The organism is Pseudomonas sp. Z4-7 (genome assembly GCF_051131965.1).
In the GTDB taxonomy this organism is placed as follows: Bacteria; Pseudomonadota; Gammaproteobacteria; order Pseudomonadales; family Pseudomonadaceae; genus Aquipseudomonas.
The window spans coordinates 671,966-728,210 of the sequence record NZ_CP071642.1; the positions used below are offsets into that span (position 1 = coordinate 671,966).

Here is a 56,245-nt window from a genome sequence, read left to right on the forward strand (position 1 = left end):
GACCAAACTTGGTGCCCACCTGGGGCATCTGCCCGGTGATGGCAAAACCGGCCCGCTCGTGCAGGCGAATCGACGCCGAGTTGCCGCTCTCGATGGCCGCAACCATCACGTGTTTGCCGCAGGCCCTGGCGCGCTCGATCAGCGCACTCATCAGCAACGGGCCGAGCCCATTGCCACGTTGATCGCTGCGTACGTACACCGAATGTTCCACGGTATGGCGGAAACCGTCGAACGGCCGCCAGTCGCCGAATGAAGCGTAGCCGAGCACGTTATCTTCGGCGTCGCTGATCACCAGCACCGGATAACCCTGGGTTTGCCGGGCGCTGAACCAGGCCTGGCGATTGCCCAGGTCCACAGCCTGTTCGTTCCAGATCGCCGTGGTGTTGAGGACCGCATCGTTGTAGATGTCACGGATCGCCGGCAGGTCGGCAGGGCGGGCGTCACGAATCTGATAAGTCATGCCGTGACCTCAGGCGATGGGCTGGTGGACGGTGACCAGTTTGGTGCCGTCGGGGAATGTCGCCTCGACCTGGATCTCTGGGATCATTTCCGGAATGCCTTCCATCACCTGCTCGCGGCTCAGCAGCGTTGTGCCGTAGTGCATCAGCTCGGCCACGGTCTGGCCGTCACGAGCACCTTCCAGCAGCGCGGCGGAAATGTAGGCCATGGCTTCCGGATAGTTGAGCTTCAGGCCACGAGCCAGGCGCCGCTCGGCGACGAGGCCGGCGGTGAAGATCAGCAGCTTGTCTTTTTCGCGTGGGGTCAGGTCCATGTGCAGTCCAGTAAGGGCAGATAAAATTTTGCGGTAGACACATTCCACTGTGGGAGCGAGCCTGCTCGCGAAAGCGGTGTGTCAGTCAACAATCATGTTGGATGTTCTATTGCTTTCGCGAGCAGGCTCGCTCCCACAGATGAAATAACTAAGTACTCCAGATTCTCGGTGGCATGGCTTCTCGTCCGAGCAATGCGGGCCTGAGCAAGCGCCACAGTTCAATCAACCACCCGCGCGCCAGTAATGCCTCGCTCGCCAGGCAGCGGGCGACGACCAGGCCGGGCAACTGGGTCAGGTCGCCGCGCACGGCATGGCCGAGGGATCGGCAGCGCTCCAGCAGCTCGCTGTCGATCTCGCCGGTCACCAGCAACGTCGCAAACACCGGATCACCGCCCAACCCGATGGGGGAATCGAGCAAGCCGTCACCGCCGACAATGCGCTGGCGTTCATGCCACAGCAACTGGCCGTCGCGGCGAATGTCCAGCCGCGATTGAAAGTGGCCGAGATCGAAGCGTTCGCCGCTGGCCGGTCGGCCGAGGGCAACCATGTCCCAGTAGAACAGCCGGGCGTCGCCCTGCAGATCGATGCAGGTGCTGAGTTCGGCCTGGGCCGCGCTGAACACGATGGTTTCCTGAGGCAGCCATTCCAGGGTCGCACCGCCAGCCACGCTCAGTTTCAGTTGCTGGTACGCCGGGCCGGCCGCGCGGTACCACTTGGCCGCGCCGGGGCTGGTCAGTTGCGCCCAGGCACCGGGGCCGACGTGAGCCGAGATGTCCAGCCGATCACCGCCGGCAATCCCGCCGGGCGGGTGGACGATGATGTGCTGGCAGACTTTGGGACCTTCGGCGTACAGGTGTTTCTGCACCCGCAGTGGACCTTTGTGGCGACGCTGGACCGGACGCGTGCAGTCGCCGAATCGGGCATAGCCCAAGTCCAGCTCGGCGTGCCAGCTGGGGGTGAACAGGGCGGAGGGCGATACAGGTAGATTCATGATTTTCTGATTATCGTCGGGACGCCAAGACTAGGGTTTGAACGAAAAGTCGCCGAGCGGCGATCAGGCAAGGCGAAAACAGGCGAGGAAGCGAAGTTGACTGGTTGTCAATGAGCATTCCGAGCCTGTTTTCAACGCAGCATGATCGTCGCGCAGGCACTTTTCGTACAAAGCCTAGATCGTTACCAGCCCGCGCACACCCTCGGCTTGCATATTTTCGCCGCGGCCTTGCTGGACGATCTCGCCCCGGGACATCACCAGGTACTGATCGGCCAGCTCGGCGGCGAAGTCGTAGAACTGCTCCACCAGCAAGATCGCCATGTCGCCCCGGGCCGCGAGTTTCCTGATTACCGCGCCAATCTCCTTGATCACCGACGGCTGGATGCCTTCGGTGGGCTCGTCGAGAATCAGCAGGCGCGGACGGCTGGCCAGGGCCCGGCCAATGGCGAGCTGCTGTTGCTGGCCACCAGACAGGTCACCGCCGCGGCGTTGTTTCATCTGTAGCAGCACCGGGAACAATTCATAGATGAAGGCCGGCACTTCCTTGGCCTCGGAACCCGGGAAACGCGAAAGCCCCATCAGCAGGTTTTCTTCCACCGTCAGCCGAGCGAAAATTTCCCGGCCCTGGGGCACATAGGCGATGCCGGCATGTACCCGCTGGTGCGGCTTGAAGCCGGTGATGGCCTTGCCTTCCCAACTCACCACGCCTTCCTTGGCCGGCAGCAGGCCCATCAGGCATTTGAGCAGGGTGGTCTTGCCCACACCGTTGCGGCCCAGCAGGCACGTCACCTCGCCGACCTTGGCGTCGAACGACAGGCCCCGCAGGATGTGGCTACCGCCGTAGTACTGGTGCAGCTTGTCGACTTGCAGCATGTTCCAGACTCTCCTCAAGTCCCCTGTGGGAGCGAGCTTGCTCGCGATGACTGCGGCACATTCAACACATGTGCAGGCTGAACTACCGCTATCGCGAGCAAGCTCGCTCCCACAGGAAACAGCATGTGTCGTTCTAGCGACCGAGATACACCTCGATCACCCGCTCATCGGCCTGCACCTGCTCCAGCGACCCTTCGGCCAACACGCTGCCCTGGTGCAGCACGGTGACGTGATCGGCGATCGCGCCGACGAAGCCCATATCATGTTCCACCACCATCAGCGAATGTTTGCCGGCCAGGGATTTGAACAGCTCGGCGGTGAAGTCTGTCTCGGCGTCGGTCATGCCCGCCACCGGCTCGTCGAGCAGTAGCAGTTGCGGGTCCTGGACCAGCAGCATGCCAATCTCCAGAAATTGCTTCTGCCCGTGAGACAGCAACCCGGCGGCGCGATTGACCGAGGCGGTGAGGCGGATGGTTTCAAGCACTTCGCCGATACGGTCATATTGTCCGCCGGTCAGTTTCGCCCGCAGGCTGGCCCATACCGATTTGTCGGTCTTGAGCGCCAGTTCCAGATTCTCGAACACGCTCAAGGCTTCGAACACCGTCGGCTTCTGGAACTTGCGGCCGATACCGGCCTGGGCAATCTGCACTTCGCTCATGCTGGTCAGGTCCAGGGTTTCGCCAAACCAGGCCTTGCCGTGGCTGGGTCGGGTCTTGCCGGTAATGACGTCCATCAAGGTGGTCTTGCCGGCACCGTTGGGGCCGATGATGCAGCGCAATTCGCCGACGCCGATGTACAGGTTCAGATCGTTGAGCGCCTTGAAACCGTCGAAGCTGACGCTGATGTCTTCCAGGGTCAGGATGGTGCCGTGGCGGGTGTTCAGGCCCACGCCAGCGGCGTGGCCGAGGCCGATCGCATCGCGGCTGCTGCCCTGGTCCCGATTGGCATCGACAGGGGGCTCGATAATCGGTTCGAGCATGAAGTCCGCCGTGGGTGTGATTCGCATCATTCGCCCCTTTTCTTCAGCAAGCCGATCACGCCCTTGGGCAGATACAGCGTCACGACAATGAACAACGCGCCGAGGAAGAACAGCCAGTACTCAGGAAACGCCACGGTGAACCAGCTCTTCATGCCATTGACCACGCCAGCGCCCAGTAGCGGTCCGATCAGCGTGCCGCGCCCGCCAAGGGCCACCCACACGGCAGCTTCGATTGAATTGGTCGGCGACATTTCGCTGGGGTTGATGATGCCCACCTGCGGCACGTACAGCGCCCCCGCCAGGCCGCACAACACTGCGCTCAACACCCAGACGAACAGCTTGAAACCACGGGGATCGTAGCCGCAGAACATCAGGCGATTTTCCGCATCGCGCAGGGCCGTCAGCACCCGTCCGAACTTGCTGCGGGCCAGGCGCCAACCGATGAACAGGCTCGCCACCAGCAACAGCACCGTGGCAAAAAACAGCACCGCGCGGGTGCCCGGCTCGGTGATGCCAAAGCCCAGGATCGAACGGAAATTGGTGAAGCCGTTGTTGCCGCCAAAACCCGTCTCGTTGCGGAAAAACAGCAGCATCCCGGCGAAGGTAAGGGCCTGGGTCATGATCGAGAAATACACGCCCTTGATCCGCGAGCGGAACGCGAAGAAGCCGAAAACCAGTGCCAGCAAACCGGGTGCCAGCACCACCAGGCACAGCGCCCAGAGGAAACTGTCGGTGCCGGCCCAGTACCAGGGCAGTTCGGTCCACGACAAAAACGTCATGAATGCCGGAAGGCCGTCACCGGCGGCCTGGCGCATCAGGTACATGCCCATGGCGTAGCCGCCCAGGGCGAAGAACAGGCCGTGACCGAGGGAGAGCAGGCCGGCGTAGCCCCAGACCAGGTCCAGCGCCAGGGCAACGATGGCATAGCAGAGGATCTTGCCCACCAGGGTCAGCGTGTAGGCCGAGATGTGCAGCGGATTGTCCGCCGCCAGCAACGACAGCAACGGCAGGCTCAGCAGCACGGCGAGAATCAGCGCGCCGACGGCAACGGTGAGTTTGGGACCGGCCTTTTGTGTGGCCGTGAGCATCAGGGGCTGGTTCATCAGTCGATTACCCGTCCTTTGAGCGCGAAGAGGCCTTGCGGACGCTTCTGGATGAACAGAATGATCAGCGCAAGGATCAGGATCTTGCCGAGCACGGCGCCGATCTGCGGTTCGAGGATCTTGTTGGCGATGCCCAGGCCGAACGCGGCGAACACGCTGCCGGCCAATTGGCCGACGCCGCCAAGTACTACCACCAGGAACGAGTCGATGATGTAGCTCTGGCCCAGGTCCGGGCCGACGTTGCCGATCTGGCTCAAAGCCACGCCGCCGAGCCCGGCGATGCCCGAGCCGAGGCCGAAAGCGAGCATGTCGACCCGCCCGGTGGGCACGCCGCAGCAGGCGGCCATGTTGCGGTTCTGGGTCACGGCGCGCACGTTCAGGCCCAGGCGCGTCTTGTTCAGCAACAGCCAGGTCAGGACCACCACGAACAGCGCGAAGGCGATGATCACGATGCGGTTGTACGGCAGCACCAGGTTCGGCAGCACCTGGATCCCACCCGAGAGCCAGGCCGGGTTGGCGACTTCGACGTTCTGCGCGCCGAACACCAGGCGCACCAGCTGAATCAGCATCAGGCTGATGCCCCAGGTGGCGAGCAGGGTTTCCAGCGGGCGCCCGTAGAGGTGGCGGATCACCGTGCGCTCCAGTGCCATGCCGATGGCCGCGGTGATGAAAAACGCCACAGGCAGGGCGATCAGCGGGTAGAACTCGATGGCGTTCGGGGCGAAGCGCTGGAACAGCATCTGCACCACATACGTGGAGTAGGCGCCGAGCATCAGCATTTCGCCGTGGGCCATGTTGATCACCCCGAGCAGGCCAAAGGTGATTGCCAGGCCGAGGGCGGCGAGCAGCAGGATCGAGCCCAGGGACATGCCGCTGAAGGCCTGGCCCAGCAGCTCGCCGATGAGCAGTTTGCGCTTGACCTGGCCGAGGCTGGTTTCAGCGGCGGTGCGCACGGCGGCATCGGTTTCGACGCCGGGTTCGAGCAGGGCTTCCAGGCGGGTGCGGGCCAGCGGGTCGCCGGTTTCCCCCAACAGGCGGACGGCGGCCAGGCGCACGGAAGGGTTGGCATCGACCAGTTGCAGGTTCGCCAGGGCCAGGCTCAGGGCGGCATGCACGTCTTCGTCCTGCTCACCGGCCAGTTGCCGATCAAGAAACGCCAGTTGCGCGGGGCGGGCACTTTTTTGCAACTGCTGCGCGGCAGTCAGGCGTACGCGGGCGTCCACGGCGAGTAGCTGGTGGCTGGCGAGAGCGGTTTCGATCAGCCCTCGCAAACGGTTGTTCAGGCGCAGGGTCTTTGGCTGGCCGTCGATGGTCAATTGGCCTTGCTGCAGGGCATTGATCAATTCGACGCGCGCCGGGTCGGGCTGCGCGGCCCAGGCTTCCAGGAGCTTGGCCTGCTGGGTCGGGTTGGCGGCGACGAAGTCTTCGGCTTCGCCGGCGTGGGCCGTCAATGGCAGCAGCAGTGCCAGGGCGAGGATGAAGCGGTAAAGGGCGGTGGGCATAGCGAGTCGCCTTACGCGGACAATGTGGGAGCGAGCTTGCTCGCGATGGCGGTGGTTCAGTTTCATCAATGTTGAATTTGAGTCCGCTATCGTCGGATCGCCGCCCGGAGCAAGCTCGCTCCCACAGGGAGTTGTGTCGGCCCTGAGCGTCGTGCTCGGACCGACACCCATGGGCTCAGTTGCTCTTCACCGCATAGTCAGGCTTCTTGTCGTTGCCGGCGATGAACGGGCTCCACGGCTGGGCGCGGATCGGCCCTTCGGTCTGCCAGACCACGTTGAACTGACCGTCGGCCTGGATCTCGCCGATCATCACCGGCTTGTGCAGGTGATGGTTGGTCTTGTCCATGGTCAGGGTGTAACCCGACGGCGCGGCGAAGGTCTGGCCGGCCAGGGCTTCGCGGACTTTGTCGACATCGGTGGACTTGGCTTTTTCCACCGCTTGCGCCCACATGTGGATGCCGACGTAGGTGGCTTCCATCGGGTCGTTGGTTACCGCTTTGTCGGCGCCCGGCAGGTTCTTGGCCTTGGCGTAGGCCTTCCAGGAATCGACGAATTTCTTGTTCGCCGGGTTATCCACGGATTCGAAGTAGTTCCACGCCGCCAGGTTACCCACCAGCGGTTTGGTGTCGATGCCGCGCAGTTCCTCTTCGCCCACCGAGAAGGCCACGACCGGTACATCGGTGGCTTTCAGGCCCTGGTTCGCCAGCTCTTTATAAAACGGTACGTTGGAATCGCCATTGACCGTGGAGATGACGGCGGTCTTGCCGCCGGCCGAGAATTTCTTGATGTTGGCAACGATGGTCTGGTAATCGCTGTGGCCGAACGGGGTGTAGACCTCTTCGATATCCTTGTCCGCCACGCCTTTGGAGTGCAGGAACGAACGCAGGATCTTGTTGGTGGTGCGCGGATAGACGTAGTCGGTGCCCAGCAGGAAGTAGCGCTTGGCGCTGCCGCCTTCTTCGCTCATCAGGTATTCCACCGCCGGGATCGCCTGCTGGTTTGGCGCTGCGCCGGTGTAGAAAACGTTCGGCGACATTTCTTCGCCTTCGTACTGCACCGGATAGAACAGCAGGCCGTTGAGTTCTTCGAACACCGGCAACACGGATTTGCGCGACACCGAGGTCCAGCAGCCGAACACCACGGCGACCTTGTCCTGAGTCAGCAACTGGCGGCCCTTTTCAGCGAACAGCGGCCAGTTCGATGCCGGGTCCACGACCACCGCTTCAAGCTTCTTGCCGTTCACTCCACCCTTGGCGTTGATCTCGTCGATGGTCATCAACGCCATGTCCTTGAGGGACGTTTCGGAGATCGCCATGGTCCCGGACAACGAATGCAGGATGCCGACCTTGATGGTCTCGGCGGCCTGGACGGTCCAGGCCATGCCCATCGCGGCAATGCTTGCCGAGAGTGTAAAAGCCTTGATCAAGCTACGACGCTTCATTGTGCGATCTCCGTGGTCTTTATGTTTTTCTGGATGGCAGATGCAAACGCTGAAAGCGCTTTTGCAAGGGGTGTGCCCGGTCGGGGAAAGGCTTTGAAATGCGGGGCCGGCGGCAAGAGAGGGAAGTGACGATGCACCATCAGCGACCACATCGCTGATGCTGGTGCAGGATGGCGCTCCGCATTGGGGCGCGGATGAGGTTGACCCAAGGTGAAATTATCGCCCGCCCGACTATGCTGACTCTTCTGCCGTTGCGAAGTAGGGAAAGCCGTTTGAACGACTCTGGCGCTGCAAGCTATTTTCTTCTCGACGAGACGGCAGCATTCGCCGTGTTGCCTGAAGTCAAACCGGCCGAGCATCCGCAATGGATGCACGTAACGCATTTGCGAGAAGCGAGATATTCGCTGATTCTCACCGCCGGGGAACATCTGCGAAGTAGCCAGCTGGATGTGTTTTCCGATTCCAGACTCTACATTCGTTTTTCGGCAGCGCTGCCAGGCATCAGTGTCGACGGGCTCACATGTTCAGTTGTTTTTGTCGATGATCCAGGTCAAACCGAATGTCCACTCGGAATGTTTCATATTTGCGGAGGATCTACGCCGTCGGAATGGCGGTCGGTCGATCTGGATCTGGCTTGGTTGGCAGGGAAACGTGGCCGTCTCTTGGTAACGTGCGGGCCAGGGGCCAAAAATGACCCTACAGCCGACTGGTTGGCGATAGCTGACTTGTGCGTTGCCAGGGAAGGAGTGATGAAGCTTCTCCTGGCGAAAACACACCATCAGATGCGCGTGAAAAACGAGATAGCACACTTCAGTAGCGTCTACCGGAACGAGTTTTACTCGAGCGTTCAGGAGCGACAGAGTGAAGCGGCCATGGGCGTTGCTCGCAACGTTCGCCGATTGAATGGACTGGCTCCGGGGCAATGGCAGGGTGCCCGGTCCGAGATGGTGATTCCGGAGCCGTTTGAAGGAGAGGTCGCCTACTCCTATGCCACTCGTATGCTAAGGGCGAACGTCCCGCAAACGCCGCCCGACTTCCAAGCAAGGCTACGTCGGAAAGTCAGGGATCACGGTGCAATAAAAGTCCTGTCGATCTGCAGCGGTGCCGCGCGGATAGAAGCTGGTTTGTCGGCGGCTGTTCCGGAAGGCGTGGAATGGTCACTGCTGGATATCAATGAAGACCTGCTTCACATCGCGGCGAAGCAGTTTTCTTCAGGGGTCGGCCTCGATCTGATCGTGGCCGATGCGAATAACCTGGTGCCTACCGGTGAGCAGTGGGACGTTATTATCTGCGTCTCGGCATTGCACCATTTGATCGAGCTGGAAAAAGTGATGCTCTTTATCTCCCACAGTTTGAAAAACGATGGCGAGTTCTGGAGTGTGGGTGAGGCCGTGGGGCGCAATGGCAATCGCTTGTGGCCTGAGGCAATAATTGCGGCCGATGCAGCGTTCTCGGCATTGCCGGCACGCTACCGGCTAAACGCCGATACCCAGGTTGTCGATGCTGTCATTCCAGACAAGGACCACTCGATCGGGTGCTTCGAGGGTATTCGAAGTGAGGAAATTACCGCGCTCCTCGAACGTTGGCTCAAGCCGGTAGATATTTACCGAACCAACTGCTTCCTCTGGCGAATGGTCAATCTCGCCTACAGTGGAAATTTTAATCTTGCAAAAGCCGAGGACCGGGCGTTGGTCATTGATATGGTTCGAGCGGAGCTGGAGCATTTTCGAAATGGCGGCCTTGGTACCGAGCTATTCGGCGTGTACAAGAAAAAGCATCTTTTCAGCGACGGCGCATCAGACCCATAAAGAACAGCCCACCGATAGCGGCTGTAGCGACTCCGATCGGCAAATCCTCCGGCGCGATCAGCGTGCGAGCCGCCACGTCCACCCAAACCAGGAACAGGCTGCCCAGCAGCACGCAGGCCGGCAACAGCCGACGATGCTCGGCGCCCACCAGGCGGCGGGCGATGTGGGGCACCATCAGCCCGACAAAACCGATCGAGCCGCTGATGGACACCAGTACGCCGGTCATCAAGGACGCGATCAGGAAAATCCATAGCCGCACCTTCGCCGCGTTCAGCCCCAGGGTCACGGCGGTCTGCTCCCCGGCCATCAGCGCGTTCAACGGCCGGGCCATGCCCAGCAGCAACACCAGCCCCAGCAATACACTGGCGGCTGGCACCGCGAGCAGTTCCCAGCGTGCCAGGCCCAGGCCGCCGAGCATCCAGAACATCACCGCCGAACTGGCGCGATGGTCTCCGAGAAACAGCAGCAGGTTGGCCGCCGCCATCATCACGAACGACACCGCTACGCCGCAGAGCAGCAGGCGATCACTCTCCAGGCGGCCCTGGCGGGCAGCGATGGCCAACACCAGCAACATACTCAACAGCGCGCCGATGAAGGCAGCCAGCGGCAGGGTCAGCAGGCCGATGATCTCGCCGACATGCAACACCACGATGACCGCCCCGAGGGTGGCGCCGGAGGTGACGCCAAGCAGGTGCGGATCGGCCAGCGGGTTGCGTGTCACCGCTTGCAGCACCGCGCCGATCAACGCCAACCCTGCGCCTACCAGCGCCCCGAGCAGCAGGCGCGGGACGCGGATCAGCCAGACGATATGCTCCTGGCCGGCTGTCCAATGCACCTCGCCGACACCGAAAGCCTTGTGCAGCAGCAGGTCCCAGACCACGGCCACCGGTACTCGCGCGGGCCCGAAACCCAGCGACACCACGCACGACACCAGGAGCAGCGCGCCGAGCAGTAGCAGCAGTGCACCATAGCGACGATCGTTCATTGGCCGTGGAAACTCTGCGCCAGGGTTTGCACCGCCAGCACGTTATCGATACCCGGCGTGGCCTGCACGTAAGGGATCACGACGAAGCGCCGGTGCTTGATCGCATCGACTGATTGCAGGGCCGGGTTGCTCGACAGGAATTGCTGTTTCTGCTCGGCACTGACTTCGCCGTAATCGACGATCACGATGACTTGGGGATTGCGCTCCACCACGTTCTCCCAGTTGACGCGGGTCCAACTGGCGTCCACGTCATCCAGAATGTTGCGCCCGCCGGCCGCGTCGATCAGGGCCTGGGGCATGCCCAGGCGGCCGGAGGTCATGGCCCGGTCTTCGCCGCTGTCATACAGGAACACCCGCGGTTGTCGGGTTGGCAGGTGCTTGCGCACTTCGGCCACCTTGGCCTGCATCGTGGCGATAAGCGCGTTGGCGCGATCCTGCACGTCGAAGATTTTCCCAAGGTTGCGCAGGTCGTTGTAGGTGTCCTCCAGCGAGGCCGCCGGGCGTTTCATCACGAACGCGCAGGACTCGGTCAGTTCGTAGACGTTGATGCCCAGCGGTTGCAGGGTCTGCGGAGTCAGGTCGCCGCCGACGCGCATGCCGTAGTCCCAACCGGCGAAGAAAAAATCGACGTTGGCGTCGAGCAGGGTTTCCACCGAGGGATATTTGGCGGCCAGTTCCGGCAGGCCATCGAGGATCTTGGCCATGTCCGGCGTCACCGATTTCCAGCCGCTGATGCCGCTGTAGCCAACCATGCGTGGCTTTAGCCCCAGGGCCAGCATCATCTGGGTCATGTTGATGTCATGGCTGACGGCGTGCCGAGGGGCCTCGTTGAACACCACCTGGCGGTTGCAGCTCTGGATCGTCAGCGGGTAGCGGCTGGTCTCGGCCTGGACATGCAAACTTGCCAGCAATAACGGAAGCAACAGCAGGGGACGCAGGATCATGGTCGGGTTATCCAGGTGATTCGTGGGTAGTCGGCCAGCGGGTGTTCGTCCACCAGGGCCGCGACGCCGAACACTTCGCGCAACAGGTCTACAGTGAGGACGTCCCTGGGCGTGCCGCTGGCGACGATGCGCCCGTGTTCGATCACGTACAGGCGGTCGCAGAACGCGGCGGCAAGGTTCAGGTCATGAATGCTGGCGAGGGTGCCGATGCCCAGGCCCTTGATCAGTTGCAGCAGCTGCAATTGATAGCGCGGGTCGAGGTGATTGGTCGGTTCGTCGAGGATCAGCAACTGCGGCTGCTGGGCCAGGGCGCGTGCGAGGATCACCCGTTGCTTCTCACCGCCCGAGAGCGTGGCGAATGCATGGTCGCCAAAGCCTGCAAGCCCGGCCGACTCCAATGCCTGGAGCACCAGTCGGCGATCTTCCTGATTGTCACCATCGAACAGACCCTTGTGCGGCGTGCGCCCCATCGCGACCACCTCGTTCACCGTCAGGCCGAAGGCGTCGGGAAACTCTTGCAGCACCACGGCGATGCGTTGGGCGCACCAGCGCGAGGGCTGTTTCCAGACGTTGTAGTGTTCGAGTCTGACCTCGCCGCTTTCTGGCCGGCTGAAGCGGTAGGCGCAGCGCAACAGGCTGGTCTTGCCGCTGCCGTTGGGCCCGATCAACCCGACAAATTCCCCGGCCGCCACCTGCAACGTGGCATCACGCAGTTGGAACTGGTGATGGCAGTGGCCATGGCCCAACGGTGTCCAGGCGAGGTGGGAGAGGGTTAGCGAGGTCATGCATTTACTCGAATCATGGGCGGCGCGCGGGTCCCTTGTGGGAGCGAGCTTGCTCGCGATAGCGGTGGTTCAGCTTGCATCATTGTTGAAGTACTGCCGCCATCGCGAGCAAGCTCGCTCCCACAGGGATGGTGTTTAGGTTTGGAAGGCGGGCGCGATTGTAGAGCTTTCGCGCCGCTTTCCGTCAACGCGCAATTCTCAGCTTGAAGATGAAGCGGCCTCAGGCTGGCGATTGAACCGGGTAACAAGCCGGTCCAACAGCCACACCACCACCAGCGACGCCCCCACCAACGGGAACACCACCGCCAGGGCCAACATGATGAACGCACCGGTCTTCCACGTCGGCAGGTCGTGGCGCAGTGGCGGCACGCCGAACTTGCCCTGGGGCCGGCGTTTCCACCAGATCACCATTCCGCTCACGGCGCTGAGCAGGATCATCAGGCAGATCAGCAGGACGATGATCTGGTTCACCGGACCGAACATCTTGCCTTCGTGCAGCATCACCCCGGTTTCAGTGGCGCGGGCAACGAGGTTGTAGTGCTCCCAACGCACGTCGGCCAGGACTTTGCCGGTGTATTGGTCCACGTGCAGGGTGGCGTCGTTGCGCGGATCATCGGCAAACACGGCGATGGTGAACACGCCCGAGGCGGTCGTTGGCAGGGTGATGCTGTAGCCGGGCTCGACCTTGCGCTCGGTGGCGATGTCTTGCACCGCTTGCAGGCTGACGGTGGGTGCGGCGGGGCCTTCGTGCATGCCGCCATGGGCCATGTGTTCGGCGTGGTCGCCGGACATCGGCATTGGCGTGTTCTCCACCGCCCAGGGCACGGTCTGGCGATGGGCGTTGTTGAGGCTGCCGGCCTCGATGTCGGACTTCGGTACGTCGTTCCACATCGCCGCCGGGAAACGGTTCCAGAGGTCGGCGTACTGCTTGCCCCAGAAGCCGGTCCAGGTCATGCCGCTGAGCAGCATCACCAGCAGGAACGCCGCGCCCCAGAAACCGACAACGATGTGCAAGTCGCGCCAGAACACCCGACCGCGAGCGCTCCAGCGCGGCCACAGTACGCCGGCCGAGGATTGCCCGCGCGGCCACCACAGGTACAGTCCGGAAACCACCAGCACCACGCCCCAGCCGGCAGCCATTTCCACCAGCCGGTCACCGACGGTGCCGATCAGCAATTCACCGTGAATCGCCCGGGCCATAGCTTGCAGGTTGTCTTTCGCGTCCTGCTCGCCGAGCACGTCGCCGTGGTACGGGTCGATGAACACATTCAGCTCCCGACCCTTGTCGATCACCACGAATTGCGCGCTGCGCTCGGCGTTGATCGGCGGCAGGTACTGTTTGACCTGGCCTTCGGGGTAAGCCTGGCGGACCTGCTTGAGCAGGTCGTCCGCCGCCAGGCTGTGATGCCCGGCCGGTACGTTCAGCAGGTTGCCGTACATCAATGGATCGAGTTGCGGCTTGAACAGGTAGATGATCCCGGTCAGGGCCAGCATCACCATGAACGGCGCCACGAACAGCCCGGCATAAAAATGCCAGCGCCAGGCCAGGTTGTAGAAATTGGGTTTCGGTTGGCTCATTGCAAAGCGCTCCGCAGGGCAAATTCGGTTCTTCAAATATCGGCTGAGCGATGCAACCACCTGTGGGAGCGAGCCTGCTCGCGAAAGCTTTCGCGAGCAGGCTCGCTCCCACAGGTTTTATGTTTGCTTCGGCCCAGATGTCAGGCACTCATCCGTGTTCAGGGCAGCGTTGGGCTGTCCTTTGCGACCGGGTGAGCAGGTGCGGGCTTACGCGTCGAGTGGCGGTGCGCGGGTGCGGGCGCCCGGAAAGAACGCCGGTCGGGCATGACCCAGGCGCGGGGAAGGGCTGGTGTAGGTGTGGCTGGGAGGGGTGTCGAAGACGGCGAATGTGTGGCCGCCAGGCAGCGCCGGGCAATTGAACAGCAGGCTGCAATAACCGCATTTTTCCCATAACGCGTGGTGTTCGCTCTGGGGCGCGCAGTGCTCGGCCGCCGGCGCTTCATGCACCGGCATGTCCATGCTCATCTCCATTTCCATGCTCACGGACACAGGCATGGACATGCGCTGATCCATCGGCATCGACTGGGAAACCAGTGGTCCGATAAAGATCATCAGCATGGCGAACAGGCTGATCCAGCTGCCGCGTGTCAGGCTCATGGGCTGACGGCGGTGCCTGGACGGGCTGGCGCGACGAGGTTGCATAGGCGGCTACGTCTACTGGGCGTGCTGGTGTGTCTTGGCGCCGTCGGGTGCTTTTTTCTGCACCGCGACATCCACCGTCACGTCCCCGGCCTTTTCGAAATGCAGGGTCATGGGGAAACGTTTGCCGTCGCTGAGCAAGCTGCGGTCCTTCAGGTCCAGCAACATCACGTGATAGGCCATCGGCGCGAAGGTGACGGTCGCACCGGGGGCGATGGCGACGACGGGCACCGGTTGCATTTTCATCAGGTCGTTTTGCATCACATGTTCATGGAGCTCGGCCTTGCCGGCAATCGGCGAGTCGACGCCGAGCAGTTTGTCGGCGGTGGCGCCGCCGTTGTGAATCACGAAGTACGCGGCCACGGTTGGCGCGTTGGGTGGCAACTCCTGGGACCACGGGTGGGCGATCTCAAGCTCGGCGGCCTTGTACTGGTGCGCCTGGGCGAGGCCAGCCGGGAGCAGCAGGGCGGCCAGCAGGATGAGTCTGTTCAACATGGCAATTCTCCGGAACGATTCAGGACGCAGTTTCATGCGGGAAGAATCAGGCCAGAGGCGAAGCACGGGGGTTGAGGCTGGGCCATTGCTGGCGGGGGGGCGGGCTGTCGAGCTTTGCGTGGGCCGTACCGCGATCGGCCCGTTGTGCGTCCAGATACAACTGCGGGGCGTGCCCGGCAAGCGCCATCAGCGGCGCCGGGCCTGAGCAGCACCAGCAATGTTGCATCGTCGAGTGATTGTCTTTCTGTGGCGTGCCTTGTTCCAGCTTGCCCAGGGAAACCGCCAGCATCTTCGTGCCGCTGGATGAGCAAAAACTGCCCCACAGCATTTGTTCCGCTGGCGTACTGGCGGCTGCACCGGCGCTATTGGAAAGCGGCATGGCAAGCATGTTGAACAGCACTGCGAAGCAGGCGATCCAGGCAAATGCAAGCCGTTGTCGGGACATGGGGCAATCCGCTCGGTTGGGCGATCAGGTGGCGGTATTTAGCCTGATCGGTGTCCAGAAGTAAAAAGGCCACGTGCGGTGTAGGGTCGCAGGGCTGGTGTTAACAGTAGCAATGGATCTTCAAATGGTCGTCGCACGTAACTTCAAGCCCAGAGCTTTCATGACTTTGATGATAGTTGTGAATTCTGGATTGCCCGCACTGCCCAGGGCTTTATAAAGACTCTCTCGCCCGAGCCCGGCATCACGGGCGATCTGCGTCATGCCTTTCGCCCTGGCGATATCGTTGAGAGCTGCGCGAACCAGTGCGCCGTCACCGCTATCTTCTTCAAAACAGGCATCCAGATAAGCTGCCATCTCCTCCGGCGTCTTGAGGTAGCTGGCTGCATCGAAACGTGTGAATTCTGCGGTCATGATTCACTCCTCGTCACTCATGGCTTGCGCTATTTGAACAGCGCGTTTGATGTCCCGTTTCTGAGTTGATTTGTCACCTCCCGCAAGCAGCAGGTAAAGCACGGAGTCTCGACGGGCAAAATACACTCGATAACCTGGGCCCGAGTGAATGCGCATCTCATACACTGCGTTGCCGACTGGTTCGCAATCACCAAGATTGCCATGCTCAGCAGATCGAATCCTGGCAATGATGCGAGCTTTCCCTGTGACGTCTCTCAAACCGTCAAGCCAGCTTGAGAAGATCCGGGACTGTACAAATTCGATCATTGGATCGTATTCCTTGGGATACGCTGTGGCAAGCAGCGCTTTTCCAGGCGCGAGACGGATCGCTCATGCTTGTTGACTGCCAGACGCTGAGGTGGGTATCAAGGAGCGGAACTATAGAATTGAATGTCTTGGACGAAACAGCCGGCTGCGTCTGGAAAACTTGTCAGAAATGTCTCGCTGATCTGCTGAATTCAAAAGCCGTTGGGTACGGATAAAGCGTCCAGCACGTCATTGACCGCTGCAAACTCCCGATCCACCCCCGCCAACACCGGTCGCTTCAACACCAGCACTGGCACCCCCCGCTCCCGGGCCACCTCCAGCTTCGGCTCGGTGGCCGTGCTGCCGCTGTTCTTGCTGACCAGCACATCGATTCGTCGCCGTTCGAACAGTTCGCGTTCACCGTCAATGTGAAACGGCCCACGGGCGCCGATGACTTCGCAGCGTTCGTTGCCGGGATAAACGTCCAGTGCTCGCAGCGTCCAGAACTGTTCGGCGGGGATTTCATGCAGATGCTGCAGCGGCTCCCGGCCAAGGGTGAACAAGGGGCGGCGGAAAGGCTGCAAGGCCTGGATCAGTTCGGCCCAGTCGGCCACTTCGCGCCAGTCATCGCCGGCCCATGGGCGCCAGGCCGGACGGCGCAGGGCCCAGCAGGGGATGGCGCAGGCGCGGGCGGCACGGGCGGCGTTGTAGCTGATTTGCGCGGCGTAGGGGTGGGTTGCGTCCAATAGCAGGTCGATGCCCTCGGCGCGGATGAATTGCGCCAGGCCTTCGGCGCCGCCGTAGCCGCCGACACGTACCTGGCAGGTCAGGTCGGTGGGGACGCGACCGATGCCCGCCAAGCTGTAGATGTGCTCGGGGCCGAGCGTGCGAGCGATGGCCAGGGCCTCGGTGACGCCACCGAGGAGCAGGATGCGTTTCATTTAAAGGCTCCAGCGTGGCCGACGATTGCGCCCTGACGGTCGATGGCGAAGACTTCGATCTGGACCTGGGCCGGGACCACGCTGCGAGCGAAAGCCAGGGCGTGCTCGCACACGGCATCACCGAGTGCGATGCCGACGGCGCTGGCCATCGCGAGGGCTTGCTGGCTGGTGTTGGCTTGACGAATGTCGTGCTGCAACTTCTCATCGGCCCCGATTGCCGCCGCCCATTTGGCCAGTTGTGGCAGGTCGATGCTTGAATGGCGGCTGTGCAGGTCCATATGCCCGGCGGCGAGTTTGCTGATCTTGCCGAAGCCGCCGCAAAGACTGAGCTTTTCCACCGGCACCTTGCGCACATGCTTGAGCACGGCGCCGACAAAGTCGCCCATTTCGATCAGGGCGATTTCCGGCAGGTTGTAGACCCGGCGCATGGTGTCTTCGCTGGCATTGCCGGTGCACGCGGCGATATGCAGGTAGCCGTTGGTTTTCGCCACGTCGATGCCCTGGTGGATCGACGCTATGTAGGCTGCGCAGGAAAACGGCCGGACGATGCCGCTGGTGCCGAGGATCGACAGACCGCCGAGGATGCCGAGTCGCGGATTCATGGTTTTCAGCGCCAGGGCTTCGCCGCCCTCGACATTGACCGTGACTTCGAACCCCCCGGCATAACCGCTTTCCTCGGCCAGGCGACCCAGGTGATCGTTGATCATTTTGCGCGGCACCGGGTTGATCGCCGGCTCACCGACAGCCAGGACCAGTCCCGGTCGCGTCACCGTGCCGACGCCACGACCGGCAACAAAACGCACGCCAGGTTCGGCAATCAGGCGCACCTGGGAAAACAACAGCGCGCCATGAGTCACGTCCGGGTCATCTCCAGCGTCCTTGATCGTTCCGGCCTCGGCACCTTGTTGGGTCAGCCGGCAGAACTCCAGGCGCATCTGCACCTGCTTGCCCTTGGGCAGGACGATTTCCACGGCATCGGCCTCGGTGCCGCACAGCAGCATTCGCGCCGCCGCCAGGCTGGTGGCCGTGGCGCAACTGCCGGTGGTCAGGCCGCTGCGCAGGGGGGCGGGTTGCTCGGCGGTTTCGTCACGCATCGAGAGGTTTCGTCAGGTCCAGCAAGGTGATTGGCAAGGCTTGGCGCCAGGTATCGAATGCGCCCAAAGGCTGGGCCTGGGCGACATGGATGCGGGTCAGCTCACCGCCGTGGCGTTCGCGCCAGCTCATCAGTGTCATCTCGCTTTGCAGGGCCACGGCATTGGCGACGAGCCGACCGCCAGGCTTGAGCCGGGCCCAACAGGCATCAAGCACGCCTTCGCGGGTGACGCCGCCACCGATGAACACCGCGTCCGGACGCTCCAGGTTCTCCAGCGCCTGCGGGGCGCTGCCGCGAATCAACTGGAGGCCGGGCACGCCAAGGGTGTCGCGGTTGCGTTCGATCAAGGCTTGGCGGCCTTCGTCGGCTTCGATGGCCAGGGCTCGGCAACTGGGGTGGGCGCGCATCCATTCGATGCCGATCGAGCCGCTGCCGGCGCCGACGTCCCAGAGCAGCTCGCCGGGAGTCGGGGCGAGGCGAGCCAGGGTGACGGCACGCACGTCGCGCTTGGTCAGCTGGCCGTCATGCTCGAAAGCGCTGTCCGGCAGGCCGGCCAGGCGTGACAGGCGCTGCGTCGACGGATCGGCCCGGCATTCGATGGCGATCAGGTTCAGATCGGCGACCGCCTCATCGGCCCAGTGCGCAGCGCAACCGTCGATCCGCCGCTCTGCCGCACCGCCCAAATGCTCCAGCACGGTCATGGCGCTCGGGCCGAATCCGCGCTCGCGCAGCAGTGTTGCCACGGCGCCGGGGCTGTGGCGGTCGTTACTCAGCAGCAACAGCCTGACGCCACTGGACAAGTGCGCATTGAGCGCCGCCAGGGGGCGGGCCACCAGCGACAGCGTGACCGCGTCCTGCAACGGCCAGCCCATGCGCGCCGCCGCCAGCGAGCAGGAGGATGGCGCGGGGATGACCTGCATTTCCTCGGCCGGCAGCTGTTTCGCCAGGCTGGCGCCGACGCCATAGAACATCGGATCGCCACTGGCCAGCACGCACACCGGCTCGCCCCGTCGAGCCAGCAGCGGTTCCAGGGAGAACGGGCTGGGCCACAGCACCCGCTCGCCGCGGATACACAGCGGCAGCAGTTCCAACTGACGGGCGCTGCCCAGTATCCGCGACGCCCGCAGCAATGCATGGCGGGCCGTTCGGCCCAGGCCCTTGAAGCCCTCTTCACCGATGCCCACTACGGTCAGCCAGGGGGTCATCTCTGTTCCTCGAATAAATGGGTTGATCGCCAGGGTTGTTGCCGCCGCGAACCGGGTCGCCATCATACCGTGCCTCGACGGATCTGACGTGAACCATCCCTTGTGGGAGCGAGCTTGCTCGCGATGACGGCGTTACATTCAAGATTATCTTTTCAGACAGACCGCTATCGCGAGCAAGCTCGCTCCCACAGGGGATTTGCGGTGAGCATGGGATTTATGTGCCCACCATCAGCAATCCGACCGGCAAGCTTTTCATGACCATAGGCAAAGCAGGCATAATGGCGGCCCTCGCCGCTGCGGCGTTTCCTATTTACCGGTTCTGCCTTGAACGAACGTCTATCTTCCAACGTCATTCGCCCCTCGGGTTGTCCGGGGTTGCTGCGTGTCGTCCAGGCACTGGACGGAGGAATCTGCCGAATCAAGCTCGATGGCGGCGTCATCCACGCGGATCAGGCCGAAACCGTCGCGTGGGTGGCCGAGCAGTTCGCCGGGGGCGTGATCGAGGCCACCAACCGCGGCAACTTGCAGATCCGCGGTATCGGCCCTGAGCCGGATGCATTGATCGAGCCGTTGCTGGCCGCCGGGCTTGGCCCACGCAAGGCGGCCGGCGATGACGTGCGCAACCTGATGCTCAGCCCCTCGGCGGGGCTCGACCGGCAGATGCTGTTCGACACCCGTCCGCTGGCCGCGCAGATCCTCTTCACCCTGCAAACCCATGAACGCTTCCACGAACTCTCGGCCAAGTTCGCCGTGCAGTTGGACGGTGGCGAAGCCTTGGCGATGCTCGAGCATCACCATGACCTGTGGCTATCGGCGCTTGTCCAGCACGGCGAGCCCTGGCTTGCCTTTGGCTTGGCCGGTTCGCCATTGGACACGCCGGCGGGCAAGGTGCCCCTGGCCCAAGGGCATGCCCTGGTGGTAGCGGTGCTGGAGCTGTTTCTCGAACTGGCCCGCCCGGACCAGAACCGCATGCGCCAACTGCTGGCTGAATGTGCCGTGGATGAATTCATGACCCGGTTGGCCGGCCGCGTGCCGCTGCAACCTTGCCTTGACTGGCGGCGGAGTGCGTCGCCCGGCGGCCTGCACATCGGTATTCATTCCCAGCACGACGAACGGGTCTATGTCGGCGCGGCGGCGCCCCTCGGCCGGCTTGATACGGTCATGCTGCGCGGCGCGGCGCAGTTGGCGCGGGAGAAGGGCGACGGCAATCTTCGTTTCACTCCCTGGCAAAGCCTGTTGCTGCCCAACGTGCGCCGCGAAAATGCGGATGCCGTGTTGACCCAGCTCGACGCGCTGGGCCTGTTGTGTTCGCTCGATCACTCCCTGGCGCAACTCATCGCCTGCACCGGCTCCAGTGGCTGTGGCAAAGGCCTGGCCGACACCAAGGGCGATGCCCGCCAGTTGGCGGATCTGCTGCAACGTCGGGGCCAGGCTTTGAACATTCATCTGTCCGGCTGCCAGCGATCGTGCGCGGCGGCCCACATCGCCCCGGCGACGTTGCTGGCGGTCGCCCCCGGTCGTTATGACCTCTATTTTCGTGATGCCGCGTTGCCGGGTTTCGGCGCGCTGCAAGCACACAATCTGACAATCGAAGCGCTCGGCCACTGGCTCGACGCTCATCCCCGGAGCCCCCTTGATGCTTGATTACATCCGCGACGGTCAGGAGATCTATCGCAACTCCTTCGCGATCATCCGCGCCGAGGCCAATCTGGCGCGCATTCCTGCCGATCTGGAAAAACTCGCGGTGCGGGTGATCCACGCCTGCGGCATGGTCGAGGCGGTCGATGGCCTGCAGTTTTCCGCAGGCGCAGGCGCGGCGGGGCGCCAGGCGCTGGCGGCCGGTGCGCCGATCCTGTGTGATGCGCGGATGGTGTCCGAGGGCGTGACCCGGGCGCGCCTGCCGGCCAACAATCCGGTGATCTGCACCTTGCGCGACGACAGCGTGCCAGCGTTGGCCCGGGAGCTGGGCAACACTCGCTCGGCGGCCGCGCTGGAGCTGTGGCGTCCACACCTGGAAGGTAGCGTCGTGGTCATCGGCAACGCACCGACCGCGCTGTTCTATCTGCTGGAAATGCTCGATGCCGGCGCGCCGAAACCGGCCCTGATCCTTGGCTTCCCGGTGGGTTTTGTTGGCGCCGCCGAGTCCAAGGCCGCGCTGGCGGCCGACAGCCGTGGCGTGCCGTTCGTGATCATGCAAGGCCGCCTGGGCGGCAGCGCCATGGCCGCCGCCGCCGTCAATGCCCTCGCCACGGAGGTTGAATGATGCAGCAGCCTGGACGCTTGATCGGCCTCGGCGTAGGGCCGGGTGACCCGGAACTGATCACGGTCAAGGCCCTGCGCCTGCTGCGGGAATCGCCGGTGGTGGCGTACTTCGTCGCCAAGGGCAAGAAAGGCAACGCCTTCGGCATCATCGAGGCCCATCTGCAGGACGCGCAGACCCTGCTGCCACTGGTCTACCCGGTCACTACCGAAGTGCTGCCGGCGCCGTTGTCCTATGAAGAGGTAATCGCCGACTTCTATGACACCGCCGCCGAGCAACTCGCCGTGCACCTGGATGCCGGTCGCGACGTGGCGGTAATCTGCGAGGGCGATCCGTTTTTCTACGGCTCCTACATGTACCTGCACGACCGCCTGGCCGAGCGCTACGAGGCCGAGGTCATTCCCGGCGTGTGTTCGATGCTCGGTGGTGCCTCGGTGCTGGGAGCCCCGCTGGTCTATCGCAACCAGAGCCTGTCGGTGCTCTCCGGCGTCCTGCCCCACGACGATCTCAAGCGTCGGCTGGCCGATGCCGATGCGGCGGTGATCATGAAGCTGGGGCGCAATTTTCCCAAGGTTCGGCAGGTGCTTGAGGAACTGGGTATGGACGGGCGGGCGCTGTACGTCGAGCGCGCGACCATGGCCAACCAGAAAGTCGTGCCGCTGGATGAAGTCGAGCCGATGTCTTCGCCGTACTTCTCGCTGATCATCGTCCCGGGCGAGCGGTGGCAGGGATGAGGAAACCGGCGGCAATTGTCATCCTCGGCCCGGGCAGTCTCGCGACGGCCCGACGAATCCAGCAGTGCTATCCCGATGCGCTGATCCATGGCCTCGTCGGGCGGGTCGAGGGCGATCGGCAATATCTTGAGTTCGGCACCACGTTGCGCGAACTCTATCAACAGGACACGCCGATCATTGCGCTGTGCGCGGCGGGCATCGTCATTCGCACCCTCGCGCCGCTGTTGCTGGAAAAAGGCCTCGAGCCGCCGGTGCTGGCAGTGGCCGAGGATGGCAGCGCCGTGGTGCCGCTGCTGGGCGGTCTGGGCGGCGTGAATGTCATGGCCCGGGAAATCGCGACAGCGCTGCAAGTCGCCCCGGCGATCACCACCAGCGGCGAGTTGCGTTTTGGCACCTGCCTGCTCAATCCACCGAGCGGCTACAGCCTGGGCGACCTGGAACAGGGCAAGCGCTTCGTGTCCGACCTGCTGGCCGGCGAGCCGGTGCGGGTCGAAGGCGCGGCGCCGTGGCTGGACCAGGCGCAGTTGCCCCAGGATGCGCAGGCACGGTTGGCGATACGCATCGACAGCGCCGCGGGTGTGCCCGCGCCGGACGAATTGCGGATCTATCCGCGCAACGTGGTGGTCGCGGTGAGTGCCGGCACGCCGGACGTGTCGACTGCGGTCAGCGACGCGCTGCACCGAGCCGGCCTTGCCGTGCAATCGCTGGCGTGCCTGCTGGCGGCGGACAGCGACATGGCCCGCGTCGAGTTGCACCACGCCGCGCTGGCGCTGGGCGTGCCGCTGCGCTTCGCCCAGGCCAGCGATGACAGTGAGCAATGGCTGGATGACGCGTTGGGCCAGCCGGCTTCGTTGCGACGAATGGGCGGTGTGATCATCGCCGTGGCTGAGCGGCCCGTCGACCCGCTGCAGCTTGGCCGTGCGCGCGGACGTCTGGCGGTGATCGGCCTTGGCCCTGGAGCGGCAGAGTTGATGGTCCCGGCCGTGCGTGCCGAACTCGACCGCGCCAACGATGTGCTCGGCTATGAGACTTACGTGCGCATGGCCGGGCCTTTGCGGGCCGACCAGGTGCAGCATTGCACCGACAACCGCGAAGAAATGCAGCGTGCCCGACATGCCTTCGAACTGGCGGCTCAGGGCCGGTCGGTGGTGGTGGTGTCATCCGGTGACCCTGGCGTATTCGCCATGGCTGCCGCTGTACTGGAAGCGCTGCATGAGTCGACTGATGCCGACTGGCATAACGTCGACCTGCAAATCCTGCCAGGCGTCTCGGCCTCCCTGGCCACGGCGGCCCAGGCCGGCGCGCCGCTGGGCCATGATTTCTGCGTGATGTCGTTGTCGGATAATCTCAAGCCGTGGTCTATCATCGAGAAGCGCCTGGACCTGGCGGCCGAGGCGGACCTGGCCCTGGCGTTCTACAACCCGATCTCCCGCTCCCGTCCGTGGCAACTGGGGCGGGCGCTGGAAATCGTCGCGCGACATCGCACGGTGGATACGCCAGTAGTCCTGGGACGTGACATCGGCCGACCGGGCCAGACCCTGCGCGTCACCACGCTAGGGCAACTGGCCCCGGACCAGGTGGACATGCGCACCATGGTGCTGATCGGTTCCTCCACCACCTGCGTATTTCCGCGCGTCGAAGGCGGCGACTGGGTGTATACGCCGCGTTGGTACGGCGATAAGCCAGGGGCATGAGTTAGTGCCATGGTGCCCAAGTGACTCAACCGTTCATGGGGCGGTTCTGGCTGAGGTCGAATCGCTCCATGCGTTTTTTTTCCAATCGCCTGTTTATCAATACTCGCTGCCCGTCGAGTATCGTCTTGTTCAACCTCAGGTAGGCTTTTCGCTGGACTATCCTGGCTGAGTGTTTTTCCCAAGTCCAGAACAGGAAGTTGGTTCTCTTCATGTAGGCGTTCAGCTCAAGTTTGAAGACGGCAATATTGAGAAGGCCTCGCGCGTCGTAGCGGGCCGGAACAACTTGGAAGCTATCCCCTGAAGCGCTCTCCCGGTCAAAAGAGAGGAGCGCCGGACTGTTGGTTTTCAAACTGTCGAGCGTGTCGATCATGGCATTTCCTTGCCGCGTATCGCTCATCGCGCTTGCGCTCTCGACCAGAAAGTCCGCCACAGAGCCCGTAAGGACATGTTGTGTGCGGGTAAATATTGCGTCCGCATAGATTGACCATCCAATAGCCCTTAACACACCGATGTATCTTTCAAGCCATCGTTCTGTGTCGTAATAACGATTGTAGCTTTCGTCAGCAATGAGAATCGCGAAGTTGTCGCAATCTGCAATGTCGTCGTGCTCTGACAGGGGAAGCGTCTCGATGTATGAAAACAGGCTGGGGCCCGTTATCAGTCCGATAAGTGTTTTGTTGGTCACGTGTTTCATCCGTAAAGTTTAATGGGTTGCTGTATGAATACAGCAACCGATGCGGACTTCAAGTGGGCCGGACAGTCGTTTGGAGACCAAATGTTTTCAGCCCGTCGGCAAGCGCCGAACATGTTGTAATCGTTTGTGGTTTGTTGTTGGTTTGGAAAGTAATTAGATTTTAGGCTTGTCCGCAGGAGCGGCCATTAACATAACCAAGGAAGAATGCATGAAATTGTTCGAAAGTAATGTCAGTATCGAAAAAAGTATTGAGTCCATTGTTGCGCGTATCGACAGGCGCAAGACCTCGGTAACAGCCCGGATCCGTGTGCGCAGGTCCGTCGTGCAGTCGCAGGAAAACCCGACCAAGGAACTGGATGCGCTGATGTTGGGCGACGCGCTTTTGGGTTATGGCAATAACATGTCGCTCGGCAACATGGCGATCATGGAAAACCTGATGACCATGGCAATCATGGAGGCCAATTACGAGGTTCCCGCCGGCAAGAATTCTCGCGAGTGGTATGAGGCGTTCATCAAATGCCTGGTGGACCTCGGGTGTTTCGTGCCCGACAGCGGCTACACCCGTTACTCCCAGAATTCCGTGCAGGTGGACCTGGACCTGGTGATCAAGGATATCGTCAAAGGGATCATTGATGGCGTGAAGGCCAGTTTCCCGGCAGCGACGGTGCTGGGCTCCGTGGTGACCACCACGATCGATGGCCTGAAGCAGGACGAGAAAACCATCAAACTCTTCCAGAGCCAGGCCAAGACCTTCGATGGCGCGCGCCTCTCCTTTATCCCATGTGAGCAACTGGCCAACGGAATCCTGATTGCTTCTGCCGCGTCTATTAAGCAATCCGGCTCTTCAAACAATGGCGGTGTTCTTTTCGTGAACTGGCGGGCCTCGGCGCGGGAATTTTTCCGTGGCAAGTCGTTCGTGACCTTCAACCCGGCCCGCTATGAAGCGTTCAGGGAGCAGATCGAGGAGTACCTGGGTGAGCATCGCAAAGAGGTATTGAGCGCAAGGTTCAGCCGGCGCAAGCGCGGATAAACGGCTATGGGGCCAGATACCCTTTTACTCCAGTAAAAATGATCTGCGCCGCCAGCGCGCAGACAAACAGCCCCATCAGGCGGCTGACGATCTGCAGGCCCTGGTCGCCGAGGATCCGTTCGATGCGGCTGGACAGGTAAAGCACGACGCCAACGGTGAAGCTGGCCAGGGCGATGCTGATGATCGCCATGAGCTTGTCGTCCCAGTGCGGCTGGCTTACGCCCATCACCAGCAGGGCACCGATGGTGCCGGGGCCGACAGTCAACGGAATGGTCAGCGGGACGATAGTCACGTCCTGCTGGACGTTGTCGGTCTGTACCGCCGATTTGCCCTGGGCCATGCCCAGCGCCGAAATGAACAGCACGCTGCCGGCGCCGATACGGAATGCATCCACGGTGATGCCGAACACGCTGAAGATGACCCGCCCGAACAGATAGAGCAATACGCTGGATACCAGCGTCGCGGTCGCGACCTTCCAGGCCAGCCGACGTTGCTCCTTGCGCGAATAGCCGCGGGTGAGGCTGATAAAACACGACAGCACGAAGAACGGGCTATAAAGCACCAGCATTTTCAGGTAAACGCTGAACAGCACATGGAGCATGGTAGAGGCTCAAGGCGGAGGAGGACGACGGAAGTCTATCAGGGGATTTGGTGCCTGTCGGCTCAGGACGTCTGCGCCGTACGGTTCTGTTGGTCGCGCTGGGCCACCCAATGCTCGATCAGCTCGCGCAACTGCGACAGCTCCACCGGCTTGGCCATATGTCCGTCCATCCCGGCCTGGCGCGCGCGTTCCTTGTGTTCGGCCAGGATGTGCGCCGTCAGCGCGACCACCGGGGTGCGGGTCCGTTGGTTGCCGACTTCCCAGGCGCGTAACTGCTGGGTGGCGGAGAAACCGTCGAGTATCGGCATCTCGCAATCCATCAGGACCAGGTCGTAGCGCTGCTCCTTCATGGCCTTGAGGGCTTCTTCGCCATTGCTGGCGGTATCGGGTTGCAGGTTGAGCTTGCCAAGCATGCCGCGGATGACTTTGGTGGAGATGCTGTTGTCTTCGGCGACCAGAATACGAAAGTCGCTGGGCACTTTCACCGGCAGGAGAGGACCGGCATTCACCGGTGCAGTCGGGGCCTGGCCTTTGTTGCGCTGGTTGAGTTCGTCCGCCAGGGTGGTCTTGAGCGTATAACCGGCGACCGGTTTGGCGAGGATGCGCTTGACGCCACTGTTGCGCGCCACGATCTTGCTCGGCGCGTTGCTGATGCCGGTGAGCATGATCAACAGGATGTCGTGGTTCAGGCTCGGGTCTTCCTTGATCTTGGCCGCCAATTGCGTGCCGGTCATACCGGGCATGTTCTGGTCCAGCAGCACCACGTCGAAATAATCGCGCAGGTGCGCCTTGGTGCGCAGCAGCGCCAGGGCTTCCTTGCCCGATGGCACCGCGCTGACGTTCAGGCCCCAGGCGCTGCATTGTTGCACCAGTACTTTGCGGCAGGTGTCGTTGTCGTCGACGACCAATACCCGCGCCCCTTGCAGCGGGCTGTCGAGATCGGAAGTCGGGTGTTCGAGACGGTCGGGGTCCAGAGGCAAGGTCAGCCACAAGGTGCTGCCCTGGCTGCTTCCACTCTTGATGCCGAACTCGCCATGCATCAGCATGATCAACTGGCGGGCGATGACCAGGCCCAGGTTGCCCCCCAGCCGCGTGGCGGAGAGAAAATTCTTGCTGTGCAGCTCGGCGTGCATCAGCGTGTCGCGCTCCTCGGCGTCCATGGGCGAACCGCTGTCCTGCACCGCGATACGCAGGCGTGGCTGGTTGCTGCGTTCATCAAGGGCGACGACGATCAGCACTTCGCCCTCGTCGGTTTTCTTCAGGGCATTTTCCAGCAGGCTCAGCAGGGCCTGGCGAAGTCGCGTCGGATCACCACTGATGACGCGTGGCACCTGGGGCTGAATAAAACTGATCAGCTCGACATTCTGCTGTTCAGCCTTGGCGCGGAAGATACTCAAGCAGTCCTCGATCAGCGCATTCAGGTCGAATTGCACATCGTCCAGCTCGATCTGGCCCGATTCGAGACGGGATATATCGAGAATTTCGTTGATCAGTGTGAGCAGTTCGTTGCCGGCGCTGTGGATCGTCTGCACGTAGTCACGCTGCTTGACCGACAATGGCGTGCCCAGCAGCAACTCGGTCATGCCCAGCACGCCGTTCATGGGGGTGCGGATCTCATGGCTGATCTTGGCCAGGAACTCGGCCTTGGCGTTGATCTCGGCGTTGCTTGCCGCCAGGTCGCGGCTGATGCTGAAGCGGCTCTCGTTGATCGACCGCTGGCGTTCGCCCAGCGCGACGCTCATCAACAGGCCGCTGATGCAGATGAAGACCAGCAGCGTGACGATCAGGCCTTGCGGTGCGACCTCCGTCAGCCCTTGCAAGGCCGGGAGGATGATCAGCGTGCCGAGGTTGAACACCACCATGGCGGCGACGAACAGGCGTGCCGGGCGGTAGCCTTTCTGCCAGTGCCAGGCGCTGACGAACAACATGCTCAGCCCGGCCAGCGCCACCAGTGCATAGGTGATGATGTTGAGCGGCAGCGTGTTGACGAACAACAGCAGCAGGCTGCATAGCACGATGAAGACAATTTCCCCCACCAGCAGCCGGTTCAGCGGATGCTCGCCCAGCGGCGCGAAGAAACGAAAAGCGAACATCAAGCCGCAGGGCGCGGTCAGCAACAGCGCCAGGTACGCTCCCGGCGTCTGGATCGCCGGCCAGTCAGGCAGCCAGGCCCCGGCCAGGTTCAGCAACAGGATCAGGCTGAGCATCAGCAACCCTTCACAGGCTGCCAGCCAAAGGCAACTGCGCGAGCGGGTATAGGCGTAACGGGTGAGGTTGTGCAGGATCAACATGGCGATGCAGCCGAACAGCAGGCCGTAGATCAGCGTCTGGTTCTGGTTGGCCGCCGCCGTTATGGCTGGTTGCAATGTGACGTAGGGGCGCAGTTCGTACCGTGAGGCCAATCGCAGGTAGACGTCGAGGGGCTTGTCGCTGCGCGGCAGTGCCAGCATGAGATCACTGCTGGGAGCGGACTGTCCGGTATCTGGCGAGGCATTGCCACTGATCTGTTGATCAATCAGCGTATCGCCGTCCAGCACATAAAGATTCAGGCGCGACAGGTCTGGGGCAAAGATGCGCAGAATCTGTTCATGCCGGTCAGGCGCCAGCCGGAAACGCAGCCATAATGCTCCGCCGGGTTCGGCCGCCTTGAGGTGGTCCAGGTCTATCGGGCTGAATTGATTGGTGTAGCGGGCAGAGCGGATGTCGCTGAGCTTCAGGTTACCCTGTTCGTCTAGCAATATCGCCCAGCCACTGCCTGGCGCGGCCTGGGCCGGGAACATGCAGAGCAGCGTCAGCAGGGTAACGGTGAAGCCTATGGCAATCCTGAGCCAGCGCACGGCGAAATCCCTTCATAGGTTGATGCCAGATTATAACTATGCGCGGCGCCCCGGCAGCCAGGCAAGGGCCATGGGCCTCTGCCTGGCTGAACGGCCGGGTTATTCCTGGTTTTCGCCACGCTCACGGGCAATGGCTCGGTAGCCAATGTCGTTGCGGTAGAAGCAACCTTCCCAATCAATCTGCGCGGCAAGCCGGTAGGCCTGCTGCTGGGCCGCATCGACACTGGCGCCCATGGCCGTGGCGCAAAGCACGCGACCGCCGGCGGTTACCACCTGTCCATCCTTCAATGCCGTGCCAGCGTGGAACACCTTGCCTTCCAATTGCGCGGCGGCGTCCAGGCCCTTGATGGCGCTGCCCTTGGCATAGTCGCCTGGATATCCACCCGCCGCCAACACTACGCCAACGCTTGGACGCGGATCCCATTGGGCTTCAACCTTGTCCAGCGCCTGGGCCAGGGCCGCTTCGACCAGCAGCACCAGGCTCGATTGCAGGCGCAGCATCACCGGCTGGGTCTCAGGATCGCCGAAACGGCAGTTGAATTCGATGACTTTCGGGTTACCTGCCTTGTCGATCATCAGGCCGGCGTAGAGGAAACCGGTGTAGACGTTGCCTTCCTCGGCCATGCCGCGCACGGTCGGCCAGATCACCTGGTCCATCACGCGCTGGTGTACCTCGGCGGTGACTACCGGAGCGGGGGAGTAGGCGCCCATGCCGCCGGTGTTCGGGCCGCTGTCGCCGTCGCCGACACGTTTGTGGTCCTGGCTGGTGGCCATCGGCAAGACATTCTTGCCGTCGACCATGACGATGAAACTGGCTTCCTCGCCATCGAGGAATTCTTCGATGACAACCCTCGATCCGGCGTCACCAAAGGCGTTGCCGGCGAGCATGTCACGCACGGCATCTTCGGCTTCGGCCAGGGTCATGGCAACGATCACGCCTTTGCCGGCGGCCAGGCCGTCGGCCTTGATCACAATCGGTGCGCCTTTTTCGCGCAGGTAAGCCAGTGCCGGTTCGATTTCGGTGAAGTTCTGGTAGTCGGCGGTCGGGATCTTGTGACGCGCCAGGAAATCCTTGGTAAACGCTTTCGAACCTTCCAGCTGTGCGGCCCCGGCGGTCGGGCCGAAGCAGTCCAGGCCGCGAGAGCGGAACAGGTCGACCACGCCAGCGACCAGCGGCACTTCCGGGCCGACGATAGTCAGCGAGACGTTCTTCTCGGCGAAGTCGGCCAGTTGTTCCAGGGCCAGCACGTCGATGGCAACGTTTTCGCACTTGGCTTCGATGGCGGTGCCGGCATTGCCCGGTGCGACAAAGACCTTCTGCACGCGCGGATCCTGAGCCACTTTCCAGGCCAGGGCGTGCTCACGGCCACCGCTGCCAATGATCAAAACATTCATTTCAAAAACCTCAAATTCTGTAAGGCGCTGCTGGAGCGCTTCATGTGGGAGCGAGCCTGCTCGCGAAAGCGCTGTATCAGGCGACATCAACGTCGCTGGTAGATTGCATTCGCGAGCAGGCTCGCTCCCACATTTCGATCAGGTTGGATCAGTGACGGAAGTGGCGCATTCCGGTAAACACCATCGCGATTCCGGCTTCATCAGCCGCGGCAATCACTTCAGCGTCACGCATCGAACCACCCGGCTGGATCACCGCCGTGATGCCGACCTTGGCTGCGTTGTCGATGCCATCGCGGAACGGGAAGAACGCATCGGAGGCCATGACGGCGCCCTGTACTTGCAAACCGGCGTGCTCAGCCTTGATCGCAGCAATGCGAGCCGAGTTGACGCGGCTCATCTGGCCGGCGCCGACACCGATGGTCTGGCGGTTCTTGGCGTAGACGATGGCGTTGGACTTGACGTACTTGGCGACTTTCCAGGCGAAGATCAGATCGTTGATTTCCTGCTCGCTCGGCGCGCGCTGGGTCACGACCTTGAGGTCCTCGCTGCCGATCATGCCGATATCGCGGCTCTGGACCAGCAGGCCGCCATTGACGCGCTTGTAGTCCCAGGCCGGCGCGCGGTCGGCCGACCACTGACCACAGGCCAGCAGGCGAACGTTGGCCTTGGCGGCAACAATGGCGCGGGCTTCTTCGCTGACGGAAGGGGCAATGATCACTTCGACGAACTGGCGCTCGACGATGGCCTTGGCGGTCTCGGCGTCCAGCTCGCGGTTAAAGGCGATGATGCCGCCGAAGGCCGACTCGGTATCGGTGGCGTAGGCCAGTTCGTAGGCCTGGCGGATGCCGCCCTCGGCGTCCGGGCTTACCGCGACGCCGCATGGGTTGGCGTGCTTGACGATCACGCAGGCTGGCTTGACGAAGCTTTTCACGCATTCCAGCGCGGCGTCGGTGTCGGCCACGTTGTTGAACGAGAGTTCCTTGCCTTGCAATTGGGTCGCGGTAGCGATGCCGACTTCGGCGGGCTTGGCTTCCACGTAGAACGCCGCGCTCTGGTGCGGGTTCTCGCCGTAGCGCATCTCCTGGGCTTTGACGAACTGGGTGTTGAAAGTGCGCGGGAATTCGCTGCGGCCTTCGGTGCTCAGGGTCTCGGCCGCCTGGTTCACGGTGCCCATGTAGTTGGCGATCATGCCGTCGTAGGCGGCGGTGTGTTCGAAGGCCTTGAGCATCAGATCGAAGCGCTGGGCGTACGTCAGGCCACCGGCCTTGAGGTTTTCCAGGACGCCGGCGTAGTCGCTGGCATTGACCACAATGGCCACGTCCTTATGGTTCTTGGCCGCCGAGCGGACCATGGTCGGGCCACCGATGTCGATGTTCTCGATGGCGGTCGGCAGGTCGCAGCCGGGCTTGTTGATGGTTGCTTCGAACGGGTAGAGGTTGACCGCCACCAGATCAATCGGATTGATGCCGTGTTCGTTCATGATGGCGTCATCAATGCCGCGACGACCGAGGATCCCGCCGTGGATCTTCGGGTGCAGGGTCTTGACCCGACCGTCCATCATTTCCGCGAAGCCGGTGTAGTCCGCAACTTCCACTGCGGCGACGCCGTTGTCCTGCAGCAACTTGAAGGTCCCGCCGGTCGAGAGGATCTCGACGCCCAGCTGTTGCAGCTCGCGGGCGAATTCAAGGATCCCGGTCTTGTCGGAGACGCTGATCAAGGCGCGGCGGATCGGCAGGCGGGTGGTCTGGTCGGTCATTTCAATTTCCATCAAAAGCAAGGGAAGTCAGCAAAAAAGGCGACCGTTTTTTACGCGGGCGCCTTTCTGGTTTGATTGAATGCTTACAGCAGATCGTACTGCTTGAGTTTCTTGCGCAGGGTGCCGCGGTTCAGGCCCAGCAGCTCACTGGCCTTGGTCTGGTTGCCCTTGACGTAGTTCATCACGCTCTCGAGCAGCGGCGCCTCGACTTCGGAAAGCACCAGGTTGTACACATCCGTGACGGCAGCGCCCTCAAGGTGGGCGAAATAATTGTGCAGCGCCTTCTCGACGCTCCCGCGAAGGGTCTGGCCTTCTTCGCTGGGCGTGTTGAGGTGCTGTTTCAAATTCACGTTGTCGCTCACGGGTGTTATTCCACTCACTAAAGTCTCGGTCATCATCGTCATGCGGCCACCCCTTCGTCCCCTGTCAGGCTCTTGTAACGTTCGGCGAAAAACGCCTGAACGTCGGCGCATTGTGCTTGCGTACCATCCAAACGATTGAAACGGGCGCGAAACTCCCTGGCGCCCGGCAGGGTTGCGAGATACCAGCCCACATGCTTGCGAGCGATGCGTACGCCCATGACTTCGCCATAGAAGGCGTGCAGCGCGGCCAGATGCTCTAGCAGAATACGTTCCACCTCGGACAATTGCGGCGCAGCGAACTTTTCACCGGTGCGCAGGAAATGTTCGATCTCACGAAAAATCCATGGCCGCCCCTGGGCGGCCCGGCCGATCAACAGGCCGTCGGCACCGGTCGCGTCCAGCACGTACCGGGCCTTTTCGGGCGAATCGACATCGCCGTTGGCAAACACCGGAATGGACACCGCCTGCTTGATCGCGGCAATGGTGTCGTACTCGGCTTCGCCGGTGTACAGGTCGGCACGGGTGCGGCCATGCACCGCCAGCGCCGTGATACCTGCCTGTTCGGCGATCTTTGCCACCGTCAGGCCGTTCTTGTTGTCCCGGTCCCAGCCGGTGCGGATCTTCAGGGTCACCGGCACATCGACTGCGGCGACAACCGCCTGCAGGATCTCGGTGACCAGGGCTTCATCCTTCAACAGCGCCGAGCCTGCGGCCTTGTTACAGACCTTCTTCGCCGGGCAGCCCATGTTGATGTCAATGATCTGCGCCCCCAGCTCGACGTTTGCCCGGGCCGCCTCCGCCAGCATCTGTGCGTCACCACCGGCGATCTGTACCGAGCGGGGCTCGGGATCGCCTTCGTGAATCATGCGCAGACGCGATTTGCGGGTGTTCCACAGACTCATGTCGCTGGTGACCATTTCCGAGACCACGAGACCGGCGCCCAATCGTTTGCACAACTGACGAAAGGGTTGATCGGTAACGCCCGCCATCGGGGCGAGGACCAGACCGTTCTGCAATGTATATGGGCCGATGCGTACCGCCGACATAGGACTTCCCTGAAGTGGGGCCGGATCATGAGACTTCGAAAAAGGGTTGGCATGATACCCGCTCTCGATGACTGGATAAAGGTCGAATTGGATAAAATCTGAACAGCTATTCTGTTATCGCCAGCGGTTTGGTCTGGGTGGGTCGAGTCAGAAAGCTGCCGTCAATCAATCGGCCCTGACGGCTTCATTCGGGTGAATGAAAGCTCAGGCTGTAGTTCACCGCTTTCGGCCCCGGATCGAGGATATCCAGGGCGATATGGATCGGCGTCTGCGGCGGCATTTCCCCCCGGCCTTCGAGATCGCCGCCCAGGTACTCGCCTGGCTTGAAGCGACGGCTGGCGATCAGGTGACCGTTGAGGTCGGCAAAACGCAACTCCAGCAGCGGGAACGGCTGGGAGAAGGGCGCGCGATTGTAGATGATCGCATCCACCACCAGGGCACCGCTGAATTCCGGATGGCTGCGCACCACCAGGTTGCTGCTCTTGATCTTGGCGATGTCGACCTTGGACGGGACATCGCAGCCGATGACCGGGCAGATTTGCAGGAACCACGGACGGTACTGGTCCTGGCGGGCCAGTTCTTCGAAATGGTAGGCGATGTACTGGCCGGCCAGCGCTGCCGCGCCGAGCAATATCAACAGGCTCCAGAGCAGGCGACGGCCCCAGGGCGAGCGGCGTTTGCGCCAGTCCAGTTGCAACGGATCATCGTCCAGGTCCTGCAGGGCTTCGGCGCGTATCCCCGGCTCATGGCGCTCGCGCTTCTTGCGCGGCGTTGCCGCAGGCTCCGGTTCGTCATCCAGGTCATCGGTAGCGGACAGGCGCTCAAGGTGTTCGTGCGGCTCGTCGTCCGGCGTGAGGCTGAGCGGGGCGACAGGTTCGTCGTCCGGCTCCAGGGGCTCAAGGGCTAGGGACAAGGAGGGTTCGGTCCGTGGCGGCCGGGCGGGCTCATGAGGCTCGAACGGCTCGACCGGCATTTGCAGAGCGCCTTCGGCGCGCTCGTCGGGGGCTTCGCTATAGAGGCTGTCGGACCAGGTTTCCTGTTCCTGCGGAAGCTGCTCGCGCTGGGCGCTCAGGTTGTCTTCGCGACGCCGGCCAAAGCTGTCCGGGGCGCGCTTTTCGAGGCGCTCCAGACGCGCCAGCTCCTTGTCCAGGTCATCGAGGTCGAGCTCGGCGGCACTCCATTGTTTCTGGCTGATGGCGCGGGGCGGCGGTGTATCGACGGCTGGCGCAGCGAGCGGCGCGAGTGGGGGCGCAACGGTCTTGGCCGTGCGCTGCTCGAGCAATTGTCGCGCGGCGTTGAACACCTGCAGGCACGAGCCGCAGCGAACCACCCCGCGTGCCACGCTCAATTGAGCATGGCTGACACGAAAACTGGTGTGGCAATGCGGGCACTGGGTGACGAAGCTGTCGGTCATGCGGCAATCCGGTCGATACAGGCGGCCATTCTAGCGCCGACGTCCAGTGATGCGCACCCAGCCATCGCGATTGGCAATCGGGTCCAGGTCGAAATTCCCGGCATAGGCGGCGGCGACTTCTTCGCCCTGTTCCGCCAGGATGCCCGACAGCGCCAGGCGTCCGCCCGGCTTGACCAGGCTGGACAGCTGCGGTGCCAGCGACACCAGCGGGCCGGCGAGGATGTTGGCCACCAGTACGTCGGCCTGTACTTGGGGCAGGTCTTGGGGCAGATACAGCGGGAAAAGTGCCTCGGCAATGTTGTTGCGTCCGGCGTTGTCGCGGGACGCTTCCAGGGCCTGGACATCGATGTCGGTGCCGACCGCTTCCTTGGCGCCCAGCAGCAGCGCGGCAATGGCCAGGATCCCCGAACCGCAGCCGAAGTCCAGTACGTGGCAGTTCTTCAGGTTCTGGCCGTCGAGCCACTCCAGGCACAGCGCGGTAGTCGGGTGGGTGCCGGTGCCGAACGCCAGGCCCGGGTCCAGCAGCAGGTTAACCGCGTCCGGCTCCGGTGCGGCATGCCAGCTCGGCACGATCCACAAGCGCTGGCCGAAGCGCATCGGCTGGAAGTTATCCATCCAGCTGCGTTCCCAATCCTGGTCCTCGATCACTTCGCTGTGGTGCTCGGGTAGCGGGCCGCCGGTCAGCAGCTCCAGGTGAGCAAGCACGCTGGTGGCTTCGGTGCCACCCTCGAACAGGGCCAGCAGATGGGTGTGAGACCACAGCGGGGTGGTGTTGAGTTCCGGCTCGAAGATCGGCTGGTCTTCGGCATCCATGAAGGTGACCGAAACGGCGCCAACTTCAAGAAAGGCGTCTTCATAGGTTTCGGCTTGTTCCGGGCTGATGGCCAGACGTACTTGCAGCCAAGGCATGGCGGGCACCTTTGGAAAATGATGATTGCAGCCTAGCGGCCAGCGAAGCGCGCAAGTTTACGCGAGCGCAAAGCTTTTGTGGGAGGGTTTGCGAAACCTGCAGAAACGACAAAGCCGCCCGAAGGCGGCTTTGTCTGGTGCGGGTTGAAGCTTAGTGCTTCTCGCCAGCCAGCTTGTGCTCGAGGTAGTGAATGTTCACGCCCCCTTTGCAGAAGCCTTCGTCGCGGGTGAGGTCGCGGTGCAGCGGGATGTTGGTCTTGATCCCGTCCACCACGATCTCGTCCAGCGCATTGCGCATGCGCGCCATGGCTTCGTCGCGGGTTGCCCCGTAAGTGATCAGCTTGCCGATCAATGAGTCGTAGTTCGGCGGAACGGCATAACCGCTGTACAGGTGCGAATCGACGCGAACGCCGTTGCCGCCCGGGGCATGGAAATGCTTGACCGTGCCAGGGCTTGGCATGAAGGTTTTCGGGTCTTCGGCGTTGATCCGGCATTCCAGCGCGTGACCGCGGATGACGACGTCATCCTGAGTGAACGACAGTTTGTTGCCAGCGGCGATGCTGAGCATCTCCTTGACGATGTCGATACCGGTGACCATTTCCGAAACCGGATGCTCCACCTGAACGCGGGTGTTCATTTCGATGAAGTAGAAACGACCGTTCTCATACAGGAACTCGAAAGTGCCCGCGCCGCGGTAACCGATATCGATGCAGGCCTTGACGCAGCGGGCCAGGACTTCCTGGCGAGCCTGCTCGTCGATGCCTGGTGCCGGCGCTTCTTCGAGGACCTTCTGATGACGACGCTGCAGCGAGCAATCGCGGTCGCCAAGATGAATCGCCTGGCCTTGGCCGTCGGACAGTACCTGGACCTCGACGTGACGTGGGTTGGTGAGGAATTTTTCCAGATAGACCATCGGGTTGCCGAACGCCGCGCCTGCTTCGGAGCGGGTCAGTTTTGCCGAGGAAATCAGGTCTTCTTCCTTGTGCACCACACGCATGCCGCGACCACCACCGCCGCCAGCGGCCTTGATGATCACCGGATAGCCGACTTCGCGACCGATGCGCAGAGCGGTTTCTTCGTCTTCAGGCAGCGGGCCGTCGGAGCCCGGAACGGTTGGCACGCCGGCAGCGATCATGGCGTGCTTGGCCGAAACCTTGTCGCCCATCAGGCGAATGGTTTCGGCTTTCGGGCCGATGAAGGCAAAACCGGAGTTTTCCACCTGTTCGGCGAAGTCGGCGTTTTCCGCGAGGAAACCGTAGCCAGGGTGAATGGCGGTAGCGCCGGTCACTTCGGCGGCGGCGATGATCGCCGGGATGTGCAGGTAGGAGTGCGCAGCCGACGCCGGACCGATGCAGACGGATTCATCCGCCAGGCCCAGGTGCATCAGTTCTTTGTCGGCCTTGGAGTAAACGGCGACGGTCTTGATGCCCATCTCTTTGCAGGCACGCAGAATCCGCAGGGCGATCTCACCGCGGTTAGCGATCAGAACTTTTTCCAACTTCGCAGTCATCAAAGGCTCTCCGCAGTTCAAACGATGGTGAACAGCGGTTGGTCGTACTCAACCGGCTGGCCGTCTTCGACGAGGATGGACTCGATCACACCGCTGGTTTCAGCTTCGATGTGGTTCATCATCTTCATGGCTTCGACGATGCACAGGGTGTCGCCTTTCTTCACGGTCTGGCCAACTTCAACGAAGGACGGCGAGCTCGGGGAAGACTTGCGATAGAAGGTGCCCACCATCGGCGAGCGAGCAACAGTGCCGTTCAGCGTCGGCGCGGCCGGTGCGGCAGGTGCAGCGGCGGCAACTGGCGCAGCTGCCGGAGCAGGTGCAGCGGCTGGCGCTTGCATCGGTGCCGGTGCATAGAACTGCTGGGCCGGGGTCTTGCTGTGGCGGCTGATGCGTACGGACTCTTCGCCTTCCTTGATCTCGAGCTCGTCGATGCCGGACTCTTCCAGCAATTCGATCAGTTTCTTAACTTTACGGATATCCATGAATCATCAACTCCCAAGGGTCGGTCAGGGGCGTTTAACGCTTGTTGTTCAAGCTGTTGCCTGTTTTTCAAGCTGCTCTAGAGCGGCCTCCAGGGCCAGTCGGTAACCGCTGGCGCCAAGGCCGCAGATCACGCCTACTGCTACATCGGAGAAGTAGGAGTGATGGCGGAAAGGTTCGCGTTTGTGCACGTTGGACAAATGCACTTCGATGAATGGGATGCTCACTGCCAGCAGCGCGTCACGTAATGCGACGCTTGTATGTGTAAAAGCCGCGGGATTGATCAGAATGAAGTCCACGCCTTCGCCGCGCGCGGCATGGATGCGGTCGATCAATTCATATTCGGCATTGCTTTGCAGGTAGAGCAAATGATGGCCGGCGCTACGGGCCCGTTGCTCCAGGTCCTGGTTGATCTGGGCCAGTGTCACGGCGCCATAGACGCCCGGTTCACGGGTGCCCAGCAGGTTCAGGTTGGGTCCGTGCAGGACCAGAAGGGTCGCCATCTGCTGTTCCTTGTTGTCTGTGAGCAGGTGTCAGAACCCGGAGACTATGCCGCAAAGTCTTTGTGACTGTCCAGTTCCCGGCAATAGCCGGCACGTTGACCGATGTTTGCGCGAAGTTTGTGACCATGTATCTGGATTCGGTCACTGACGATCGGAATACACTGCGCCACACCTGTGGGGGCGAGCTGGCTCGTGATGAGGTCGGCATATCCCACATTGATGGAAAGTGGCCCACCGCTATCGCGAGTCAGTTCGCTCCCTTACTCAGCTGGACCAGAATGCAAATAGATACTCACCGTCGTGTAGTCTTCGCCATCGGCGTTTCGGTAGAGGGTATTGCTGTGGTAGGCGTAGATCTCCTTGTCAACCAATACCGTAATCGTCTGTTCCTGGATGTCTATGGTTACCGAATCATCCCGGGTGACAAGAAATGGCGTCGCGGTTTTCAGTTCGGAAAGTATGTCACCGTCCGCTGCCAGGGTCCGATAGACGTAGTAGCGGTAACTGAAAGGAACCGTCGCTCCGCCACGCTCATCCTTTACGCCGTAGATAAATGCATCCTGGGACAAGGGCTTTCGTAATACGACCTCTGTCAACTCAGGCGTATTTTGACGGAAAAAGCACGTCCAACTGGTGTAAGCCAGCGCGAGGGCAAGCACTGTGCACAAGACAGCGAGAAGGGCAGGTTTTTTAGTAGTTTCTGAATTTGGCATATTTTACCCCTTCCTTGATCCATCGCTGATCTCCCGGATCATCGCCGAAAGGGGCTTGCCCCCACCATGTCCCGAATTCTGCCGTGGTCGTTCCTGCTCGACTTTGGGCCAGACCTGCTGCCCGTAAAAGAACGTCTTCGCTGAAGCCTGCTGCGGTTCCGGTGGCGCCGTAGTTGAAATTTCCAAAGGCTTCATATTCCGCGGATAGTTTCTTGTAGTCCCAAGGGCCACGATTTCTTACTTGGGTATAAAACCAAGAGTAGATAAAAGCCGATCCGGCTTTCAGAACATTTTTCTTATGGTGTGCCACGGCCATGTTTTCTTCGACAGAAACACCGGGTGGCGACGAAGGTACCCTCATTGCATGTTCCTTTTGCAATTTCTTGAAGGGCCGGGAGCCTAGCATGAGGGGGGCTGTTAAAAAATCCGTAACTATCAGGGCCCGCCCGGGGAGCCCTGTGACTTTCAACATGGCGCATCGAAGGAAACGCTGGCGGGTTCTACGGCAGATGCGCGACCCAGCGGGAGCAAGCTCCCTCGCCACAGGGTCAGTGGGCTTCTGAAATCACACCCGGAACGCCTGCACCGCCGTGTGCAACCGCCCGCCCAGGAGCAGCAGGTTGTCGCCCTGTTCCCGGCCCTGGCCGATGCGCTGCAGGTTATCCCCGCCCAGTTGGTGGATCCGCTCGCTGTGATCGCGGATTTCGCTGACGGCGCCGCTTTGCTGGGCGGTGACATCGGCGATGCGCACCGCCGTATCGGCGATGGTCTGGATCGCCTCGACGATTTTATCCAATGCACCATCGGCCGCCTGGGCCTGGCTGGCGGTGGCTTCGGCGTGTTCGACCTGGGCGCGCATGCCTTCCACGGACTGGCGTGCAGCCTGCTGCAAACGGGCAATCAGCGCCTGGATCTCGGCCGTGGCGCCTGCGGTGCGTTGGGCCAGGGAGCGGACCTCCTCGGCCACAACCGCAAAGCCGCGGCCCATTTCCCCGGCGCGGGCGGCTTCGATGGCGGCGTTGAGGGCCAACAGGTTGGTCTGGTCGGCAATCGAGCGGATGACGGTCAGCACGCCGCCGATGGTCGCCGACTCCTCAGCCAGTTGTTCGATCATTTGCGCATTGCCCTGCACTTCGCCGACGAGCGAGTGCAAGCCGGCGAGGCTCATGCCGATCACTTTCTGGCCTTGCTCCACGGCATGGCCCGCACTGCGACTGGCATCCGCGGCCTGGCTGGCATCGCCGGCCACTTGCTGGATGGTCGCTTCGAGCTCACTGAGGGAGTCGCGGATCAATGCCGTGTCACCGGCCTGGTCTTCGGCACCGCTATGCAATTCGCCACTGAGCTCGGCCAGGGTCCGGCTGCTGCGGGCCACCTGTTCGGCGTTCAGGCGGATGGTACCGACCAGATCCACCAGATAGGCGCGCAGGCGATTGAGCGAGGCTTCGATGTCCTGCAGTTCACGGTTGCTGGCGCCGACACGGATATCGCCACTGAAATCGCCTTCGGCCCAAGTGGAAAGGGCTGGCGCCAGACGGGTCAAGGTCCGGGCCAGGCGTCGCTGCAAGGTATCGATAAGAAGGGCGATCAGCAGAATCAGACCGATCATCACCCCTTGGATGACCCGTACTTCGCCCTGGATCTGACCATGTTGGGCACGGACCGCAGGCTCCATGGCGTCGATTGCCTGTTGCACATCGGTGGTTTTCAAGTGCGTGGCATCGGCCAGCTCGGTGCGTTTCTGGATCAGTTCGCGCGTGCGCGCCAGTTCCGCGGGATAACGCCCGAGCAGGCTGTTGAGTTCGCGCTTGAGGGCAATCCCGGCGTCTTCGGCGGCGGCCTTTTCCTCGGTTTCCAGACCCATCAACGCGGCGAAGTCATCGCTGCCCGATTCGTTGCTGGGGGTGACGCCGAGCAGCGGCAGACTGTCCAGTTGCTGGGCCTGGGTGCGGACGTTGGCCAGTTCCCGTTCGACATCGGCGGCCAGCTCACTGCGGCCGCTGCTGACCAGTTTGTCCCGGGCGAGGGACAACCGGCCCAAATGCTGTGAGGCAGCAAACAGCGGCGGCAGATAAGCCGGCGCGCCGTTGGCGTAATGGGCAAGTTGGTCCAGGCTGGCGCTCAGCTCACGTTCAGCCTGCAACAACAGGGCCTGTGGATCAGCCGCCAGTTTGCCGGCGGCCAGCAGGTCGGTCTTGCTGAAACCGTCAAGGTTCGACAGGCTCGGGCTTAGCGTCCTGGCCAAGTCGGACGGGAACTGGTCCAGATCTTTTTGCAGGGTTTCCAGGGCCTGGGTGGCTGCGCTGAGGCGCAAGGCGTCGCCGCTGGCCAGGTAATCTTCGATGTTGCGCGCCACTTCGCCCTGGAACTGCCGCGACAGGCCCAGGTAGCGTTCCATCAGCAGATAAGGACGCTCCAAGGCAATCTGCGACCACCACAGTGTGGCGCCGAGGCCAAGGCATACGGCAACTAAAAGAACAGTGTTGAGGTTGGTCAGCAGCTTCAGGCGCATCAAGGGTCTACCGGGGCAGAATCGTAAGTGCCTGAAGTTATTGCGTTTGCGTTACACGTTTATGACCGAATCAGTCGATTCCGATGAAAAAGTGGCACTTTGCTTTGATTGCCTGGCGCTCTGCACCCGATTGCGCCCGGCGTGCTTGGCACGGTACAGCGCCTCATCCGCCTGGCTGGCCATCATCAGGCTGTCGGACTCTTCGCTCATCTCCACCACCCCGGCGCTGAAGGTGCACCACAAGTCCTGGGGTTGGGCCGGGTAGTGAATCTCGGCAAAGCGCTGGCGGATTTCGTCCAGCACTGTACAGGCGGCATCAATGTCGGTGTCCGGCATGACGATGGCGAACTCTTCGCCGCCGTACCGGCCGATGAAATCGGTTTTGCGCAAGCGTTGCTTGAGAAACAGCGCCAGGCTCTTGATCACCCGGTCGCCCATGGGGTGGCCGTGGCTGTCGTTGACCCGTTTGAAATGGTCGATATCGAGCATGGCGAAGCTCAAGGGCTTGCCCTCACGGCGGGCGCGGAAGCTGCAATCTTCGAGCAATTGCAGGATATGAGTGTGGTTGTACAGGCCGGTGAGGCTGTCGCGCACCATCCGCGCCTTGAGATTGCGGGCCCGTGCTGCACGGTTGCGCACAGTGGTGATCAGGTGCCTGGGCTTGATCGGTTTGGTCAGGAAGTCATCACCGCCCTCGCTCATGGCGTCGAGCTGTTTGTCCAGGTCGTCTTCGGCGGACAGGTAAATGATCGGCACGCTGACGTAGCGGTCGTTGTGGCGGATCACCTTGGCCAGTTCCGTACCGGTGCAGGCGGGCATGTACATGTCGAGGATGATCAGGTCGGGCTGGAAGTCCGCCAGCTCGGCCATGGCCTGGATCGGCTCGATCAGCGTGCGCGTGACAATGCCGGCGCTGTTGAGCAGGCGTTCGGTGTGCAGGGCCTGGGCGCGGGAGTCATCGATGATCAACACTTTGTAGGGTTCGTACTGGGCGACGCAGGTCAGCACTTCGATTTTTTCCAGCAGGCTCGAGGCCTCCAGCGTGCCGGTGAGAAACTCCTGCCCGCCGGCGCGCACGGCGGCCAGCCGCGTTGGTGTATCGGTTTCCAGCAAACTGAAAAACAATAGCGGCAGTGGCTGATCCAGGCCTTCCTGGGCTTGGGCCGCCAGCTTCAGGCCCACGCCCGGGCCGCTGAAATCCACGTCCATGACAATGGCCGCAGGCAGACGCTCGACCATCGCGGCCCGGAATGCAGCGACGCTGTCCAGGGACAGGGCGCTGAGGCCGAAGAATTCCAGTTGCTTGGCCAGCCGTTCGGCACGGTCATGGTCTTGCAGCAATATGTAGATGGGCTTGCGCAGCGGCGGCAGGAAGGTTTGCTCGAGCTGGTCGCCATGGCGCAAGCCGGTGCGGGACAGGCGTTGCATCAAGCGATTGATTTCGGTGATCAGCTGGCTGCTCAAGCGCCCGCGATTGGCGTCTACCGCTTGCAACGACTGACCGATACCTTGGGCAAGCTGGCAATGCTCAGGTTGCTCGAAGCGCTCGGCAAAGCGCAGCAGGCGCAGATTGGCTTCACTGAGCTCCGACAGATCGGTACTCGACCATTCGCTGCGTTGCAGGCGCTGCCATATCTCCAGGATCTGGCGAGCCTGATGAATTACCCGCTGGGCAAAGTGGTGCTTGAGGCGCTCGCGGCTGGGGTCTTCTGGCTCGGTCATATCCTGACTACTAGTTAGGGGGCATGCTGAGATCGACTGGTGGCTCTATGCTAGCACCTCTTTTCCCTTACATGAGTGTTCTACATCAATAATCTGCCAGGAGGCGCCATTCAGTTTCTGACCTGTCGGTCTGGAATTGCCTTTGCGGACGTGGTGACGGCCCTATAAATAAAGGTCTTCAGGGATTTCCAATAGCCGATCCAAGCTATTTCGGTACGGCACAACGACGCGGCTTCGGGATGTTGCCTGCGCTTTTCTCCGACGTCGTTTCTTCGATTTTCCAGCGGATGAGGTTCAGGGATTCCCCTAGGCGGGTCTTTGTCTCGTGGCGGTAATTCTCGGATAAGCCCAACGACGGATGCCGGCCAAGGCACGTTGATGTAAGGTTGTGGTCGAACCGTGAACTCAAGTGATTGAAGGGACATCGCCATGCTGGACTGGAAGAACCGCGCGGGCAGCGCGCCTGAACGCGCCGCCGAACCGAAATCGGACACCCGCAGCTATCTGGGTGGGCTGTTTTTCAGTCGGGCGCTGGCCACGCTCATTGGCCTGTACCTGCTGGTGACTATTGCAGTCGGCTGGTATTGGAGCCAGGAGCCCGAGTTATTTCCGGTACAGCAGAACGCCCAGGCAGCGGCCGAGAAGGATGGCCGGCAGATGGTGGTCGGCTACACCACCGTGGAAACCCTCAAGACCGTCGCCGGAACCTTGCTGACCAAGCAGGGTGGCTACATTTCCAACGACCGCTTCCCGCCAGGCCTGTGGATGGACAACATGCCCAGTTGGGAATACGGCGTGCTGGTGCAGGTCCGCGACCTGAGCCGTGCCCTGCGCAAGGACTTCGCCCGTTCCCAGTCGCAGTCCGCCGAAGACGCCGACCTGGCCAAGGCCGAGCCGCGCTTCAACTTCGACAACCGCAGTTGGGTGCTGCCGTCCAGCGAATCGGAATACCAGGAAGGCATCAATTCCTTGAGCCGTTATCAGGCGCGCCTGTCCGATCCAAGTCAGAAAAGTGCGTTGTTCTACGCCCGCGCCGACAACCTGAACAACTGGCTGGGGGATGTCGGTACGCGCCTGGGGTCGCTGTCCCAGCGCCTGTCCGCCAGCGTCGGCCGGGTCAAGCTCAATACCTCGCTGAAGACCGAGGTCCCGGCGCCAGGCCAGGTGCCGCAGGTTGACGAAGAGGTGGTGGAGACACCTTGGCTGCAAATCGACAACGTGTTCTACGAGGCTCGTGGCCAAGCCTGGGCGCTGTCTCACTTGTTGCGCGCCATCGAGGTGGATTTCGCAGACGTGCTGGCGAAGAAGAACGCGACGGTCAGCGTGCGGCAGATCATTCGCGAACTGGAGGCTTCACAGGAGCCGATCTGGAGCCCGATGATTCTCAACGGCAGCGGCTTCGGGGTGTTGGCGAACCACTCGCTGGTCATGGCCAACTATATTTCTCGCGCCAATGCGGCGGTGATTGACCTGCGGCAATTGCTCAACCAGGGCTGAAGGATGGACGAAAGCACCCGGGAAGACGCTCACCGAGTGGCCTCGGATGCCGAGCTGATCGCTTGGGTCGACGAAGACGACAATCTGCTCGGCAGCCTGGTGCGCTCGGATCTGCGCGAGCGAGGCCTGATCGGACGCGGCACCTACATCATGCTGTTCAATTCGGCGGGCGAGCTGTGCGTTCATCGAAGGACTTTGAGCAAGGCTATCTACCCCGGCTATTGGGATGTCGCGGCAGGGGGAATGGTTCAGGCCCACGAGACGTACGCCGAGTCGGCGGCGCGCGAGCTGGCCGAAGAACTGGGCGTGAGCGGCGTCGAATTGGTCGCCCACGATCATTTCTATTTCGAGGACGCTGGCAGTCGCCTGTGGTGCGCGGCGTTTTCTGCCGTGTGGGACGGGCCGCTGGTCCTGCAACCGGAAGAAGTCCTGGAAGCGCGCTTTTTGCCCGTCGAGCAGGTGCTCGATGAAATCCGCCACAAACCGTATTGCCCGGACTCCCTGGCGGCGCTTGGGCGCTATTTGCGCGCCCGTGAGCGCGGTGTCGCAAAGAAGCTGTAAATTGGCGCTGATTGGCCCTTAGCAAGTGGGCTTTTTGTCGTTACACTGCGCGACTTTTCAAGCTTGGCCGACTTCGTTCGGTCCAGCTGCGCTGCCCCTGCCTGAGTGGGGCTTCGCGGTCGAGGACTTTCGCCCCTCGACCAGTCTTTGTCCTCCGAAGAGGATTGCCGGTGGCCAAAAAAGCCGCATCCTTCGCCGCCCTGGGCGGCCTGGTATTTTCTACCGACGCCGGTCGTCATTGCCCTGATTGCCGCCAGCCGGTGGATGCCTGCATCTGCAAACAGACCGCCATACCCGCCGGGGACGGCATTGCTCGCGTACGCCGCGAAAGCAAAGGTCGAGGTGGCAAGACGGTGACCACAATCACCGGCGTGCCGCTGGCCGAGGACGCGCTCAAAGATCTCGCAACGACGCTGAAAAAGCGCTGTGGTACCGGCGGCGCGTTGAAGGACGGCGTCATCGAGATCCAGGGCGATCACGTCGAGCTCTTGCTGGCGGAACTCACCCGACACGGTTTCAAGGCAAAGAAGTCCGGCGGCTAGCAGCTTCTGTGAAACCCACCCTGGCTTGATCCGAACCCCGGTTCGCGATCGCCCACATGGTTTTCACAGAGCCTGTTCTGAACGGGGTTCTAAACTCAGCGCTGCGGGCAGGGTCTACCTGCTTACAGGCAAATCGTCATTTCCATTCTCTAGACTGCGCCAGCCTCCGACCGGATGGTGCATTTTGACTTCTTTATAGGGGACTTCGATGTCCGTACGACGCACACGCAAAGACGATGGCAGCCAATGGACAGTTGCGGACAGCCGCAGCGTTTACGGGATCCGCCATTGGGGGGCCGGGTATTTCGCGATCAATGAAGCCGGTCGCGTCGAAGTCCGTCCGAACGGCCCCGACAGTTCGCCGATCGATTTGTACGAGCAAGTCGACCAGTTGCGCCAGAGTGGCCTTTCGTTGCCGCTGTTGGTGCGCTTCCCCGATATCCTGCAAGATCGAGTGCGTCAGCTCACCGGCGCGTTCGACAGCAACATTGCACGCCTGGAATACCAGAGCCAGTACACCGCGCTTTACCCGATCAAGGTAAACCAGCAGGAGGCGGTGATCGAAAACATCATCGCCACCCGGAATGTCTCCATCGGCCTGGAAGCCGGTTCCAAGCCCGAGTTGCTGGCGGTGCTGGCCCTGGCGCCAAAGGGCGGGACTATCGTCTGCAATGGCTACAAGGACCGCGAGTTCATCCGCCTGGCGCTGATGGGCCAGAAGCTGGGTCACAACGTCTTCATCGTGATCGAGAAAGAGTCCGAAGTCGGCCTGGTGATCGAAGAGGCTGCGTCGCTCAAGGTCAAGCCGCAGGTCGGTCTGCGGGTGCGCCTGTCGTCCCTGGCATCGAGCAAATGGGCCGATACCGGTGGCGAAAAATCCAAGTTCGGCTTGTCCGCAGCGCAGCTGTTGTCGGTGGTCGAGCGCTTCCGCGGCGCCGGCCTCGACCAGGGCATCCGCCTGCTGCACTTCCACATGGGCTCGCAGATCGCCAACCTGGCGGACTACCAGCATGGTTTCAAGGAAGCGATCCGTTACTACGGTGAGCTGCGCAACCTCGGCCTGCCGGTGGATCACATCGATGTCGGCGGCGGTCTGGGCGTGGACTACGACGGTACGCATTCGCGCAACGCCAGCTCGATCAACTACGACATGGACGATTACGCCGGGGTCGTGGTGGGGATGCTCAAGGAGTTCTGCGATGCGCAGAGCCTGCCGCACCCGCACATCTTTTCCGAGAGCGGCCGCTCGTTGACCGCCCACCACGCGATGCTGGTGGTCCAGGTCACCGACGTCGAGAAGCACCATGACGATGTGCCGGTGATCGAAAACAAGGAAAGCCTGCCGGAAACCGTGCAATGGCTGGTGGACCTGCTGGGCCCGACCGATATCGAGATGGTCACCGAGACCTACTGGCGTGCCACCCACTACATGAGCGACGTGGCTGCGCAGTACGCCGATGGCAAGCTGACCCTGGCGGAAAAAGCCCTGGCCGAGCAGTGCTACTTCGCCGTGTGCCGTCGTCTGCACAACTCGCTGAAGGCCCGTCAGCGCTCGCACCGTCAAGTGCTCGATGAGCTCAACGACAAGCTGGCCGACAAGTACATCTGCAACTTCTCGGTGTTCCAGAGCTTGCCGGACACCTGGGCGATCGGCCAGGTGTTGCCGATCCTGCCGTTGCATCGTCTCGATGAAGAGCCACTGCGCCGCGCCGTGCTGCAAGACCTGACCTGCGATTCCGACGGCAAGATCAAGCAATACGTCGATGAGCAGAGCATCGAGACCAGCCTGCCGGTCCATTCGCTCAATCCGGGCGAAGACTATCTGCTGGGCATTTTCCTGGTGGGTGCCTACCAGGAAATCCTCGGTGACATGCACAACCTGTTTGGTGACACCGATTCGGTGAACATCTACCAGAACGCCGACGGCAGCGTGTACCACGCCGGTATCGAAACCCACGACACCATCGAGGACATGTTGCGCTACGTGCACCTGTCGCCGGAGGAACTGATGACTCACTACCGTGACAAGTGCGCCAGCGCCCGGATCACGGCGGCCGAACGCACCCAGTTCCTGGATGCCCTGCGTCTCGGGTTGACTCGGTCCTCCTACCTGTCTTCCTGACAGGGCAATAGCGCCAAGCGCAACGCCCTCCGGGGCTGTCAGAAAATACGCCGCATGCCGCGGGTATTTTCGGACAGTTCCGGAGGGCGTTTTGATTTGCGCTGTGGAAATTTCCTCACACGGGGGCAGCTAATCGGAAAGGTCCTTATTTCGTGTAGTCCCGTTCCTTACTTGTACTTGGCCCCTCTACTCGACCCGGGCTCTCGGCCAGAATGCCCGGTCGCCCCCTCCTGTAGAGAAACGCCGATGTCCTGTCCAGCCCGCGAGTCATCATTTCGTCTGGAGATAGCCGGTCTGCCCGAGTCCTTTGTTGTCGTGGCCTTCACCGGCAAGGAAAGCATCAGCGAACCCTTCCTGTTCGAGGTGGAACTGGTGACCAGTGACACGCCGCTGGACCTGGCGGGCCTGCTGTACCGTAGCGTCTGGTTGAGTTTCGGGAGCTGCGGCCGGGGCATTCACGGACAGCTCCACGAAGTTGTGCAGCACCGTCATGGAGGTAATTGCCATGTGCGCATCGAGCCGAAGCTTGCATACCTGGCGCAGCGCTTCAGCCAGCGGGTGTTCAGTGGCCGCTCGGTACCGCAGATCATTCGCCAGGTCTTGAGCGGGCACGGCATCGGCGGGCGCGGGCTGTGCCTGGACTTGAGCGGTGATTTTCCGACGCGGGATGTCTGTAGCCAATACCGGGAGTCCGACCTGCAATTTTTGCAGAGAATATGCGCCCAGGCTGGTATCCGGTTCCATTTCGAGCATGCCCGGGATGGGCACTGCCTGGTTTTCTCCGATGCGCCGGGCAGTGTCTTTTCCGCTGACGAGGTTATCTACGGCGGTGACGGCCAGGCTGACGCCGTGCACGCCTTCAGCGCTCAGGTTGGCTTCGAGGGTATCGGCATACAGGCCGCCGAGGGCCAGAGCGATCTGATGCACTTGCACAGCGGGCAGACCCTGACCCTGACCGCTCACCCTTTCAAGGACTGGAACCGGCGCTGGTTATTGACCAGGGTCGAACATCGTGGCCAGTCAGGTCGATATGCCAACCGGTTCCGGGCCATTCCCTTCGCGCTGTCGTTTGTGGCAGACAAGGTGCCTGCGAAGCCGGTCATGGTGAGCCGGCAACGCGGATGGGTGGTAAACGTGGATGAGCCTGCGGACCAGGTGCCTGGGCGAGTGGCGGTGCAGTTCGACTGGGTCTATCAAGGCGAAGGGGCCAGCGCCAGCCATTGCTGGCTGCCGTTGGCGCCTGAGCTGGCGGCCTGCGCAGGCGATCGGATTCGTGAGGGCACCGAGGTCCTGGTGAGCTTTATCGAGGGTGACCCGGATCGCCCGCTTATCTGTGCCTTTCTCGGCCCACCGCCCCTCATTGGCACACAGCCAGCGCCAGCCAGTGCGAGTTTGTCGGAAACACCCGGGACGCCTGGAATCGATGACCACCTGTTGTCTGCAGTGCGCGGTGGCGAGCCGCTGTTCCTGCTGTGCCTGTTGCCCGGCGGAGGGGCGTTCAACCCCTGCGCCCGTGCGGTGTGCATCTGCCGCCTGGTGACGCAACGTGGTGCGGGCGCAGCGCCATGAACGCTGCCGCCATGCCTGGCGCCACGCCGCAATGGCTGCTGCTCGACGTGCCGAACGTTCCCGCAGCCGCGCAGCGCCTGCAAGAGCAATTTGTCGAGGCTCGACGCTTTTTTCTGTTCGAAGACACCGATCTTCACGAACTGAGGGACGATGGCCCGCTATTGGTTGATCTGCAGCGATCGCCAGCGCTGGCCAGTCTGTGCCATCTCGATAGCCGGTCCTGGCCGGGGTTGTTGATAGTGAGCGCTGCGCCTGTCGAAGTATTGCTGACGCATTTGCGGCGCATGCTGACGGTCACGCTGGGCCTGCACCACAAGGCTTTGTTGAGCTATTACAACCCGCACACCGCGAGTTACTTTTTTGATGGTTGCGACCCTCGGGAACTCAGTTGCTGGCTGGGGCCGATCAGCCTTCTGCGCTGGTTCGGAGGCACCTGGGCTGATCGGGCCATGGGCTCGGAGGGCTGGCAACAGCTCGCCAATCCTGGCTTGTCGGTGCCGGCGCTGGAGAACGAGCCGGGCCTCAGTGACAGGCAGCAACGCCAGTTGCAGGCGTGTGTATTGGAGCGCCATGTCTGGCGTTGGTCCTGCTCCATTGGGCGTGACTACTGGTCGCTCTGGGAATATTTGCAGCAAGGGTTGGCGCTGGGGTTCAGCGAACAGAGCGCCCTCGACGGCTGGTTGTGGCTACGCTTGCAATACCCTGATGCTCAGCCAGCGCCGGAGCTGGCTGGCGGCTCGCAACACGAACGTCTGGAGCAGTTGCGGCGGCTATGGCAAGGCAACCAGGATTGAAGGCCTCACCGGGCATTGCCACCGAGCCAGCTGTCGTGTCGTTGCAAACGCCAGGCGAAGATGCCGAGCGTCAGGCTGCGCAAGGCCATGAACAGCAGGAAAGTGATCCATAGGCCGTGATTGCCCAATCCTTGCAGGACCCAGGCGAACGGCAACGTCAGTAGCAGGGTCAGGAGCATGCCGTTGCGCATTTCCCGGGCGCGGGTGGCGCCGATGAACAGGCCATCGAGCAGATAGCTCGATACCGCAATCAACGGTAACGCCGCCAGATAAGGCAAGTAGTGGTAAGCGGTGTTCCGCACTTCGGTGATGTCGGTCTGCATGTCGATGAACAAATGCCCAGCAAGCAGGAACAGCAGGGCAAACCCCAGGCTGGCAATCAGCGACCAACCGCTGGCAACGACCAGCGCACGGCGCAGGGCCAGGCGGTCGCGAGCCCCAATAGCGTGGCCGCACAGTGCTTCCACGGCGTGGGCCAGGCCGTCCAGGGCGTGGGCGGTCAGCAGCAGGCCGTTGAGCAGCAGGGCATTGGCGGCCACGGTCGCATCGCCCAGGCGCGCGCCTTGCACCGTGATCAGGAAAAACACCGATTGCAGCACCAGGCTGCGGATGAAAATGTCCCGGTTCACCGCCAGCAACGGTCGCCAGCTCTGCCACAAGCCCAGCGCGGCCCAGGCTATCTGCCCAGGCCAGTTGCGCAGGGTGTTGCGCGCCAGGGCCAGGCCTATCAGCGCACCCGTCCATTCGGCGATGACCGACGCCCGGGCCGAACCGGTCACGCCCCAATCCAGGCCGATCACGAACCAGAGGTTCAAGGCGATGTTCACCAGGTTCGTCACCAGCAGGATCGCCAGCGGCGCGCGGGCGTTCTGGGCGCCGAGGAACCAGCCGACCAGCGCATAGCTGGCCAGCGCCGCCGGCAAGCCGAAAAGGCGAGTGTGGAAGAAATCGCGGGTCAACTGGTTGAGTTCGGCGGACGGTTGCATGAAGTGCAGCGCCACGTCGCTCAAGGGAATGCCGACGGCACCGAGCAGCACCGCCAGCCCCATCGCCAGCAGCAGGCCCTGCAACAACACCTGGCGCAACGCCGCGCCGTCGGCACGCCCGGCCGCCTGGGCGGCGAACCCGGTAGTGCCCATGCGCAGGAAACCCATGGCCCATGCCAGCACCGTATACAGACTCGCTCCGACCGCCACTGCGCCTAACTGATGGGCATGGGGCAAGTGGCCGATGACGGTGCTGTCCACCAGCGCCACCAGCGGCACGGAAATGTTCGAGAGAATCATCGGCGCAGCCAGCGCCCAGACCCGGCGATGAGTAAGGCGGTCGCGCCAGTCGGTAATCAGCTTGGGCATGCGGGCTCCTTGAAGGAGCGCGATTGTAGCGGGTTATTGCAGCGTTTCATTCATCTGTGCGGCAGGCTTTTGTGGCGAGGGAGCTTGCTCCCGCTCGGCGGCGAAGCCGTCGCAAGACTGGGGGCGCGGTGTTTCTGGAGAACCGCGTCAGCCCGGTTTGGGACTGCTGCGCAGTCCAGCGGGAGCAAGCTCCCTCGCCACAGGGTGTCCAAGTTGGGGTCTCAGTGAATAATCCAGCTCAACAGCCACAACCCCAGCACCAGCCAGATGATGCCCATGACGATCGACGCCCGCATGAAGGCGCGGATCGCCGAATACAACAGCATCAGCCCGAGGATCAGCGCAATGATGCTGATGATTGAAGTATCCATTCCCAGCGTCCGGGACAGGCCTTCGACAAAATTGCCGCCGGCATTGGCCAGGGTGTTGAACAGGCCACTGAGCAGATCGACGATAAAACGGATCACCGAACCGAGCGCCTGACCGAGCCATTCGAAAAAGCTTTCTACCTGCATGTGTGCGTCCTGATGAGAGGGAATCCACGTTGAGCCTTTTGGCCCTGAATGTAGGAGCGGTCCGGGCCGGGATCGTTCGATTATGGGGCAAACCGGCGCTTTGTATCGAGACTCTTGCCTTACCTCGTCATCCCCTCGAAGCTATGCGCATCCAGGAGAGCCCGATGAACCTTGTTGAACTGACCGAACGCCTGCATGCCATCCGTGATCGTAACGATTGGCGGCAATTTCACAGCCCGAAAAACCTGACCATGGCCGCCAGCGTCGAAATGGCTGAATTGGTGGAAATCTTCCAGTGGTTGACCGAGGACCAGTCGCGCCAGTTGCCCGCGGAAAAACTTGCCCACGCCGGGCAGGAAATCGGTGACATCGTCTTGTACCTGTTGCTGCTGTGCAGCGAGCTGGGCCTGGACATGGACGCCGTGGTGCGCAGCAAGTTGGCCGACAGCGAACGGCGGTTCGGCCAATGAGCGATCGCCATTTCGATCAACTCGCCACGCGTTTTGCCGAAAAAATCTACGGAGGAGCCAAGGGGGCTATTCGGCTGGCCGTGCTTCAGGCCGATCTCCTTGAAGCGTTGCCGGATCGCCCCTTGCGAGTGCTGGATATTGGCGCGGGGCTGGGCCACATGTCGCTGTGGCTGGCCGAGCGCGGGCATCAAGTCACCCTGGCCGAACCGGCCGAGCCGATGCTCGAAGGCGCTCGCCAACGCTTTGCCGAGGCGGGCCAGGCCGCAACGTTCATCCAGGCGCCGTGGCAGGATCTGCTCGGCCAGCTCACCGAACCTTACGATCTGGTGCTGTGCCACGCGGTGCTCGAATGGCTGGCCGAGCCCCATGCGATCCTGCCGGTGCTGCATCAGTTGACGGTGCCTGGCGGCTGGTTGTCCCTGGCGTTCTACAACCGCGATGCGCTGGTCTATCGCAACCTGCTCAAGGGGCACTTTCGTAAACTGCGTAAAAACGACATGGCCGGCGAGAAACAGAGCCTGACCCCTCAGCAACCGCTTGATCCACGAGAATTGGCGGCGCAACTTGAAGGCCTGTGGCAGGTCGAAACCCAGAGTGGGGTGCGGGTTTTTCACGACTACATGCCGGTGGAGTTCCAGGGCCGTGCAGAGCTTGCGCAACTGCTGGAGATGGAACTGGCCCACCGTCGCCATCCGGCCTTTGCCGGCTTGGGACGTTATCTGCACTGGGTTTGCCGTCCCCTCTGATCCGCGAAGCAATCGGAGAGCGAAATGAAAGGTCGTTCAGGGTTAATGGTGTTGTGCCTGGGGCTGGCGGCCTGTCAGGGCAGCAACCCTTATGTCGCGACATCCAGGCCGCTGCCGCCAGCACCACCCGAGGCCGCCACGGTATTCGATCGCAGCGCCTATCCCGCACCGCCCCGGGATTACGGGCGCTATCGCAGCTGGGCCTGGCTCAACGGCCGACTGCCACCGGGCACGGCCTGGGCGGACTCGGCGCAGGTGGCCGAAGCGGTGAGCAATGCCCTGGACCAGCGCGGCCTGCGCCCGCTGCATGACAATCGGCCGGCGGACCTCTTCGTCAGTGCCGACCTGCGCCTGGAGACCCGCGTACGCCAGGTTCGCGACGATTATGATTCAGGCTACTACGGCGGTTACAACCGATACGGGCCGGGTTATGGCATGTACAACAGCGTCCCCGTGGTACGCACTTACCGGGAGCAGGTCGTGGTGGTTCGGGTTGATCTGTTCGATGCCCGCAACAACCAACCGGTTTGGAGTGCCAGCGCCGAGACCAGCCAGCGAGGCAGTCAGAGCGAACGTAGCGATGCCATTCGTGAGGCGGTGGAGAAGGCTCTTTCGGCTTATCCTCCCAGTTAATTACGCAACGGAGAAAAACCATGTTTCGCCGTATCGCCCCATTTGCCCTGGCCTTGTTGCTGGGCGCCTGTACGTCCAATCAGGTCAATCATGACTTCGACACTACTCGTGATTTCGCGGCCTACCGCAGCTGGAGTTGGAAAGAGCCCGCGTTGCAGTATCGGCCGGATGACCCGCGCATCAGGAGCGACCTGATCGAACAGCGGATCCGCCAGGCCATTGCCGATCAGCTTGATCAGCGCGGCTTGCGCCCGGCTCCGTCCGGTATCCGCAGCGATGTGCAGGTCCAGGCCTACCTGATTGTCGAGGACCGTCAGCAACAGGTGACGACAAACTACGGCGGCGGCTGGGGCGGCCCCTGGAATGGCTATTGGGGCGGGCCGATGTACAACGAAACCCGCAACGTCAGCTACAAGGTCGCCACGGTGCAGATCGACCTGCTCGACGGCAAGGACGGCAAGCTGGTGTGGCGCGGTAGCGATGAGCAACTGCTCAGCGAGTCGCCCAACCCTACGGAGCGCAGCACGAAGGTGCGCGAGACGGTGGGACGGATCCTGTCGAATTATCCACCGCGTTGATTGAGCATTTCCTGTGGGAGCGAGCTTGCTCGCGATGGCGGTGGGTCAGTTTGCATACTCGTTGAGTATGCAATTGCTATCGCGAGCAAGCTCGCTCCCACAGGATTGATAGGGACACTTTCAGGAAACCGGCTGCCAACTGCCGAGCATGTGCTCCAGTTCTCCAGCCCCCACCAGCCGCAGCTTTCCACTGGACCCCGCGGCGCTCGCCAGCAGCGTCACCTCGCTGGGCAGGCGCACCGGTTTCCTGAAGTTCACTTCGATCTCGATGTTGGCCTCGGGCAAATGGTCGTCCAGCGCCGCTAACGTCCGGGCCTTGTTCCACAGGCCGTGGGCGATGGCGGTGGGGAAGCCGAACAGCCGAGCGCTGGCGGCGCTCAGGTGGATCGGATTGTAGTCGCCGGACACCTTGGCGTATTGCCGGCCAATGTCCGCAGGTGCTGTCCAGTGTCCCACTTCCGTCAACTCAAGGGCGGCAATCGCCGGTTCCTCCACCAGCGCCCCATCAAGCTGGACGCCTTTGCACAGCATCTGGCTTTCGGCCTGCCACAGCGGTCCCAACTGATCTTCAATGCGGGTCACGAGATCGAACACCGCGCCCTTGGCGTGCGGCTGGAGATTCTCGACATTGACGCTGGCGCGCACCTGGCTGACCCCGCCCATGGGGCGCAGTATGCGGATGCGGTTGCTGAGGTGGATCAACCCCAGCAGCGGGAACGGAAAATTCCGATCCGTCAGTAGCTGCATTTGCAGGGCGAACGCCAGCACATGGGGATAGGTCGGTGGCAGCAGACCGTTTTCGGTAAAGCCGCAGACCTTGCGATAGGCCGCCAGGCGCTGCTGATCAACCTGGATCACTTGGCGCAGCCCAACGTCCGGCAGGGTAGTGCCGGTGATCTTGCGGCGTGTCGCGGCCTTGGCGTACAGCCCGGACATCGACGGCGCGGCGTGTATCTCATGCCATTGGATCGTCATGATCAGGCCCCCAGCAGGCTCTGCCCACACACGCGCAGCGCCTGTCCGGTCACGGCACCGGTGCCCGGTTGCGCGAGCCAGGCCACGGCTTCGGCGACATCCTGGGGCAGGCCGCCCTGGCCCAGCGAGCTCATGCGTCGCCCGGCTTCGCGCAGGGCGAAAGGAATATCTGCGGTCATGCGGGTTTCGATGAAGCCTGGCGCCACGGCGTTGATGCTGATGCCTCGGGCCTGCAGGGTTGGCGCCCAGGCTTGAGCCAGGCCGATCAGCCCGGCCTTGCTCGCGGCGTAGTTGGTCTGGCCGCGATTGCCGGCGATGCCACTGATGGATGCCAGCAGGATGACCCGGCCGTTATCGCGCAGGGTGCCGCTGTCGAGCAGGGCCTTGGTCAGCACTTGCGGCGCATTGAGGTTGACTGCCAGCACCGCGTCCCAGAATTCC

56 protein-coding genes (2 of these 56 cut by a window edge) are annotated in these 56,245 nt (G+C 62.1%); 16 read left to right on the plus strand and 40 right to left on the minus strand.

Annotation, left to right across the window (positions count from 1 at the left end; genetic code table 11):
- The 8 genes from J3P91_RS02880 to urtA form a co-directional block, all read right to left on the minus strand.
- Positions 1-460 carry the 5' portion of a GNAT family N-acetyltransferase gene (locus J3P91_RS02880; RefSeq protein WP_434569965.1) on the minus strand. Its footprint begins 74 nt before the window's first position, so only the first 460 of its 534 coding nucleotides appear in the window; the start codon lies at positions 458-460; the stop codon falls past the left edge of the window.
- Between the two features lie 9 nt (positions 461-469).
- Complete coding sequence (ureA, locus tag J3P91_RS02885; protein ID WP_003197350.1) at positions 470-772, minus strand: urease subunit gamma; 303 nt, start codon at positions 770-772, stop codon at positions 470-472.
- A 148-nt stretch (positions 773-920) separates the two neighbouring features.
- Positions 921-1,763, minus strand: a complete 843-nt coding sequence (locus tag J3P91_RS02890; protein ID WP_434602684.1) for an urease accessory protein UreD — start codon at positions 1,761-1,763, stop codon at positions 921-923.
- A 174-nt stretch (positions 1,764-1,937) separates the two neighbouring features.
- Positions 1,938-2,636 (minus strand): urea ABC transporter ATP-binding subunit UrtE, encoded by a 699-nt coding sequence (urtE, locus tag J3P91_RS02895; protein WP_434602685.1) that lies wholly within the window; start codon positions 2,634-2,636, stop codon positions 1,938-1,940.
- 133 nt (positions 2,637-2,769) lie between these two features.
- Entirely contained in the window at positions 2,770-3,642 is an 873-nt protein-coding gene (gene urtD / locus J3P91_RS02900; RefSeq protein ID WP_434604977.1) for an urea ABC transporter ATP-binding protein UrtD, read from the minus strand.
- Positions 3,642-4,718, minus strand: a complete 1,077-nt coding sequence (gene urtC / locus J3P91_RS02905) for an urea ABC transporter permease subunit UrtC (protein ID WP_434569961.1) — start codon at positions 4,716-4,718, stop codon at positions 3,642-3,644. The genes urtD and urtC overlap by 1 nt, the downstream gene beginning before the upstream one ends.
- Positions 4,718-6,220 (minus strand): urea ABC transporter permease subunit UrtB, encoded by a 1,503-nt coding sequence (gene urtB, locus J3P91_RS02910; RefSeq protein WP_434602686.1) that lies wholly within the window; start codon positions 6,218-6,220, stop codon positions 4,718-4,720. The genes urtC and urtB overlap by 1 nt, the downstream gene beginning before the upstream one ends.
- A 175-nt stretch (positions 6,221-6,395) precedes the next feature.
- Positions 6,396-7,661 carry an urea ABC transporter substrate-binding protein gene (gene urtA, locus J3P91_RS02915; RefSeq protein ID WP_025211599.1) on the minus strand — a complete coding sequence of 422 codons (1,266 nt, stop codon included), beginning with the start codon at positions 7,659-7,661 and terminating at the stop codon, positions 6,396-6,398.
- 272 nt (positions 7,662-7,933) lie between these two features.
- On the opposite strand from urtA, the gene J3P91_RS02920 reads away from it, so the two are divergent.
- Positions 7,934-9,469: a class I SAM-dependent methyltransferase gene (locus tag J3P91_RS02920; RefSeq protein ID WP_434602687.1), complete on the plus strand. Its 1,536-nt coding sequence runs from the start codon at positions 7,934-7,936 to the stop codon at positions 9,467-9,469.
- On the opposite strand, the gene J3P91_RS02925 is transcribed toward J3P91_RS02920, so the two are convergent.
- The 12 genes from J3P91_RS02925 to cbiE all read right to left on the minus strand — a co-directional run bounded on the left by J3P91_RS02925 (position 9,444) and on the right by cbiE (position 19,275).
- The gene (locus tag J3P91_RS02925; RefSeq protein ID WP_434569957.1) at positions 9,444-10,454 is read right to left on the minus strand and encodes a FecCD family ABC transporter permease; all 1,011 of its coding nucleotides are present in this window, start codon (positions 10,452-10,454) and stop codon (positions 9,444-9,446) included. The two genes, J3P91_RS02920 and J3P91_RS02925, sit on opposite strands and share 26 nt — an antisense overlap.
- Positions 10,451-11,398: an ABC transporter substrate-binding protein gene (locus J3P91_RS02930; protein ID WP_434602688.1), complete on the minus strand. Its 948-nt coding sequence runs from the start codon at positions 11,396-11,398 to the stop codon at positions 10,451-10,453. The genes J3P91_RS02925 and J3P91_RS02930 overlap by 4 nt, the downstream gene beginning before the upstream one ends.
- Positions 11,395-12,183, minus strand: coding sequence for an ABC transporter ATP-binding protein (locus tag J3P91_RS02935; RefSeq protein ID WP_434602689.1), 789 nt, complete (start codon positions 12,181-12,183; stop codon positions 11,395-11,397). Before J3P91_RS02935 ends, J3P91_RS02930 begins: the two co-directional genes overlap by 4 nt.
- A 198-nt stretch (positions 12,184-12,381) precedes the next feature.
- Positions 12,382-13,761, minus strand: coding sequence for a PepSY-associated TM helix domain-containing protein (locus J3P91_RS02940; protein ID WP_434602690.1), 1,380 nt, complete (start codon positions 13,759-13,761; stop codon positions 12,382-12,384).
- Between the two features lie 207 nt (positions 13,762-13,968).
- Positions 13,969-14,358, minus strand: a complete 390-nt coding sequence (locus J3P91_RS02945; protein ID WP_434602691.1) for a DUF2946 domain-containing protein — start codon at positions 14,356-14,358, stop codon at positions 13,969-13,971.
- A gap of 57 nt (positions 14,359-14,415) precedes the next feature.
- The gene (locus J3P91_RS02950; protein WP_434569952.1) at positions 14,416-14,895 is read right to left on the minus strand and encodes a copper chaperone PCu(A)C; all 480 of its coding nucleotides are present in this window, start codon (positions 14,893-14,895) and stop codon (positions 14,416-14,418) included.
- Between the two features lie 46 nt (positions 14,896-14,941).
- Positions 14,942-15,340, minus strand: coding sequence for a DUF2946 domain-containing protein (locus tag J3P91_RS02955; RefSeq protein ID WP_434602692.1), 399 nt, complete (start codon positions 15,338-15,340; stop codon positions 14,942-14,944).
- 120 nt (positions 15,341-15,460) lie between these two features.
- Entirely contained in the window at positions 15,461-15,751 is a 291-nt protein-coding gene (locus tag J3P91_RS02960; protein ID WP_305497099.1) for an addiction module antidote protein, read from the minus strand.
- Positions 15,752-15,754: 3 nt separating this feature from the next.
- Complete coding sequence (locus tag J3P91_RS02965) at positions 15,755-16,057, minus strand: type II toxin-antitoxin system RelE/ParE family toxin (RefSeq protein ID WP_434569950.1); 303 nt, start codon at positions 16,055-16,057, stop codon at positions 15,755-15,757.
- 191 nt (positions 16,058-16,248) lie between these two features.
- Positions 16,249-16,977: a cobalt-precorrin-6A reductase gene (locus tag J3P91_RS02970; protein ID WP_434602693.1), complete on the minus strand. Its 729-nt coding sequence runs from the start codon at positions 16,975-16,977 to the stop codon at positions 16,249-16,251.
- A complete protein-coding gene (locus J3P91_RS02975; protein WP_434602694.1) occupies positions 16,974-18,071 on the minus strand; it encodes a cobalt-precorrin-5B (C(1))-methyltransferase in 1,098 nt (365 codons plus the stop codon). Before J3P91_RS02975 ends, J3P91_RS02970 begins: the two co-directional genes overlap by 4 nt.
- Entirely contained in the window at positions 18,064-19,275 is a 1,212-nt protein-coding gene (cbiE, locus tag J3P91_RS02980; protein ID WP_434602695.1) for a precorrin-6y C5,15-methyltransferase (decarboxylating) subunit CbiE, read from the minus strand. The genes J3P91_RS02975 and cbiE overlap by 8 nt, the downstream gene beginning before the upstream one ends.
- A gap of 324 nt (positions 19,276-19,599) precedes the next feature.
- Here cbiE and cobG point away from each other — a divergent pair, with 324 nt between their 5' ends.
- From cobG to cobJ, 4 genes are read left to right on the plus strand one after another with little or no spacing between them, the layout of a single operon-like run.
- Complete coding sequence (cobG, locus tag J3P91_RS02985) at positions 19,600-20,919, plus strand: precorrin-3B synthase (protein WP_434602696.1); 1,320 nt, start codon at positions 19,600-19,602, stop codon at positions 20,917-20,919.
- Complete coding sequence (locus J3P91_RS02990; protein ID WP_434569945.1) at positions 20,912-21,538, plus strand: precorrin-8X methylmutase; 627 nt, start codon at positions 20,912-20,914, stop codon at positions 21,536-21,538. Before cobG ends, J3P91_RS02990 begins: the two co-directional genes overlap by 8 nt.
- Entirely contained in the window at positions 21,538-22,269 is a 732-nt protein-coding gene (locus J3P91_RS02995; RefSeq protein ID WP_434604980.1) for a precorrin-2 C(20)-methyltransferase, read from the plus strand. The genes J3P91_RS02990 and J3P91_RS02995 overlap by 1 nt, the downstream gene beginning before the upstream one ends.
- Positions 22,266-23,963 (plus strand): precorrin-3B C(17)-methyltransferase, encoded by a 1,698-nt coding sequence (gene cobJ / locus J3P91_RS03000; protein WP_434602697.1) that lies wholly within the window; start codon positions 22,266-22,268, stop codon positions 23,961-23,963. Before J3P91_RS02995 ends, cobJ begins: the two co-directional genes overlap by 4 nt.
- 25 nt (positions 23,964-23,988) lie before the next feature.
- On the opposite strand, the gene J3P91_RS03005 is transcribed toward cobJ, so the two are convergent.
- Positions 23,989-24,648, minus strand: coding sequence for a hypothetical protein (locus J3P91_RS03005; protein WP_434602698.1), 660 nt, complete (start codon positions 24,646-24,648; stop codon positions 23,989-23,991).
- A gap of 217 nt (positions 24,649-24,865) precedes the next feature.
- Here J3P91_RS03005 and J3P91_RS03010 point away from each other — a divergent pair, with 217 nt between their 5' ends.
- Positions 24,866-25,687, plus strand: coding sequence for a hypothetical protein (locus J3P91_RS03010; RefSeq protein WP_434602699.1), 822 nt, complete (start codon positions 24,866-24,868; stop codon positions 25,685-25,687).
- A 4-nt stretch (positions 25,688-25,691) separates the two neighbouring features.
- On the opposite strand, the gene J3P91_RS03015 is transcribed toward J3P91_RS03010, so the two are convergent.
- The 15 genes from J3P91_RS03015 to J3P91_RS03085 all read right to left on the minus strand — a co-directional run bounded on the left by J3P91_RS03015 (position 25,692) and on the right by J3P91_RS03085 (position 43,447).
- The gene (locus tag J3P91_RS03015) at positions 25,692-26,288 is read right to left on the minus strand and encodes a MarC family protein (protein ID WP_039593516.1); all 597 of its coding nucleotides are present in this window, start codon (positions 26,286-26,288) and stop codon (positions 25,692-25,694) included.
- Positions 26,289-26,350: 62 nt separating this feature from the next.
- Positions 26,351-29,125: a response regulator gene (locus J3P91_RS03020; RefSeq protein WP_434602700.1), complete on the minus strand. Its 2,775-nt coding sequence runs from the start codon at positions 29,123-29,125 to the stop codon at positions 26,351-26,353.
- A gap of 99 nt (positions 29,126-29,224) precedes the next feature.
- Complete coding sequence (gene purD / locus J3P91_RS03025) at positions 29,225-30,520, minus strand: phosphoribosylamine--glycine ligase (RefSeq protein ID WP_434602701.1); 1,296 nt, start codon at positions 30,518-30,520, stop codon at positions 29,225-29,227.
- Between the two features lie 148 nt (positions 30,521-30,668).
- The gene (gene purH / locus J3P91_RS03030; RefSeq protein ID WP_434602702.1) at positions 30,669-32,276 is read right to left on the minus strand and encodes a bifunctional phosphoribosylaminoimidazolecarboxamide formyltransferase/IMP cyclohydrolase; all 1,608 of its coding nucleotides are present in this window, start codon (positions 32,274-32,276) and stop codon (positions 30,669-30,671) included.
- An 83-nt stretch (positions 32,277-32,359) separates the two neighbouring features.
- A complete protein-coding gene (fis, locus tag J3P91_RS03035; RefSeq protein ID WP_025211617.1) occupies positions 32,360-32,680 on the minus strand; it encodes a DNA-binding transcriptional regulator Fis in 321 nt (106 codons plus the stop codon).
- A complete protein-coding gene (dusB, locus tag J3P91_RS03040) occupies positions 32,677-33,684 on the minus strand; it encodes a tRNA dihydrouridine synthase DusB (protein WP_434602703.1) in 1,008 nt (335 codons plus the stop codon). The genes fis and dusB overlap by 4 nt, the downstream gene beginning before the upstream one ends.
- A 184-nt stretch (positions 33,685-33,868) precedes the next feature.
- Positions 33,869-35,098: a DUF3426 domain-containing protein gene (locus J3P91_RS03045; protein WP_434602704.1), complete on the minus strand. Its 1,230-nt coding sequence runs from the start codon at positions 35,096-35,098 to the stop codon at positions 33,869-33,871.
- A gap of 30 nt (positions 35,099-35,128) precedes the next feature.
- Complete coding sequence (prmA, locus tag J3P91_RS03050) at positions 35,129-36,007, minus strand: 50S ribosomal protein L11 methyltransferase (protein ID WP_434602705.1); 879 nt, start codon at positions 36,005-36,007, stop codon at positions 35,129-35,131.
- A gap of 151 nt (positions 36,008-36,158) precedes the next feature.
- Positions 36,159-37,517, minus strand: a complete 1,359-nt coding sequence (gene accC / locus J3P91_RS03055) for an acetyl-CoA carboxylase biotin carboxylase subunit (RefSeq protein WP_007971365.1) — start codon at positions 37,515-37,517, stop codon at positions 36,159-36,161.
- 17 nt (positions 37,518-37,534) lie between these two features.
- Positions 37,535-37,999 carry an acetyl-CoA carboxylase biotin carboxyl carrier protein gene (accB, locus tag J3P91_RS03060; RefSeq protein WP_053118072.1) on the minus strand — a complete coding sequence of 155 codons (465 nt, stop codon included), beginning with the start codon at positions 37,997-37,999 and terminating at the stop codon, positions 37,535-37,537.
- 48 nt (positions 38,000-38,047) lie between these two features.
- Positions 38,048-38,500, minus strand: coding sequence for a type II 3-dehydroquinate dehydratase (gene aroQ / locus J3P91_RS03065; protein ID WP_305497076.1), 453 nt, complete (start codon positions 38,498-38,500; stop codon positions 38,048-38,050).
- A 260-nt stretch (positions 38,501-38,760) separates the two neighbouring features.
- Positions 38,761-39,213, minus strand: coding sequence for a hypothetical protein (locus J3P91_RS03070; RefSeq protein WP_434602706.1), 453 nt, complete (start codon positions 39,211-39,213; stop codon positions 38,761-38,763).
- Positions 39,191-39,574 carry a polymorphic toxin type 44 domain-containing protein gene (locus J3P91_RS03075; protein ID WP_370871019.1) on the minus strand — a complete coding sequence of 128 codons (384 nt, stop codon included), beginning with the start codon at positions 39,572-39,574 and terminating at the stop codon, positions 39,191-39,193. Before J3P91_RS03075 ends, J3P91_RS03070 begins: the two co-directional genes overlap by 23 nt.
- A gap of 204 nt (positions 39,575-39,778) precedes the next feature.
- A complete protein-coding gene (locus J3P91_RS03080) occupies positions 39,779-41,725 on the minus strand; it encodes a methyl-accepting chemotaxis protein (RefSeq protein ID WP_434602707.1) in 1,947 nt (648 codons plus the stop codon).
- Positions 41,726-41,776: 51 nt separating this feature from the next.
- Positions 41,777-43,447: a PleD family two-component system response regulator gene (locus tag J3P91_RS03085; protein WP_305497073.1), complete on the minus strand. Its 1,671-nt coding sequence runs from the start codon at positions 43,445-43,447 to the stop codon at positions 41,777-41,779.
- Positions 43,448-43,876: 429 nt separating this feature from the next.
- On the opposite strand from J3P91_RS03085, the gene J3P91_RS03090 reads away from it, so the two are divergent.
- The 6 genes from J3P91_RS03090 to J3P91_RS03115 all read left to right on the plus strand — a co-directional run bounded on the left by J3P91_RS03090 (position 43,877) and on the right by J3P91_RS03115 (position 50,532).
- Positions 43,877-44,944 carry a DUF2333 family protein gene (locus J3P91_RS03090; RefSeq protein WP_434569934.1) on the plus strand — a complete coding sequence of 356 codons (1,068 nt, stop codon included), beginning with the start codon at positions 43,877-43,879 and terminating at the stop codon, positions 44,942-44,944.
- Positions 44,945-44,947: 3 nt separating this feature from the next.
- Positions 44,948-45,505, plus strand: a complete 558-nt coding sequence (locus tag J3P91_RS03095; RefSeq protein ID WP_434602708.1) for an NUDIX hydrolase — start codon at positions 44,948-44,950, stop codon at positions 45,503-45,505.
- Positions 45,506-45,675: 170 nt separating this feature from the next.
- Entirely contained in the window at positions 45,676-46,047 is a 372-nt protein-coding gene (locus tag J3P91_RS03100) for a translation initiation factor Sui1 (protein WP_434569932.1), read from the plus strand.
- 208 nt (positions 46,048-46,255) lie between these two features.
- Positions 46,256-48,169 carry an arginine decarboxylase gene (gene speA, locus J3P91_RS03105; protein ID WP_434602709.1) on the plus strand — a complete coding sequence of 638 codons (1,914 nt, stop codon included), beginning with the start codon at positions 46,256-46,258 and terminating at the stop codon, positions 48,167-48,169.
- A gap of 246 nt (positions 48,170-48,415) precedes the next feature.
- Positions 48,416-49,738, plus strand: a complete 1,323-nt coding sequence (locus J3P91_RS03110) for a type VI secretion system Vgr family protein (RefSeq protein ID WP_434602710.1) — start codon at positions 48,416-48,418, stop codon at positions 49,736-49,738.
- Positions 49,735-50,532, plus strand: a complete 798-nt coding sequence (locus J3P91_RS03115) for a DUF4123 domain-containing protein (RefSeq protein WP_434602711.1) — start codon at positions 49,735-49,737, stop codon at positions 50,530-50,532. The genes J3P91_RS03110 and J3P91_RS03115 overlap by 4 nt, the downstream gene beginning before the upstream one ends.
- 5 nt (positions 50,533-50,537) lie before the next feature.
- Here J3P91_RS03115 and J3P91_RS03120 read toward each other — a convergent pair whose 3' ends face one another.
- The gene (locus tag J3P91_RS03120) at positions 50,538-51,887 is read right to left on the minus strand and encodes an MATE family efflux transporter (RefSeq protein WP_434602712.1); all 1,350 of its coding nucleotides are present in this window, start codon (positions 51,885-51,887) and stop codon (positions 50,538-50,540) included.
- 221 nt (positions 51,888-52,108) lie between these two features.
- The gene (locus J3P91_RS03125) at positions 52,109-52,402 is read right to left on the minus strand and encodes a hypothetical protein (protein ID WP_305497064.1); all 294 of its coding nucleotides are present in this window, start codon (positions 52,400-52,402) and stop codon (positions 52,109-52,111) included.
- Between the two features lie 164 nt (positions 52,403-52,566).
- On the opposite strand from J3P91_RS03125, the gene J3P91_RS03130 reads away from it, so the two are divergent.
- The 4 genes from J3P91_RS03130 to J3P91_RS03145 are packed head-to-tail and all read left to right on the plus strand — an operon-like array spanning position 52,567 to position 54,829.
- Positions 52,567-52,872, plus strand: a complete 306-nt coding sequence (locus tag J3P91_RS03130; RefSeq protein WP_434602713.1) for a MazG-like family protein — start codon at positions 52,567-52,569, stop codon at positions 52,870-52,872.
- Positions 52,869-53,618, plus strand: a complete 750-nt coding sequence (locus J3P91_RS03135) for a methyltransferase (RefSeq protein WP_434569927.1) — start codon at positions 52,869-52,871, stop codon at positions 53,616-53,618. The genes J3P91_RS03130 and J3P91_RS03135 overlap by 4 nt, the downstream gene beginning before the upstream one ends.
- 24 nt (positions 53,619-53,642) lie before the next feature.
- Positions 53,643-54,251, plus strand: coding sequence for a DUF4136 domain-containing protein (locus J3P91_RS03140; RefSeq protein ID WP_305497058.1), 609 nt, complete (start codon positions 53,643-53,645; stop codon positions 54,249-54,251).
- A gap of 20 nt (positions 54,252-54,271) precedes the next feature.
- A complete protein-coding gene (locus tag J3P91_RS03145) occupies positions 54,272-54,829 on the plus strand; it encodes a DUF4136 domain-containing protein (RefSeq protein ID WP_434602714.1) in 558 nt (185 codons plus the stop codon).
- 120 nt (positions 54,830-54,949) lie between these two features.
- Here J3P91_RS03145 and J3P91_RS03150 read toward each other — a convergent pair whose 3' ends face one another.
- Both J3P91_RS03150 and J3P91_RS03155 read right to left on the minus strand, forming a co-directional pair.
- Positions 54,950-55,804 (minus strand): MaoC family dehydratase, encoded by an 855-nt coding sequence (locus tag J3P91_RS03150; protein WP_434602715.1) that lies wholly within the window; start codon positions 55,802-55,804, stop codon positions 54,950-54,952.
- A gap of 2 nt (positions 55,805-55,806) precedes the next feature.
- On the minus strand, positions 55,807-56,245 hold the final stretch of the coding sequence (locus J3P91_RS03155; protein WP_434602716.1) for a 3-oxoacyl-ACP reductase. It continues 914 nt past the right edge of the window; the window shows 439 of its 1,353 coding nt (coding positions 915-1,353); the start codon falls outside the window, past its right edge; its stop codon occupies positions 55,807-55,809.

Bases quoted from the DNA above. Each gene is read 5' to 3' on its own strand.
- ureA (WP_003197350.1), bottom strand. From the start codon at position 772: ATGGACCTGACCCCACGCGAAAAAGACAAGCTGCTGATCTTCACCGCC.
- J3P91_RS02890 (WP_434602684.1), bottom strand. From the start codon at position 1,763: ATGAATCTACCTGTATCGCCCTCCGCCCTGTTCACCCCCAGCTGGCAC.
- urtE (WP_434602685.1), bottom strand. From the start codon at position 2,636: ATGCTGCAAGTCGACAAGCTGCACCAGTACTACGGCGGTAGCCACATC.
- urtD (WP_434604977.1), bottom strand. From the start codon at position 3,642: ATGCGAATCACACCCACGGCGGACTTCATGCTCGAACCGATTATCGAG.
- urtC (WP_434569961.1), bottom strand. From the start codon at position 4,718: ATGAACCAGCCCCTGATGCTCACGGCCACACAAAAGGCCGGTCCCAAA.
- urtB (WP_434602686.1), bottom strand. From the start codon at position 6,220: ATGCCCACCGCCCTTTACCGCTTCATCCTCGCCCTGGCACTGCTGCTG.
- urtA (WP_025211599.1), bottom strand. From the start codon at position 7,661: ATGAAGCGTCGTAGCTTGATCAAGGCTTTTACACTCTCGGCAAGCATT.
- J3P91_RS02925 (WP_434569957.1), bottom strand. From the start codon at position 10,454: ATGAACGATCGTCGCTATGGTGCACTGCTGCTACTGCTCGGCGCGCTG.
- J3P91_RS02930 (WP_434602688.1), bottom strand. From the start codon at position 11,398: ATGATCCTGCGTCCCCTGCTGTTGCTTCCGTTATTGCTGGCAAGTTTG.
- J3P91_RS02935 (WP_434602689.1), bottom strand. From the start codon at position 12,183: ATGACCTCGCTAACCCTCTCCCACCTCGCCTGGACACCGTTGGGCCAT.
- J3P91_RS02940 (WP_434602690.1), bottom strand. From the start codon at position 13,761: ATGAGCCAACCGAAACCCAATTTCTACAACCTGGCCTGGCGCTGGCAT.
- J3P91_RS02945 (WP_434602691.1), bottom strand. From the start codon at position 14,358: ATGAGCCTGACACGCGGCAGCTGGATCAGCCTGTTCGCCATGCTGATG.
- J3P91_RS02950 (WP_434569952.1), bottom strand. From the start codon at position 14,895: ATGTTGAACAGACTCATCCTGCTGGCCGCCCTGCTGCTCCCGGCTGGC.
- J3P91_RS02955 (WP_434602692.1), bottom strand. From the start codon at position 15,340: ATGTCCCGACAACGGCTTGCATTTGCCTGGATCGCCTGCTTCGCAGTG.
- J3P91_RS02960 (WP_305497099.1), bottom strand. From the start codon at position 15,751: ATGACCGCAGAATTCACACGTTTCGATGCAGCCAGCTACCTCAAGACG.
- J3P91_RS02965 (WP_434569950.1), bottom strand. From the start codon at position 16,057: ATGATCGAATTTGTACAGTCCCGGATCTTCTCAAGCTGGCTTGACGGT.
- J3P91_RS02970 (WP_434602693.1), bottom strand. From the start codon at position 16,977: ATGAAACGCATCCTGCTCCTCGGTGGCGTCACCGAGGCCCTGGCCATC.
- J3P91_RS02975 (WP_434602694.1), bottom strand. From the start codon at position 18,071: ATGCGTGACGAAACCGCCGAGCAACCCGCCCCCCTGCGCAGCGGCCTG.
- cbiE (WP_434602695.1), bottom strand. From the start codon at position 19,275: ATGACCCCCTGGCTGACCGTAGTGGGCATCGGTGAAGAGGGCTTCAAG.
- J3P91_RS02990 (WP_434569945.1), top strand. From the start codon at position 20,912: ATGCTTGATTACATCCGCGACGGTCAGGAGATCTATCGCAACTCCTTC.
- J3P91_RS02995 (WP_434604980.1), top strand. From the start codon at position 21,538: ATGCAGCAGCCTGGACGCTTGATCGGCCTCGGCGTAGGGCCGGGTGAC.
- cobJ (WP_434602697.1), top strand. From the start codon at position 22,266: ATGAGGAAACCGGCGGCAATTGTCATCCTCGGCCCGGGCAGTCTCGCG.
- J3P91_RS03010 (WP_434602699.1), top strand. From the start codon at position 24,866: ATGAAATTGTTCGAAAGTAATGTCAGTATCGAAAAAAGTATTGAGTCC.
- J3P91_RS03015 (WP_039593516.1), bottom strand. From the start codon at position 26,288: ATGCTCCATGTGCTGTTCAGCGTTTACCTGAAAATGCTGGTGCTTTAT.
- purD (WP_434602701.1), bottom strand. From the start codon at position 30,520: ATGAATGTTTTGATCATTGGCAGCGGTGGCCGTGAGCACGCCCTGGCC.
- purH (WP_434602702.1), bottom strand. From the start codon at position 32,276: ATGACCGACCAGACCACCCGCCTGCCGATCCGCCGCGCCTTGATCAGC.
- fis (WP_025211617.1), bottom strand. From the start codon at position 32,680: ATGACGATGATGACCGAGACTTTAGTGAGTGGAATAACACCCGTGAGC.
- dusB (WP_434602703.1), bottom strand. From the start codon at position 33,684: ATGTCGGCGGTACGCATCGGCCCATATACATTGCAGAACGGTCTGGTC.
- J3P91_RS03045 (WP_434602704.1), bottom strand. From the start codon at position 35,098: ATGACCGACAGCTTCGTCACCCAGTGCCCGCATTGCCACACCAGTTTT.
- prmA (WP_434602705.1), bottom strand. From the start codon at position 36,007: ATGCCTTGGCTGCAAGTACGTCTGGCCATCAGCCCGGAACAAGCCGAA.
- accC (WP_007971365.1), bottom strand. From the start codon at position 37,517: ATGACTGCGAAGTTGGAAAAAGTTCTGATCGCTAACCGCGGTGAGATC.
- accB (WP_053118072.1), bottom strand. From the start codon at position 37,999: ATGGATATCCGTAAAGTTAAGAAACTGATCGAATTGCTGGAAGAGTCC.
- aroQ (WP_305497076.1), bottom strand. From the start codon at position 38,500: ATGGCGACCCTTCTGGTCCTGCACGGACCCAACCTGAACCTGCTGGGC.
- J3P91_RS03070 (WP_434602706.1), bottom strand. From the start codon at position 39,213: ATGCCAAATTCAGAAACTACTAAAAAACCTGCCCTTCTCGCTGTCTTG.
- J3P91_RS03075 (WP_370871019.1), bottom strand. From the start codon at position 39,574: ATGAGGGTACCTTCGTCGCCACCCGGTGTTTCTGTCGAAGAAAACATG.
- J3P91_RS03080 (WP_434602707.1), bottom strand. From the start codon at position 41,725: ATGCGCCTGAAGCTGCTGACCAACCTCAACACTGTTCTTTTAGTTGCC.
- J3P91_RS03085 (WP_305497073.1), bottom strand. From the start codon at position 43,447: ATGACCGAGCCAGAAGACCCCAGCCGCGAGCGCCTCAAGCACCACTTT.
- J3P91_RS03090 (WP_434569934.1), top strand. From the start codon at position 43,877: ATGCTGGACTGGAAGAACCGCGCGGGCAGCGCGCCTGAACGCGCCGCC.
- J3P91_RS03095 (WP_434602708.1), top strand. From the start codon at position 44,948: ATGGACGAAAGCACCCGGGAAGACGCTCACCGAGTGGCCTCGGATGCC.
- speA (WP_434602709.1), top strand. From the start codon at position 46,256: ATGTCCGTACGACGCACACGCAAAGACGATGGCAGCCAATGGACAGTT.
- J3P91_RS03110 (WP_434602710.1), top strand. From the start codon at position 48,416: ATGTCCTGTCCAGCCCGCGAGTCATCATTTCGTCTGGAGATAGCCGGT.
- J3P91_RS03115 (WP_434602711.1), top strand. From the start codon at position 49,735: ATGAACGCTGCCGCCATGCCTGGCGCCACGCCGCAATGGCTGCTGCTC.
- J3P91_RS03120 (WP_434602712.1), bottom strand. From the start codon at position 51,887: ATGCCCAAGCTGATTACCGACTGGCGCGACCGCCTTACTCATCGCCGG.
- J3P91_RS03125 (WP_305497064.1), bottom strand. From the start codon at position 52,402: ATGCAGGTAGAAAGCTTTTTCGAATGGCTCGGTCAGGCGCTCGGTTCG.
- J3P91_RS03130 (WP_434602713.1), top strand. From the start codon at position 52,567: ATGAACCTTGTTGAACTGACCGAACGCCTGCATGCCATCCGTGATCGT.
- J3P91_RS03135 (WP_434569927.1), top strand. From the start codon at position 52,869: ATGAGCGATCGCCATTTCGATCAACTCGCCACGCGTTTTGCCGAAAAA.
- J3P91_RS03140 (WP_305497058.1), top strand. From the start codon at position 53,643: ATGAAAGGTCGTTCAGGGTTAATGGTGTTGTGCCTGGGGCTGGCGGCC.
- J3P91_RS03145 (WP_434602714.1), top strand. From the start codon at position 54,272: ATGTTTCGCCGTATCGCCCCATTTGCCCTGGCCTTGTTGCTGGGCGCC.
- J3P91_RS03150 (WP_434602715.1), bottom strand. From the start codon at position 55,804: ATGACGATCCAATGGCATGAGATACACGCCGCGCCGTCGATGTCCGGG.